Here is a 57,671-nt window from a genome sequence, read left to right on the forward strand (position 1 = left end):
CACCGCAATTCCCCGCGCTGCCAGCGTTACTAAAGCAAACTGCTCTGAAGGGACGGGGATCCACATCGCCAGCCCGTCGCGGTGTGGAATATGCACGCCGCGCAGTTGCAGCGCGTCGGACATCGCTTTGCGCCGCTGGGCATAAACCGCTTTGGCGTGGGCAATCCCCTGCTGGGTTTTCTCATCCTTAATCAGATAGGCCAGAGCCTGCTGCAAAATGCGGCTCGACCAGCCTGCGCCGAAATTACGGAATGAAATCACTTGTTTGATCAGCTCCCGCGAGCCGGAGAGCACCGCCAGGCGCAGATCCGGCCCGTAGGCTTTGGAGTAAGAGCGCACGTGCACCGTGCGTTTGGGCAGCACGCTGCCCATGCTCAGAGGCGCGGCGTGAGAGAGCTGGCCGATGCCGTCATCTTCCACAATCAGCGCATTACTCTCGGCCAATAGCGCCGCCAGTTCGGCGAAACGCTCGGCGTTCATCACGTGGCCGCAGTGCGAATGGGTGCTTGGCTGATAGATAAAGGCTGAAGGATTTTTGGCGAGCGCCGCCTGAAGCGACTCGGGGATAGGCCCGAACTCATCGCATTTTACCGGCAGAACCTGCGCATTAAGGTTATCGAGCATATCCAGCAGGCGGCTGGCGGTCGGGTCTTCAATGGCCACCACCGAGCCTTGCATCAGCAGGGTTTGCAGCGTCAGGTTCATGGCGTCAAAGCCGCCGTCGGTCGCCATAAAAGCTTCGGCGGCATAAGGCCAGTCGGATTGAACCGCCGCCAGCAGGGCCGGGGAGATGGCTTCGCGGTGATAACTATTGAGATTTTCCGCCGCCATGCCCGACAGCAGGGCTTCGCGCAGGTCGGGCAGTAATTGCGGGTCTGGCGCTGATAGCGTCAGGTCGGCGCTGATGTGCTCGCCAAAGTTGCCGATTTTTTCAAAACGCGCCGGGCGGGGGGAGAGAGTATCGCCGCAGACCCAGACGCCGTTGCGTCCGCGCCCGGCAATCACTTTCTGCCGACGCAGCTGGCCCCATGCGGCGGAAACCGTCGCCGGGCTGACGCCTAATGACTGCGCCAGTTCACGGACTGCGGGCAAATGGGTGCCGATTTCAATCACGCCGGAACGAATCATCGCCGCCGTCTCCAGCGCAATGCCGCGCATCGACCTGTCCTGCAAATGCCCTGCGAACCACTCTGCATCCAGCGCTTTTACCAACGGATTATCAGCCATTTTTTGCCTTTTGTTCAGTAACAAAGATTCTATTGTACATATTTATTTATGCTATTAGTATCAAACTTAGCCAGTTGAGGCGATAAAAACAGCACTTTGTTGGCAATGTGTTCGCCATTGGTCAAAAGAACTTAGCAAACCGAATTTTGCACACCTATAAGGGGAATCTCGTGGCGTTGACCATCAGACTGGCTGTTCGTGACTGGGATTATTTTACGCCGCTGGCTTTGGGCGATATCAAACCAGAAGGTTTTAACCTAGAAATTGACCGTGTGGGTACGCTGGTGGATGACTTAGCTACCAGCGCCGACTACCAGGCCGGGGAAGTCTCCTTTAGCCGTTACGCCCAAGGGCGCGCGCGCGGCGAGCAGGATCTGCTGGGCATTCCACACTTCCTGATGCGCGGATTCCGCCAGCGCTGCATTATTACGCGTCAGGACAGTCCGCTGACCGAACTCTGCCAACTGAAGGGCAAACGCATCGGCCTGACCGGCTGGCAAGATTCAGGGAATACTTGGACGCGCACGGTTTTGGCGCTGGAAGGGGTGCAGATTGAAGATGCGCGCTGGTACGTGGGCCGCCTGACCGAGCAGCACCCGATTGTTGACCGTCTGGCGGGCTTTGGTCAGCCGGGGCGGATTGAAGCTGTCCCCGAAGAGCGCCCGATGATGGAGCTGCTGCAAGAGGGCTGGCTCGACGCGGTGTTTACGCCATTTATGCCTGAAGGCTTCTTCAAACCGGATTCCGGCTTCCGCCAGTTCCAGCCTGACTTTCGTCAGGCCGAGTTAGATTATTTTAATCGAGTGGGTTACGTGCCGGGCATTCACCTGCTGGCGATTAAACCGGCGCTGGCCGCCGAACACCCTTGGCTGCCGCAGGCACTGAGCGACATTATTGAGCGTTCTTACCACGTTTGGATGGAGAAGCGCGCCAAATATGCCGATACCACGCCGTGGCTGCTGGATGACCTGCGCCGCACGGTGGTGGACTTGCCCGCTGACTGGAACGCCAACGGTTACGCCGCCAATGAGCAGATGATTAATGATTTTGGCGCAGAGCTGCATCGGCAGAATTTGACCGCGCAGCGCCTGACCGCCGCCGATCTTTTCCCGCATTTTGCCGGTTAATCAAGATTAAGGAGTGATGATGAAAGTTGCATTAGGCCAATTCGCCGTCGCCAAAGAGTGGCAGGCTAACGTTGAAACCTGTCTGTCGTTAATGAAGAAGTCATTACAGGCCGGTGTGGATCTGCTGGTGCTGCCAGAGGGCATTCTCGCCCGCGACATCACTGACCCCGATTTAGTGCTGAAAGCCGCGCAGCCTCTGGACGGGCCATTTGTCAGCCAACTGCTGGCCGCCAGCGTCGGTAGCCAAATGACCACCATGATGAGCGTGCACACCCCGACGCCAGATGGCCGGGCGTGGAACGTGCTCATCTCTCTTCGCGACGGCAAGATCATTTCTGAATACCGCAAGCTGCACCTGTATGACGCCTTTTCAACCCAAGAGTCGAAGAACGTCACGCCGGGCAAAGATATTCCGCCATTAGTTGACGTCGCGGGCTTTAAAGTTGGCCTGATGACCTGCTACGACGTGCGTTTCCCTGAGCTGGCCCGCCGTTTGGTACTCGACGGCGCGGACGCGCTGGTTCTGCCCGCCGCGTGGGTAAAAGGGCCACTGAAAGAGATGCATTGGGAAGTGTTGGTCACCGCCCGCGCGCTGGAGAACACCACTTACGTGGTGGCTGTGGGCGAGTGCGGCGAGCGAAATATCGGCAACAGCATGGTGGTTGACCCCCTTGGCGTGGCGATTGCCCGCGCCGCCGAAGCTCCGGCCCTGGTCTTTGCCGAGCTGGATAAAGCCCGTTTAGCGCACGCCCGTAAAGTGCTGCCGGTGCTGGATAACCGCCGTTTTGATGTTCCACAGCTACGTACTGACAAGTTCTAAAACCCGTTATTTAAGAGTCAGGCAGTACCCCTCGCGGCAGCCACGGTCCTCAACGTGCGCCGCAGGGCCAACAAGCGCGAACCACACCAGGGAGCGCCGCATTACCCTTGCTCGGTCAGCGCCTGACCCAGTGAGAAATAAAAAATATCCTTACGGCGTTATCAACACCAGGGAAGGTGTTAACAATAAATCACTGATTTTGAAATTAATTGCACAACATTCACCACAACTTTTCGACAGAGGGCATTGCAATGATGGCAAGAAAATTACGTCCGGCTACCGCACTGACGGCTGCATTACTTTCAATACTTTCGACCACCGCGTTTGCTGCTGAAAGCGTCGCTATCCCTGCGCAAACGGTAGATGCCGCGCTGCACGCCAAATTGCCAGCGGACATCCAAAAATCCGGGGTGATGACGTCGGTCAACAACGGCTCCTTCCCTCCTTATGAAATTGTGACTGGCAATAATACCCTCGACGGCGCGAGTTCAGACTTGGCCGACGCGCTGGCTGGCGTGCTAGGGGTGAAAATCGAACACGCCTCGGTCAGCGGCATGTCTGGCATTCTGAGCGGCATGGCGGCCGGGCGCTACCAGCTGGCGATGGGGCCGATTGGTGATTATCCGGATCGTCAGGCCAAAAATGATTTCATCGATTTCGTCAAAGAGTACGTGGTGTTTGCGGTGCATAAAGGCAACCCGCAGAACATTAACTCGCTGGACGACACCTGCGGCAAACGCATTGCCGTGATGGCGGGCGGCTCGGCGGAGCAGGTGATCCGCAAGCAGTCCGACGTCTGCGTGAAAGCCGGTAAACCGGCGGTGACTATCCAGTCGTTTAGCGACCAGCCAACCTCGATTCTGGCCGTGCGCTCTAACCGTTCTGACGCCTTCTTCTCCTCGCAGGCGCCGTTGACCTATTTCGTCGACAAAGCCAGTGGCCAGTTGGAATTGGCGGGCAAAGGCAAATCTAACGGCTTTGGCGACATCTATCAGGGCACCTTAGTGCCAAAAGGTTCGGCCATTCGTGACGTGATTTTGGCGGGCTACCAGAAGCTGTTCGACAACGGCACTTACGCCATCATCATGAAAAAATGGGGTCTGCAAGACAACATGGTTGCAGCGCCGGGGATCAATCTGGCTAAGGCGCAACCTTAATGACGGAAAATACCTTTCGAGTTAAACCGCCGGATAGCCATGAAGCCGACAACCCGCGCCGCAACGTGGAGTTTGCTCATGCGCCGCGCAACTATGGCCGCTGGATCTCATGGATTATTGTCACGCTGATCGCCATTGACGTGGTGTGGAACGTGGCGCGCAATCCTAATTTCGAATGGCACGTGGTGGGTCAGTGGTTTACTGAAGGTACGGTGGTGAAGGGGCTGGGCGTGACGCTTGGCCTTACCGTGGTTTCAATGCTGCTTGGCGTGTTTCTGGGCCTGATGTTGGCGATTGCTCGCCTGTCGCAAAGCCAGTTGCTGCGCCGCCTCTCCGGGCTGTATATCTGGTTTTTCCGTGGTACGCCGCTGCTGGTGCAACTGCTGTTCTGGTACAACATGTCGACGCTGTTTCCACGGGTGGTGCTCGGTATTCCCTTTGGCCCGGAGTACATGAGTTGGAACACCAATGACCTGATCACCCCGCTGACGGCGGCGATTGCCGGTTTGGCGCTGAACGAAGCGGCCTATATGGCGGAGATTATTCGCGCTGGATTGCTGTCGGTGGACAACGGTCAGGGGGAAACGGCACAGGCTTTTGGCATGAGCCGTGGTCGCGCGCTGCGCCGCATTATTATCCCGCAGGCGATGCGTTCGATTATCCCTCCCACCGGCAACCAGCTGATTAGCATGATTAAAGCCACCTCGCTGGTCAGCGTGATTGCCATGGGCGATCTGCTGTACTCGGTTCAAACCATTTATAATCGCACCTTTGAAGTGGTGCCGATGCTGATGGTGGCGGTGATTTGGTACTTGCTGATCACCTCGATACTCAACGTCGGTCAGTCGGCCATTGAGCGCTATTACGCCCGCGGTACCAGCCGCTCCGGCTCGGCCACCAAGCGACGTCAGGGTTCTGGCGAAGAGAAAACCATTCCTATCGTCAATGCCCCAAGCCAGACCCACGAGGAGGAGCGATGAGTCAGCCCACTTTAGAGAGCCAATCGCCGCTGGTTGTGGCGCGCAACGTGCATAAAAGCTATGGCGATAATGAAGTGCTGAAAGGCATTGATCTGGAAGTGAAACCGAGCGAAGTGGTGGTGATCCTTGGCCCGTCAGGCTCGGGGAAATCCACTTTCCTGCGTTGTATCAACCATTTGGAAGATATCGATCGCGGCGCGATTATGGTCGGCGGCGAGCAGATTGGCTATGAGCTGCGTGGCGACAAGCTGCACAAGTTGCCGGAAAAAGCCATTGCGCGCCAGCGTCGTGATATCGGCATGGTGTTCCAGCAGTTCAACCTCTATCCGCACATGACGGTGTTGCAGAATATCGTTGAAGCGCCCATCGGCGTGCATAAGGAGAGCCGACAGGACGCCGAGAAGTACGCCCGCGAGCTGCTGCAAAAGGTGGGGCTGAGTGACAAAGCCGATGCCTACCCGCGCCATCTCTCCGGCGGCCAGCAGCAGCGGGTGGCGATTGCTCGCGCTTTGGCGGTGAAACCCAAGCTGATGCTGTTCGACGAGCCGACCTCGGCGCTGGACCCGGAGCTGGTGGGCGAAGTGCTTTCCACCATGCGCGATCTTGCCCAGCAGGGGTTAACCATGATTGTGGTGACGCACGAAATTGGCTTTGCTAAAGAGGCGGCGGATCGGGTGGTGTTTATGGATCGCGGCCACGTGGTGGAGCAGGGGTCTGCGCAGGAGGTGCTGGTCAATCCACAGCATCCGCGCACTCAGGCTTTCCTCAGCCGATTTATCTAGTCAGCCCTTTGTTCAGCAAGCACAGCATTTGGATTTCTGTCTGAGCATTTCTGTTACATTTTTAGGTTGTATTTACACCCAGATTATTCGTAAATAACCTTAAATTGTTTGGGCTGTTCTGTCAGTTAAAAGCGCAACTAAACAGTTCAGATAAACAGTTTCGCAAACCGTGAAAAGAAGGTGTGTATGGAAGGTTTAAGCATTACTAAATTGTTAGTTGTGGGTGTTCTGATCGTTCTGCTGTTCGGTACCAGCAAACTGCGCTCTTTGGGCGGAGATCTGGGCGCTGCGCTGCGTGGCTTCAAGAAAGCCATGAATGATGATCCAGCTCCTGCTGCCAAAACTGACGCACAGCCTGCTGAGCGCGTAGAACACAAAGACTGATTTGTGTGCGGGTTAACGCCCGCCGTTCTGCTGTTGTAGCCAGACACTTCGCGGCGGTTTTGGTCGCCGCAAATAAAAAACGGCTGCTCATGTGAGCAACCGTTTTTTGTCGTTTCTATTGGCTGAAAAGTAACAAAGTGTGACAGCCTCTACCTTCAAGACTTAAGCTTGCGGCGCGTTAACTCAGGTCGCGGCGCCGCGATAAGGCTTATTTTACTTCGATGCCTTTGGCCTGCAGATCAGCATGGTAAGAAGAACGCACGAAAGGACCACAAGCCGCGTGGGTGAAGCCCATTTTCAGCGCTTCTTCTTTCATGTAATCGAACTCTTCCGGGCTGACATAACGCTGTACCGGCAAGTGGTGACGGCTTGGCTGCAAGTACTGGCCGAGGGTCAACATAGTCACGCCGTGACGACGCAGGTCGCGCATCACTTCTATGATCTCTTCATTGGTTTCGCCCAGACCGACCATCAAACCAGACTTGGTTGGGATATCAGGATGAGCTTCTTTGAAGCGTTGCAGCAGGGTCAGTGACCACTCGTAGTTAGCACCAGGGCGCACCTGACGGTAAACGCGCGGCACGTTTTCTAAGTTGTGGTTGAACACGTCTGGCGGCGTGGCGTTGAGGATATCCAGCGCGCGATCCATACGGCCACGGAAGTCCGGCACCAGCGTTTCAATTTTGATGGTTGGGTTCTTCTCGCGAATAGCGGCGATACAGTCGGCAAAGTGCTGAGCACCGCCATCGCGCAGATCATCGCGGTCAACCGAGGTGATAACCACGTAGCGCAGGCCCATATCGGCGATAGTCTGTGCCAGCTTCTGCGGCTCATTGGTATCTGGCGCGGTTGGGCGGCCGTGGGCAACGTCACAGAATGGGCAACGGCGGGTACAAATCGCGCCGAGGATCATAAAGGTAGCCGTACCGTGGTTGAAGCATTCGGAGAGGTTAGGACAAGCGGCCTCTTCACAAACGGAGTGTAATCCGTTTTTACGCAAGGCGGCTTTGATGCCCTGAATGCGGCTCGAATCAGCCGGCAATTTGATTTTCATCCAAGCCGGCTTACGTAACATTTCCTGCCGGTCAGTGGCCACGGTTTTCACCGGGATTAACGCCATCTTATCTGCATCGCGGTATTTAACGCCGCGTTCCATCTGAATCGGTTTACTCATAAGCTTGCAGGTTCCAGGTTTGTCACTCGTTACTCGAGTTTTGTCAGGACATTCAATGAACTGGATGATTCATTAAAAAAAATCTGAATAATTGCAGAAATTATAACACTTATGCCGCTCACTATTCAGCCCCAGAAGTGCTCATAAGCAACAAAGTCTACATTTCTTTAACATTAATAGTCTTCGGCCTGCCATGGCAGGTAATCCACTTGCTGGTAATTCAGTAAGTTATTGAAAGATTTCACCAGCACCGGCATGACGTCATCGACCGTCAGCCCCGGTTTTTCACGACTGACCTGCGTCATTTCCAACCCGGCATAGCCACAGGGATTGATGCGCAGGAAAGGCTCGAGATCCATATTAATATTCAGCGCCAGGCCGTGCAGCGAGCAGCCTTTGCGGATACGCAGACCCAGCGAACAGATTTTTTTGCGATCCACATAGACGCCGGGGGCATCGGCACGCGGGTAAGCATCAATTGAGAAGTGGGCGAGGGTATCCACCACGGTTTGCTCAATGGCGGTCACTAGCTGGCGTACGCCCAACTTTTTGCGCTTCAAATCCACCATCACGTACATCACTTGTTGGCCGGGGCCGTGATAGGTGACCTGCCCGCCGCGATCGCTCTGAATGACGGGAATATCGCCCGGCAGCAGCACGTGCTCTGCCTTACCCGCCTGACCCTGAGTGAAGACCTTGTGGTGCTCGACCAGCCAAATTTCATCTTGGGTTTCAGGGGTACGGTTGTCAGTGAACAGATGCATCGCGCGGGACACTGGTTCGTAAGGCTGTAGACCCAGCTGACGTAACACAATGCGTTGTTGCAGTTTATCTTGTTGCACAGCAGCTATCGCCATTTAAAAAGAGGGGCACAGAAAAAGCAATGCAGCACCGATTAGGGCGCTGCATTAGGCAATTCACAAGAAGGGATCACAATACCATGCGGACAATTTCGAGATTACCCAGCTCGTCGTACAGGGTTTCGACCTGATCGATATGCTGCGCGTTGATCGTAATTGATACGGAGTGGTAATTCCCTTTACTGCTCGGTTTTACCTGAGGATTGTAGTCGCCAGGCGCATGGCGTTGCACGACTTCCACAACCTGATCAACCAACTCGGGCTGTGCCAGACCCATTACTTTATAAGTAAAGGGACATGGGAATTCGAGCAGTTCGTTAAGTTTGGTTTTCATGTGCACTCCAGCGTGTTTACAGCAGACGGATTATTGTTATTAAAATTACACTCCCGCCGAAGCGGGAGTGTGATCAATATCACAATAGTAATAGTAACTATGTGGGGGGTAAAGGCGGCTTTTCAAGCCCGCGCTTAGCCGAACCAGTGGTGGAACATCAGTTTGATATAATCCACGATGCGGCCGAAGAAGCCCCCTTCTTTGACTTCATTCAGCACCACCAGAGGGCGCTCGTCAATGGTTTTACCATCAAGCTGGAAGTTGATAGAGCCAACTACCTGATTTTTCTGCAATGGTGCGTGCAGCTCAGGGTTGGTCAACACGTAGCTGGCTTTCAAATCTTTCATGCGGCCGCGTGGAATGGTCAGGTAAGCGTCTTTATCAACGCCCAGCGCGACGCGGTCGGTGTCGCCAAACCAGACTGGCTCAGAGGCAAATTCTTTACCGGCTTTCAGTGGCGAGACGGTTTCGAAGAAACGGAAGCCCCAGGTCAGCAGTTTTTTACTTTCAACTTCACGGCCTTTATAGGTGTGACCCCCCATCACGGCGGAGATCAGGCGCATCTGGCCTTCAGTTGCCGAAGCCACCAGGTTGTAGCCCGCGGACTCAGTGTGACCGGTTTTGATGCCGTCAACGTTCAGGCTGGTGTCCCACAACAGGCCATTACGGTTGGTCTGGCGGATGTTGTTGAAGGTGAACTCTTTCTCTTTGTAGGTCGCGTACTCTTCCGGCACGTCACGGATAAGCGCCTGACCGATCAGCGCCATGTCGCGCGCCGAGCTGAACTGCCCTGCGGCGTCCAGACCGTGAACCGTGCCAAAGTGGGTGTTTTTCAGACCCAGCGCGTTCACGTAGTTATTCATCAAGCCAACAAATGCGTCTTGGCTGCCCGCGACGTAGTCGGCCATCGCCACACAGGCATCGTTGCCGGATTGCAAAATGATGCCACGGTTCAGCTCAGAAACCGCGACGCGATCGCCCGGCTTGAGGAACATCAAGGAGGAGCCTTTGAATACCGGGTTGCCGGTCGCCCACGCGTCCTGACCCACGGTAACCATATCGTTTGGGGTGATTTTGCCCGCTTTGATGGATTGACCGATAACATAACTGGTCATCATTTTGGTCAAGCTGGCTGGGTCACGGCGTGCGTCAGCATTCATTTCAGCCAGCACTTTGCCTGAGTTGTAATCAATCAGGATATAGGCTTCAGCATCAATTTGCGGTACGCCAGGGATCATCGTCTTTAAATTAACATCGTCGGCATAGGCGGACGCTGCACAAAGGGTCAGAGCTGTGCCAAAAGCCAAGCTTTTGACGAGAAGTGGGGTAGTTACAAGTTTCATGATAGGGACAGCAACATCCGTAGAAGTAAGTTAAAAACGTGCCACACTATAGCAGAAGCGACATATTCAGACATCTGCGATTACAGCGGCTTGAAAGTGTTTACCCTTTTTTACCAATTTCACATTGGTGGAAAAAACGGGGCCGTAGCCCCGTTAAGGAAATGCATCTCGTCTCGCGATGATTTAGCGCATCACAGGGCTGAGACAACAAACGACTGCTGCTGGGCTTCGCTAGCCAGACGTTGTTTAAGCTGTTCTGCCTGCTGGCGGCTCATCGGACCCAGCTGTACACGGTACATACTGCCATTAGGTTGAACTTTGCCCGGCACGGAGAACTTCTGGCTCAGGCTTTTTTGCCATAGCGCGGCGTTTTGCGGATTGCTCAGCGCGCCGACCTGCACCATGTAGTTGCCGCCCGCCGCGTGGTTTGATGATGACGCATGAGGAGCCGATGCGGCTGCCACGGCGGCAGGCGCAGCTACTGCGGCCATCGCCGGAGCAGGGCTTGGAGAAGCGACGGGGGCTGGATCATCATGTTCCAAAATACCCTGTGGCACAGGTTTTGGTGATTGCAGGAAGCCACCACCGCCGTTGCCGCCATTCCCCGCCGCGCCGGTAGTGGCGACGGTATCGGTATCTTCGGCGTTGGTCAGGGTGCTGTTATCAATGGGGCGAACTGCCGCACCTGTGTCAGTTGGCGCACTTTGCACCGGCGTACCGATACCGCTAGCACCCAATTCCGGGCGCGCTGGCAGAGCATAAGACTGTTTGGCGACGGTAGTACCAATGGTGCCTGGGCCAGACAGCGTGCCGTCTGGAGCAACATTGATGAAGTCGATTCTGACTTTGGTGCTGTTAGTCAGGTTCAGACGCTCGGCGGCGGCCTGGGATAAATCAATAATGCGGCCCGGCGTATAAGGGCCACGGTCGTTAACGCGAACCACCAACATGCGGCCGTTGGCGACGTTGGTCACGCGAACATAGCTTGGGATCGGCAAAGTAGGGTGCGCGGCGGTCAGGGCGTTCGGGTCAAACTCTTCGCCAATAGCCGTGGTGTTGCTGCCGTTTTCTTGCCCATACCAAGAGGCTAAGCCGACCTGAGAGAAGTTAGACGGGTCTTTGACAATTTTGTAGGTTTTGCCATTGACTGAATAATCCTGACTGGTGCCCGGATTATAAGGTTCGTAACGCGGATCAGCGCCGCCGATTTCAACCACGGGACCGTTATAGGTCTGCGGTGGGGCCGGTTGTTGTTGCTGTGTGTCTTCGGTACTACAGGCGCTCAATAACAACCCGATAATGACGGCTCCAAGCCACTGCTTACGCATCGCCCACCTCTTATAAGTTTTTTGATAACATTTTTCGATGAGTATGTATCGACATGACGATACCAAACCCTGCCATCAGCACGATGAGCGCTGAGCCACCATAGCTGACCAGTGGCAAAGGTACCCCAACCACTGGGACAATACCACTGACCATGCCGATGTTAACGAACACATAAACGAATAAAATTAACATCAGCCCACCGGACATCACTCGTCCAAATGTGGTTTGCGCGCGAGCCGCAATCACCAGCCCGCGCATAATCAAGCATAGATAGAGCGCGAGCAGCACCAAAACCCCCACCAGTCCTAGCTCTTCGGCCAATACGGCAAAGATAAAGTCGGTATGGCGTTCGGGCAGGAATTCGAGCTGTGACTGGGTGCCGTGCAGCCAGCCTTTGCCGGAAAGGCCGCCAGAACCAATGGCGATTTTCGACTGAATAATGTGGTAGCCCGCGCCCAGTGGGTCGCTCTCAGGGTCCAGCAGCATCATCACGCGGTCACGCTGGTAATCATGCATCAGGAAGAACCACAGGATAGGGATGAAGGCGGCAACCAGCAGGGCGGCGACGGCGATAAGCTTCCAACTCATGCCCGATAAGAACAGGACAAACAGGCCAGAGGCGGCGATAAGAATAGACGTCCCGAGGTCGGGCTGCGCGGCAACCAGTAGGGTGGGAATGAAAATCAGCGCCAGCGCGATGGCGGTATTCTTCAATGATGGCGGGCAGACGTCGCGGTTGATAAAGCGCGCCACCATCAGCGGCACGGCGATTTTCGCCAATTCCGACGGCTGGAAGCGTACCACCCCGAGATCAAGCCAGCGCTGCGCCCCTTTACTGATGGTGCCGAAGGCATCCACCAGCACCAGCAACAGCACGCAGACAATATAGAGATAGGGTGCCCAGCTTTCATAGACGCGTGGCGGGATCTGCGCCATGACCAGCATGATGATAAGCCCCATCACAATCTGACCAATTTTGCGCTCCATCATGCCGATATCCTGGCCGCTGGCGCTCCACATCACGAAGGCGCTATAGGCCAGCAGGGCAAGCACAATCAGCAGCAGGGTGAGGTCGATATGCATTTTCGACCACAGCGACCCTTTTTGTTGGTTTTCAGTCATGTTCGGTTAATCACCTTCGATTCCCGGCGGAGCTGGCGCTTCAGCCGGTAGTTGTGTCGTATTGTCGCCCAACAAAATATGGTCGAGTATCTGGCGGGTAATGGTACCCACGGCCGGACCGGCGCCACCGTTTTCAAGGATCACCGCGACGGCTACCGTCGGGTTATTGAATGGCGCAAAGGCGGTCATTAATTTATGGTCGCGAAGATGTTCGGATATCTTATTCGCATTATAGATTTCATTGGCTTTCAAACCGTAAACTTGTGCTGTACCGGATTTGGCGGCGGCTTTATAAGGCGCGTCGGCGAAGCTCTTACGCGCGGTGCCGTTAGGGCGGTTAGCCACGCCGTACATCCCGTCTTTGGCGATTTCCCAATAGCCTGAATGCACATCACCAATCTGCGTGGTTTCCTGCTGCTGGTAGGGAACCAGCTTGCCGTCGACTTTGGTGCTTAGCAGCAAGTGCGGCGTTTTCACCGTGCCGTCATTGATGAGCGTGGTCATGGCTTTCATTATCTGGATTGGCGTTGCCGTCCAGTAGCCTTGGCCGATGCCGACCGGAATGGTGTCACCCTGATACCAAGGTTTTTTAAAGCGTTTGAATTTCCAGTCCCGGCTCGGCATGTTGCCGTTGCGCTCTTCGGACAAGTCGATACCGGAATACTGGCCATAGCCGAATTTGCCCATCCACTCCGACAGGCGGTCTATGCCCATGTCGTAAGCCACTTGGTAGAAGAAGGTATCCGCCGACTCTTCCAGCGATTTAGTGACGTTTAGGCGGCCGTGGCCCCAGTGTTTCCAGTCGCGATAGCGTTTGTCAGAGCCTGGAAGCTGCCACCAGCCTGGGTCAAACAGCGAGGTCGCCTTGGTGATCACTCCGGCGGTCAGCGCCGAGACGGCAATATAAGGTTTCACCGTCGACGCCGGAGGGTAAACCCCCTGCGTCGCGCGGTTTATCAGCGGCTTGTTCGGGTCATTCAACAGGCCGCTGTAGTCCTTGCTCGAGATACCGTCGACGAACAGGTTGGGGTCATAGCTCGGGTTGGAAACCAGTGCGCGGATGCTGCCGTCGCGCGGGTCGGACACCACCACGGCGGAACGGCTGCCGGTCAGCAACTCTTCAATATAGGTTTGCAGGGCGAGATCTATGGTCAGGTAGATGTCTTTACCAGCCTGCGGCGGCTCTTCGTGCAGCTGGCGAATAACCCGCCCGCGGTTGTTTACTTCGACTTCTTCATAGCCCGTTTTGCCATGCAGCGTGTCTTCGTAATAACGCTCGATGCCCAGCTTGCCAATGTCGTGCGTCGCGGCGTAGTTAGCCAAAATGCCGTCTTTATCCAGACGCTCTACGTCACGGTCGTTGATCTTCGAGACATAGCCAATCACGTGGGTGAGGGCTGAGCCGTAAGGGTAATAGCGGCGCTGATAGCCTTTGACTTCAACGCCGGGGAAATTGAATTGGTTAACAGCAAAGCGCGCCACCTGGACTTCGGTCAGGGCGGTTTTTACGGGAATAGAAGTGAAGCGGCGCGAACGTTTGCGCTCTTTTTGAAAGTTTTCAATATCTTCGGGAGTCAAATCGACAATAGGCTTCAGGCCTTCGAGGATGGCGGCGAGATTGTCGACTTTTTCCGGAACCAGTTCGAGCTGGTAAATGGTGCGGTTCAGCGCCAGAGGCGTGCCGTTGCGGTCATAAATGATGCCACGGCTCGGCGCTATGGGGACCAGTTTGATACGGTTGTCGTTGGAGCGGGTTTGGTAATCCTGAAAACGAACAATCTGTAAGTTATACAGATTGAATGCCAGCACACCGCTGAGTAGCAGAATACCTGTGAACGCCACCAGTGCACGGCGCACAAAGAGGGCTGATTCAGCCGTATAGTCGCGAAAAGGGTTACGATCTATTTTCATCCCACTACTTAATTCATGTTGCTGACATTCACCAACCGATTATTCCCGGTGGTATGGATGATTTGTGGTGATACTCCATGCACGATAAAGGCTTTCCGCCACCAACACCCGAACTAACGGATGGGGCAGGGTCAGCGGAGAGAGCGACCAGCTCTGCTCGGCTGCGGCTTTACACGCAGGTGCTAGCCCTTCAGGGCCGCCAATCAACAGGCTGACGTTGCGGCCATCCTGCTTCCAGCGCTCCAGTTGTTGGGCAAGCGTTGGGGTTTCCCAGGGCGTACCTGGAATATCCAGCGTCACAATCCTGTTGCCTTTCCCGACCGCAGCCAGCATCTGCTCGCCTTCTTTTTCAAGAATGCGTTTGATATCGGCATTTTTGCCCCGTTTCCCAGCCGGGACTTCGACCAGTTCAAAAGGCATATCTTTAGGGAAACGGCTGAGATAATCGTTAAAACCGGTCTGAACCCAGTCGGGCATTTTGGTTCCGACAGCGACGAGTTGCAGTTTCACGAATTAAGCCCAGAGTTTCTCAAGCTCATACAGCTGGCGGCTCTCTTCCTGCATGACGTGAACAATCACTTCACCCAGGTCGACAACAACCCAATCCGCCTCATTGATGCCTTTAACGCCCATGGCGTCTAAGCCAGCGGCTTTCACTTCTTCTACCAGATGCCCTGCAATAGACATCACGTGACGGCTGGAAGTGCCGGTACAGATGATCATGCAGTCAGTAATGCTGGATTTACCGATAACATCAATGGCAATGATGTCTTGTGCTTTCAGGTCATCGACTTTATCGATAACAAAATCTTGGAGCGCTTTACCTTGCAAAGGTTCCCCCTGGGGATGTTGAAACGGGTTAGCTTGATGAAAACCTTCTGCTGCATGAGCGCAAACGCTGCGTGCAGGAGAGGGCTTTCAAAAAAGAGTGTACGTCGAAATACGGAGTTAATGCCGAAAAAACACGATGAATCAAATGATTACGTTCGTTATCGCCACAGCTATACCGCAAGCCGAAATTAAGCGGCGCAGTATACCACGCGTTACCCACGGGTGATATAAACCCACCTTACTGTGACTCAAATCATTTAGTGTAAAGACTATTTGACTCAATATAGCGCTCAACGGCGTCCGGCACTAAATCTGCGAAACTTTTGCCCTCGTGCCGACGCTGGCGAATTTCAGTTGCCGAAATATCCAGCAGTGGGGTATTCGCCTGATAAATGAATCCGTGCGGCCGTTGCTTGAGTTTCGCCGCATCCTCGACCTGGTGTTGGTCATACCAACGTTGCAGCTCAGGCGTATCCAGACGTTCCGCGTAACCCGGTCTTGCCATCACCAGCAGATGACACACTCCCAGTAAATCTTCCCAGCGATGCCATTTATGCAGGGTTAGCAGCGAATCCTGGCCGATGATAAACGCCAGCGGGCGGTCAGCGCCATACTCTTTACGTAACGTTTCAAGTGTCACGATGCTGTAGGAGGGCGTATCCACTTTCAGTTCACGATCGTCGACCGAAAACAGCGAATTTCCCTGCACCGCCAGCTCAACCATTTTTAGCCGCTGCTGGGGCGAAGCCTCTGGCTGCGGGCGATGTGGCGGAACATTATTGGGAAGTAACACCACGCGATCCAGATGGGCTTCTTTCGCCAATTGCTCAACCGGCTTGAGATGGCCGTAATGAATAGGATCAAAGGTGCCGCCAAACAGCGCCAACAGGGAATCGCGGGACGAGGTGTCGTGGGTCATCAATATAGCTTCCTGATTGATCACTGGCCGAGGTCGATAAAGCTCTCTGGTAATGGCTTGCCGCAGATCAGCATCGATAGGCTTTCAAGTTCAGGCCAGATGGATTGACCGTAGTCCTGTTTTAGCGTGATTTCCATTTTTGTCAGCAAATGAACCGCCTGCTGCAGCTGGCGCAAAGAGAGCCTTTGCAGGGCCTGCGTCACCAAGGTGCGGCGGTTTTGCCACACTTTATATTGGTCGAACAGGGCGCGCAGCGGCGTGGTGTCCATCTTTCTTTTCAGCGTCAGCAGCATCAGCAGTTCACGCTGCAAGGTGCGTAGCAGGATAACCGGCTCGCTATCTTCTTGCTGAAGCTGGCGCAGGATGTGCCACGCGCGTTTGCTTTTACCGGCCAACAGCGCATCCAGCCAATGGAAAGGGGTGAAGTGCGCGGCGTCGTAAACCGCTTCTTCTACTCGCAGCAGGGTCAGTTTGCCGTCGGGGTAGAGCAGGGAGAGGCGCTCAAGAGACTGGGCCAGCGCCAGCAGATTCCCTTCGTAGCAATAGCAGAGCAGCTGGTTGGCTGGCTCATCAAGCTCGAGGGATAACTCTTTAGCGCGTTTTGCCACCCAGCGAGGCAACTGCGCCTGCTCGGGCGTTTGGCAGCTAACAAAGACGCCGCGATCGCTCAGGGCTTTAAACCAGGCGCTGTTTTCTTGGGCTTTGGTGAGCTTTGTGCCGCGCAGCACCAGCAGAATATCGTCGTGCAGCAGCTGAGTGAGTTTGACTAACTGCTCACCCATAGGCGCAGGTGGGCCGTTCTCTGGCAAGATAAGCAGCAGAGTTTGCCGTGAAGCAAACAGACTTAATGCCTGACAGATGCTGAAGATAGCATCCCACTCGGTATGGGCATCAAGGGTAAACGTGTAGTGTTCTTCGAAAGCTGCCGCTTGGGCCGCTTTGCGAATGCTGTCCTGACTTTCCTGGATCAGCAGGGGATCATTTCCACATAATAAATAACAAGCGCGCAGCCCCTCTCGGAGCTGCGCGGCAAGTTGTTCAGGATAGAGTCGAATCATGGAGCCGAAGAACTGACCGGCTTAGGCGCAAACATGTCGCGACCTGCTGCATTTTCCGCATCCTGCTTTTTCATTTCTTCTGCTGCAGATTGGGTTGTGATAACCACCGGCGTTGCATCTTTCACTGCCTCGGACTGCTTCTCTTTTTCCGAAGCATGGACGGTCAACAGTTTACGGATCAGCTGCTGGGAAGCCTGAGTACGCATTTCGCTGATAATGATGTCTTGCTCGTTATCCTTCGCCAGCGCCGTCAACGGGTTGTCGAAGAACGAACGGAATACGGTCACATGGATAGGATAGAGATCCTTTCCTGGCAACAGCACCTGTGCATTAACCGTCATCTGCATTTGGTACTCAGCGGTACGGCCATCCTGGAAGATGGAGGCAGTGGCCTGATTGACAAGCTCACCCTGTAGGCGCAGAGAGGGAATATCTTTACGCTTTGAATCTTCCACAATGGTGACATTATTCAAACGCAGCTGTGTACGCACCTCACGCGCCAGTGGTCCATATGGGTCCCCACTGTCGAGTGTGATAGTTTTCATCTCATCCGGCACGTCGGTAGTACCGCGCAGGTGGAAACCACAACCCGACGTCACCAGAACTACAGCACCCAATAACAGCATCAGTATACGATGTCGCACAACCCCTCCTTGACTCAACCTACAACCAGGTTAAGCAGTTTGCCTGGAACGTAGATGACTTTACGCACAGTCACGCCATCCAGATATTTAGCGACCAGATGTTCTTGTGCAGCACGCTCGCGTACTTGCTCTTCGGTAGCATCCGCAGCAACGGTAATTTTGCCACGCACTTTGCCGTTAACCTGCACAACCACCAGTTTAGAGTCTTCAACCATAGCCTGCTCATCAGCTTGTGGCCAAGGTGCAGTATCAACGTCGCCCTCACCGCCCAGTGTCTGCCAAAGGCTGAAGCACACGTGTGGAGTGAATGGATACAACATACGCACCACGGCCAGCAGCGCTTCTTGCAGCAGGGCGCGGTCTTGATCGCTTTCTTGCGGCGCACGGCCAAGCTTGTTCATCAGCTCCATCACGGCAGCAATCGCGGTGTTGAAGGTCTGACGGCGGCCGATATCATCGGTCACTTTGGCGATAGTTTTGTGCAGGTCGCGGCGTAAATCTTTCTGTGCTTCAGTCAGCGAAGCCGCGTCAAGAGCCACGGTAGCGCCTTTCTGCGTGTGTTCGAAGGCCAGCTTCCAGACACGTTTCAGGAAGCGGTTTGCCCCTTCCACGCCAGATTCTTGCCATTCCAGCGTCATTTCTGCCGGAGAAGCAAACATCATGAACAGACGAACGGTGTCCGCACCGTATTTCTCAACCATAACCTGAGGGTCGATGCCGTTGTTCTTAGACTTGGACATCTTGCTCATGCCAGCATAAACCAGCTCGCGACCTTCTGGGTCAGTGGCTTTAACAATGCGGCCTTTCTCGTCACGCTCAACGGTAGCGTCTACCGGAGAAACCCAAACGCGCTCGCCGCCGTTGCCGGTGTAATAGAAGGCGTCAGCCAGTACCATGCCTTGGCACAGCAGGCGTTTAGCCGGTTCGTCAGAGTTGACCAGACCCGCGTCGCGCATCAGTTTGTGGAAGAAGCGGAAGTACATCAGGTGCATGATGGCGTGTTCGATACCACCTACATATTGGTCCACTGGCAGCCAATAGTTAGCTGCCGCCGGGTCCAACATGCCTTGGTCGTACTGCGGGCAAGTGTAGCGCGCGTAGTACCAGGAAGACTCCATAAAGGTGTCGAAGGTGTCGGTTTCACGCAGGCCAGGCACGCCGTTGACCGTGGTTTTTGCCCACTCTGGGTCAGCTTTGATTGGGCTGGTGATGCCGTCCATGACCACGTCTTCCGGCAGGATAACTGGCAGTTGGTCTTCTGGCGTTGGGATCACTGTGCCATCTTCCAGCGTGATCATTGGGATTGGTGCACCCCAGTAGCGCTGGCGTGAAACACCCCAGTCACGCAGGCGGTAGTTCACCTTGCGCTCGCCCACGCCTAAAGCAACCAGCTTATCGGCGATGGCGTTGAAGCCCGCTTCGTGGCTCAGACCGTCAAATTCTCCAGAATTATACAGGGTGCCTTTTTCGGTCAACGCTGCAGCAGACACGTCTGGCTCAGTGCCGTCAGCGTTCAGAATGACCGGAACGATTGGCAGGTTATATTTGGTGGCGAACTCCCAGTCACGCTGGTCGTGGCTTGGAACCGCCATTACTGCGCCGGTGCCGTATTCCATCAAGACGAAGTTAGCGACCCAGATTGCCACTTTCTTGCCCGTCAGCGGGTGAATAGCAAACAGGCCGGTATCCATGCCGCGTTTTTCCATGGTCGCCATTTCTGCTTCGGCAACTTTGGTATTGCGGCATTCGTCGATGAAATCAGCCAAGGCAGGGTCAGTTGCCGCAGCTTGTAAAGAGAGTGGGTGACCTGCTGCAACCGCAACGTAGGTGGCGCCCAGGAAGGTGTCAGGACGCGTGGTGTACACGGTGACTTTCTCTTCACTGTTTTCGACGTCGAAGGTGATCTCAACGCCTTCAGAGCGGCCAATCCAGTTACGCTGCATGGTTTTGACCTGCTCAGGCCAGCTTTCCAGCGTATCCAAATCGTTAAGCAGTTGGTCGGCATAGGCAGTGATTTTAATGAACCACTGTGGAATTTCTTTGCGTTCCACCTTGGTATCACAGCGCCAGCAGCAGCCGTCGATAACCTGTTCGTTAGCTAAAACGGTCAGGTCATGCGGGCACCAGTTAACGGCAGAAGTCTTCTTATAAACCAAACCTTTTTCATACAGCTTGGTGAAGAACCACTGTTCCCAACGGTAGTAGTCAGGCTGGCAGGTCGCCAGTTCGCGATCCCAGTCATAGCCGAAGCCCAACAGTTTAAGCTGGTTCTTCATGTATTCGATGTTTTCGTAGGTCCACGGAGCCGGTGCAGTATTGTTTTTTACCGCAGCGCCTTCCGCCGGTAGCCCAAATGCGTCCCAGCCGATTGGCTGTAGAACGTTTTTACCCAGCATACGCTGGTAGCGGGAGATCACGTCACCGATGGTGTAGTTACGCACGTGGCCCATATGTAGGCGGCCGGACGGGTATGGCAACATGGAGAGACAGTAGTACTTCTCTTTACCAGGCTGCTCGGTAACTTTAAAGGTCTGCTTCTCTTGCCAGTGAAGCTGAACGTGTGACTCTATTTCTTCTGGGCGGTATTGCTCTTGCATGGCGGCCGGTGGTCCTGTGAGTGAAAACAGCTACGCCTGTAGCTCAAATAGTTTTAATCAAAAGATCCGCATAGCATAGCTGATAAGCGCCTGAGGCAACAACACCAAGCGCGTCGTCAATGGGGATTTCTGCATGTTGCAGAGGGAATATTCTCAAAGTGCGAGACATCTCGGGATATTGTCCGTACCGGATCAGTGATTTACGACTAAAATAAGTCCCATGGCTCATGACTGAATGTTCGTTCACGTCGCTTTGACTTAGGGGAAATTATGAACAATGTCGCACAGTATTATCGCCAGTTGGTCAGCTCGTTAACCGAGCGTCTACAAAACGGCGAAAGGGATGTGGATGCCTTGGTTCAGGATGCTCGCGAAACGTTGCAAAGAGAAGGCAAGCTAACGGATTTGCAAATTGAGCAATTAACTTACTCCGTTCGTCGCGATTTGCGCGAATTTGCCCGCAGCTATACGGAAAATAGGCAGGCCGCCACTGTCGAAGATACGGAAGAAGATAGCGTCTTTATGCGCATCATTAAAGAGAGCCTGTGGAAAGAGCTGGCGGACATGACCGACAAAACCCAGCTTGAATGGAAAGAGGTGTTTAAGGACGTCAACCACCACGGGGTGTATCACAGTGGGGAAGTGGTCGGATTGGGCAATCTGGTGTGCGAAAACTGTCACTTTACGCTGGCGGTTTACACCCCGGAAGTGTTAAGTAAATGCCCGAAATGCAACGGCACCGAGTTTACCCGCAAGGCTTTTGAGCCTTAATCTCCGGCCTGTAAAACAAAAACCGCCAGCACGGGCTGGCGGTTTATTAATAGCGAAAAGCCGAGCGGATTAGTGCAGGATCTTCGCTAAGAAGTCACGAGCGCGGTCAGATTCTGGATTGTTGAAGAAATCGTCTTTATTGCGGTCTTCAACGATTTTGCCTTCATCCATGAAAATCACGCGGTTTGCCACTTTGCGGGCAAAGCCCATTTCGTGAGTCACCACCATCATGGTCATGCCTTCGTTCGCCAGTTCAACCATGACGTCCAGCACTTCGTTGATCATTTCCGGATCAAGGGCCGAGGTTGGCTCATCAAACAGCATGGCAATCGGGTCCATACACAGCGCACGGGCGATAGCCACGCGCTGCTGCTGGCCGCCAGAAAGCTGGCCGGGGAATTTACTGGCGTGAGCCGATAACCCGACGCGATCCAGCAATTTCAGGCCTTTATCTTTTGCTGCGGCTTTATCACGCTTCAAGACTTTGACCTGCGCCAGAGTCAGGTTGTCGATGATAGACAGATGCGGGAACAGCTCAAAATGCTGGAACACCATGCCAACTTTGGCACGCAGCTGCGCCAGATTGGTTTTCTTGTCATTAACCGGCGTGCCGTTAACCAGAATGTCACCTTTCTGCACTGGCTCAAGCCCATTCACGGTTTTGATAAGCGTTGACTTACCTGACCCCGAAGGACCGCAAACCACCACAACTTCACCTTTTTTAACCTCGGTGCTGCAGTCGGTCAGCACCTGGAAGTGACCATACCATTTAGAAACATTCTTCAGTGAAATCATGAAACTGTCCTTTTCTTCAAATAACGCACCAGCAAGGAAGCGGAAAGGCTGATAACAAAATAGATAGCTCCGGCGAACAGAACCATTTCGACGAGTGTGCCGTCACGGTCGCCGATGTTAGAGGCGCTGCGGAAGAAGTCCGCCAGACCAAGCACGTACACCAGCGAGGTGTCCTGGAACAAAACAATCGCCTGAGTCAGTAGCAGGGGCACCATCGCACGGAACGCCTGCGGCAGAATAACCAGTTTCATGGCTTGCCATTGAGTCATCCCCAGCGCCAGCGCGGCTGAGGATTGGCCGCGAGCAATACTGATTATCCCGGCACGAATAATTTCAGAATAATAGGCCGCTTCGAACAGGGCGAAAGCCACCATCGCTGAAATTAAACGAATGTCGGTTTTTGGTGACAGGCCAAGTACTTTTTGCAGGAAACTTGGCACGATCAGATAGAACCACAGCAGCACCATAACCAATGGAATGGCACGGAAAATATTCACATAGGCCGTGGCGAACCAGCTGATGGGCTTGAATGATGATAAGCGCATTACCGCCAACAGCGTGCCCCACAGGATACCCACGACGATAGCAATCGCGGTGATTTCCAGCGTGATCAGCATGCCTTGCCATAAATAGGGCAGGCCAGGGCCAATAGAACTCCAGTCGAAATCATGCATGATTATTTACCTCCCATGTTGCCCGGCAGGCGGACTTTGCGTTCGACAAAATGCATCAGCAGCATGATCACTGCATTGATGAGCACGTAGGCAACAGTAATGGCAGTAAATGATTCATAGGCGTGAGCAGAGTAATCCAGCAGTTTTCCGGCCTGTGCTGCCATGTCGACCAGACCAATGGTGGAGGCGATCGCGGAGTTCTTCACCAGGTTGACCATTTCAGAGGTCATTGGCGGAACAATCACGCGATAAGCATTCGGCAACAGCACGTAGCGATAGGTTTGCGGCAGGGTCAGGCCCATCGCTAAACCGGCGTTACGCTGGCCGCGAGGCAGTGACTGGATTGCGGCACGAACCTGCTCACAGACACGCGCTGCGGTGAACAACCCGAGGCAGATAACCGATGAGGAGAAGAACTGCACGTTTGGCGGAAGTTCTGATTTAAACCACATGCCAATGCTTTCCGGCAGCAGTTCAGGAACCACCAGATACCAGGTAAAGAATTGGACGATCAGGGGGACGTTACGAAACAGCTCAACGTAGCAAGTGCCGATACCCGAGAGGAAACGGTTGGGGACGGTACGCAAGATACCGAACAGAGAGCCGACAAAGAAAGCGATAACCCAGGCACACAGTGACAGTGCGACGGTGACCTGAAATCCATTCCAAATCCACCCAAGATAAGTGGTATTCCCGAAGGGGGCTTGTTGCAGAAAAATGCCCCAGTTCCAATCTATAGACATAAAAACTCCATAATGCGCGCGAACGCAACCCTACTGAGTGATGACGAACCAATCCCATGCTTAGTGACGCAAAAAATGCGAGGTGGGGAACGACCACCCCGCATTCCGGTCTTGCTGCCTTTTCAGGCTGTCATCACAAGGCTGGTGGGCCAGCCCTTTATTTCCCCGCGGCAATTGGTAAATCACGTTGGGGCCTTCCCGTCTGTCTTATTATCTGACTACGAAACTTACAGCGCTTTGTCGTTAGGCGCTTTGAACAGAGCTTGCATGTCGTCTGACAGTTCGAAGTTCATGTTCAGGTTCTTTGGAGGAATAGGCTGCTTGAACCATTTATCAAACCACTTGGCGGCTTCGCCCGAGGTCTGGGTTTTAGCGATGGTGTCATCGACCAGCGTTTTAAAGCCGGCGTCATCTTTACGCAGCATACAGCCGTAAGCTTCTTTGGATTGAGGCGTGCCGACGATGGTCCAGTCATCAGGCTTTTTAGCTTTAGCACGTTCGCCAGCCAGCAGAGCATCGTCCATCATGAACGCCACTGCGCGGCCGGTTTCCAGCGTACGGAAGGAGTCCCCGTGGTCTTTTGCGCTGATGATGCGCATGCCCAGTTTCTTCTCTTCGTTCAGCTTGTTGAGCAGGATTTCAGAGGTAGTCCCTGAAGTCACCACCACGGTTTTGCCTTTCAGGTCATCGAAATCTTTAATGTCAGACCCTTTTTTCACCAGCAGGCGGGTGCCGATGATGAAGATAGTGTCAGAGAAAGCCGCTTGTTGCTGGCGTTCTACGTTGTTAGTGGTTGAGCCACACTCAAAATCGTAGGTGCCGTTTTGCAGCAAAGGAATACGGTTTTGCGAGGTGATTGGCATCAATTTGACTTGCAGATTAGGCAAGTTCAGCTTTTTCTTCACCGCCTCAACGATAGCGTTGGAGTAGTCCTGAGAGTAACCCACCACTTTTTGATTATTGTCGTAATAAGAAAATGGCACAGAAGACTCACGGTGACCGACGACAATAACGCCGTTATCTTTGATTTTCTTCAGGGTACCGTTCAGGTCTTCTGCATGGGCTACGCTACTTGCTGCCAGGCCTGCCAGCAGTACCGATAACGCCAATTTGCGCATTTGCATTGTCCAACTCCTTTGCTGTCGTTAAAGATCCACACCGAGGGATCAGGAAGCACTTATGAATCGTAAAGCTCATAGCCAATTCGAACTTACTCAGCATCGAAAATAGCTGAATGTGAAGATAATGAAACCACAATGTTTCTTTTTTGAGACGAGACACGCACCAAATCAATGCAAGAAAACATTCATGCACCGCGTATGAGTATGTTTTTTAAACGTTTGGTTCCACTATGGTGCACCGTCTTAGTAAAAATAAGTAAAAGCATAGCTTTCATAGAGATAAAGCAATAAACGTGCCAGTGGGGTATTGATTAGGAGAATTTATGGCAAAAAAAACGGGCGCCGTTTGGCACCCGTAGAGGAGGTATTGCGAAGCTTATTGGCGTTTATGTCGCTGATTCAAGAACAGCGAGATGCCCGCCAGCAGCATCGTGAGGATCCACGTCGGCCACCAGCCAAAGCGTGCATATGGCGTAATGCCAGTGGTTGGCGTCACTTCCACATTCAGCACCTGACGAGTAAATTGCGGCAATTCAGCAATCATATCGCCATTGGCGTCTACCGCCGCCGTCACGCCATTGTTGGTGCTACGCAGCAGAGGTCGGCCCAATTCCAAGGCGCGCATGCGGGCCATTTGGAAGTGCTGCCACGGACCGATTGAGTGACCGAACCAGGCATCATTAGAGATCGTCAGCAGGAAATCAGTATCAGGCTGGAAGTTATCCCGCACTTGCTCGCCAAAGACGATTTCATAACAGATGGCGGTGGTCAGATTCATCCCGCTAACCATCAGCGGCTTCTGCACATAGGCGCCGCTGCTCAGACCGGACATTGGCAGGTCAAAGAACGGGGCTAACGGGCGCAGAATGGCCTCCAGCGGAACAAATTCGCCGAAAGGCACCAGATGGTGTTTATCAAAACGGTTGCTGTCCGGGTAGCGATAAGGCTTATCGCCACCAAGCACAATGGCGCTGTTATAAACATGCATATCCTGACTGGTGCGACGCGCGTCAATGATGCCGGTCACCAGCTGGGAGCCTTGCGAACGGTACAGATCATCCATCATGGTCAGGAATTGCTGCTGGTCAGATTCAATGTCCGAAATCGCTGATTCCGGCCAGATAATCATCTTCGCTTTACCCAAATAAGGCCGGCTAAGGTCCATATAGGTTTGCAGCGCGCTGACTAAGGCTTTCGGGTCCCATTTCATGGACTGCGGGATGTTGCCCTGCACCAGCGCCACGTCGACTTTCTTCTGCTCTTGCGGTTGATACCAATGCACGCCGCGCAACGACAGAGGCAATAGCAGCAAGGCGAAAGCCACCACTGCCGCAATAATCTTGCGCTGATAGACCGCGTAAACCAGCAGGCCGCTGATGGAGGTCAGCAGCAGGGTAATGCTGCCGACCCCGGCAATAGGGGCCAGGCCTTTCAGCGGGCCATCAATTTGGCTGTAGCCAAACTGCAGCCATGGGAAGCCAGTGAGCACCCAACCGCGCAGAAACTCGGTGATTTGCCACAGGGCAGGGGCGGCCAGAGCCAGCTTCCACCAGGTGGTTTTCGGCCACAGTCGCGCCAGCAAGCCGGCGAACAGCATAGTATAGAGCGACAGGTAGCACGCCAGCAGCACCACTAAAAAGAGGTTGATGGCTTCCGGCATGCCGCCAAAGGTGGCGATGCTGACGTACACCCAGTTTACTCCGCTGCCGAACAGACCCATCCCCCAGAAGAAGCCTATCCACGCAGCCTGAGCCGGACGGCGATCCAGCGTTAGCGCGAATAAACCAAACAGGGAGACCAGTGCCGCGGGCCAGTGATCGTAAGGGGAGAAGGCCAGGGTGCCACAGGCACCGAATAAGAGCGCCAGCAGGATGCGAACCCGCTGGCGTTGGTATAAAGAGGCAATTGCCATGGAGTAATTATTCTTCCAATATCGGTTGCGGCGCGTCGTCCGGTATTTTTACGTGAACCTGAATAATACGTCGGCTGTCGGCCATGGCAACTTTGAACAAGTAACCGTCAATTTCAATGGTTTCGCCACGTGCTGGCAAATGACCAAACGACTGCATCACCAGGCCACCAATGGTATCGACTTCATCGTCGCTGTAGTTGGTCTGGAAGACTTCATTGAAGTCCTCGATAGGCGCCAGCGCACGGACGGTATAGGTGTGGCGGCTGAGCTGGCGGATATCTAAGTCTTCCGCTTCGTCATACTCGTCATCGATTTCACCCACGATGAGCTCGAGGATGTCTTCGATAGTGACCAGACCAGATACGCCGCCGAACTCATCGACCACGATAGCCATATGGTAACGCTGTGAGCGGAACTCCTTCAGCATGCGGTCAACGCGCTTGCTTTCCGGCACCACCACGGCGGTTCTCAAAACTTTATCAATGCTGAAGGGTTCGGATTCTGTGCGCATGAACGGCAACAGGTCCTTGGCCATCAGGATGCCTTCAATGTGGTCCTTATCTTCGCTGATCACCGGGAAGCGTGAATGCGCTGACTCAATGATGACGTCAAGACACTCTTCCAGCGGCTGGTTGCGTTTAAGCGTGATCATTTGCGAACGCGGGATCATGATGTCACGAACGCGCTGCTCGGCGATATCCATCACGCCTTCCAGCATGTCACGGGTATCGGGATCGATCAGGTCGTTTTGTTCGGAATCACGGATCAGCTCGACCAGATCGCCACGGTTTTTTGGTTCACCGTGAAATAACTGGCTGAGAATAAGGGAAAAGAAGCCCTTCTTGGGACTGGGGCTATCACTATTTTGTGAATGGTCATCGCTCATGGCGTTTGGTTAAATTTACTCATATAAAGGGAAATAATAACTAACAGAAACGGAAGTCCCCCAAGGCTTGTGGCGATGGGGGAGGCGTTAACGCTAGTCTCGAATGTCGTCTTTCTCGTCATCTTCAATGAAAATATACGGGTCCGGATAACCCAGACTCTGCATAATTTCTATCTCGATGGACTCCATTTCTTCGGCTTCTTCATCGACGATGTGGTCATACCCTAGCAGATGCAGACTGCCGTGAACAACCATATGCGCCCAATGCGCCAGCAGTTCTTTTTGCTGCTCCTGAGCTTCTTTTTCAACTACCTGACGGCAGATGACCAGATCACCCAGCAGAGGCAATTCCATACCCGGCGGAGCCTCGAACGGGAAGGATAACACGTTGGTCGATTTGTCTTTACCACGATAAGTCATATTCAGCTCGTGACTTTCCGCCTCATCAACCAAACGGATGGTCACTTCTGACTCTTCCTGAAACTGTGGCAGGACGACGTCCAGCCATTTTTGGAAATCACTTTCCGTGGGTAAACCCTCGCTGTTTTCACATGCGATTTGCAAATCGAGAATAACCTGAGTCATTGATTAACCTGTTGTGACGGCGGCTGATGAGATTCCTGACGACGTTGTTCAGCAATAGCATCGCGACGTTTTTGATCTTCTTCTTCCCAAGCCTCATAGGCTACCACGATACGGGCTACCACGGGATGACGGACCACGTCTTCGCTATGGAAGAAGTTGAAACTAAGTTCATCAACCGACGAAAGCACCTCGATAGCATGGCGCAGGCCAGACTTCTGGTGGCGCGGCAGGTCAATCTGGGTAACGTCGCCGGTGATCACGGCTTTGGAGTTGAAACCAATGCGCGTCAGGAACATTTTCATCTGTTCAATCGAGGTGTTCTGGCTTTCATCCAAAATGATAAAGGCGTCGTTGAGCGTACGGCCGCGCATGTAGGCCAGCGGGGCGACTTCAATCACGTTGCGCTCAATCAGCTTTTCCACTTTCTCAAAGCCGAGCATTTCGAACAGCGCGTCATACAGCGGGCGCAAATAAGGGTCAACTTTCTGGCTGAGGTCGCCCGGCAGGAAGCCCAATTTTTCACCGGCTTCAACAGCAGGGCGGGTCAGCAGAATGCGGCGCACTTCTTGACGCTCAAGAGCATCGACGGCCGCCGCCACGGCGAGATAGGTTTTACCCGTACCCGCAGGACCGATACCAAAGGTGATATCGTGGTCGAGGATGTTGGCGATGTACTGCGCCTGATTTGGCGTGCGTGGCTTCACCATGCCGCGCTTGGTTTTGATGATCACCGCTTTGCCATAGTCAGGCACGCTCTCGGCGGTCTGTTCCAGCACGCGGCTCTCTTTAATGGCCAGATGGATTTGCTCAGGATCGATATCCTGAGTTTCTCCCCGCAGCGGCGCGGTATCCACGTATAAATCACGCAGAATATTGACCGCGGCGGTCACAGGCAGACTTTTTCCTACCAGTTTAAAGGCGTTATCACGACGGTTGATTTCGACGCCCAACCGACGTTCCAGTTGTTTGATGTTGTCATCAAACGGCCCGCACAGGCTCAGCAAACGCTGATTGTCTTCGGGCTCTAGCAAAATCTCTTGTGTTACAACGTTCAAACTTTTCCTCTGGGCCACGAAGGACCTGTTGATGTGTCTGACTTTTGTCGTCTTAGCTGGCGTTGCTCACACCAATAAAACTCACAATACCTTGGTTAATAATACATGCCCTTGGCAAAATATGCCTTGTTAGCCACGGGATGGCGTACACCTTAGTGACAATATGCGGCCTGTCTCGAAAAATTAAACCTTATCACTGTTCTGATAGGGGAGTTTTCGACTAAAAACTGTAAAAACCAACAGGACGCCGAAGCGTCCTGTTGCGGGATCTAAGCCTTTATGGGCTGCCAGATTATGGCTGGTAGAGACTCACGCCAATCTCATTCTCTTTGCGAGTACGGGCAATGACCGACTGTGGCGATTCGTGCAGACGCAGCGCCATCTGGTCTTCCGTACGCACCACGACGCCGCGCAGCGAGTTGGCATAAACATCAACGATTTCAACGTCGACGAACTTGCCAATCATGTCCGGCGTGCCTTCGAAGTTCACCACGCGGTTGCATTCGGTACGCCCGGTCAGCTCCATAATGCTCTTGCGCGACGTGCCTTCCACCAAGATGCGTTGCACCGTACCCAGCGTTGCGCGGCTAAAGCGCACCACCTGCTGAGTGATACGGTCTTGCAGGATTTGCAGACGCTGTTTCTTCTCTTCGAGGCTGACGTCATCCACCATGTCCGCCGCAGGCGTACCGGGGCGAGGGGAGTAGATGAAGCTGAAACTGACGTCGTAATTTACTTCGGCAATCAGCTTCATGGTCTTCTCGAAATCGTCGTTGGTTTCACCGGGGAAGCCAATGATGAAGTCGGAACTCATATGAATATCAGGGCGCACCGCGCGCAGTTTGCGGATAATAGCCTTGTACTCCAGCACGGTGTGCGGGCGCTTCATCATGGTCAGAATGCGGTCGGAGCCACTCTGGATAGGCAAATGCAGGAAGCTCACCAGCTCCGGGGTGTCTTTGTACACCTCGATGATATCGTCGGTGAACTCGACCGGATGGCTGGTGGTGAAGCGGATGCGGTCGATGCCGTCGATTGCCGCCACCAGGCGCAGTAACTCTGCGAAGCTGCAAACGCCGCCGTCATAGGTCGCGCCGCGATAGGCGTTGACGTTCTGGCCGAGCAGGTTGACTTCGCGCACGCCCTGAGCGGCTAATTGGGCGATTTCGAACAGCACGTCGTCGCTTGGGCGGCTGACCTCTTCACCACGGGTGTAGGGCACCACGCAGAAGCTACAGTACTTGTTGCAGCCTTCCATAATGGAGACGAACGCCGTTGGGCCTTCGGCACGCGGCTCTGGCAGGCGGTCGAATTTTTCGATTTCAGGGAAGCTGATATCGACGATGGGGCTTTTGGTGCCGCGCACGTGGTTAATCATTTCCGGCAGGCGGTGCAGGGTCTGCGGGCCGAAGACCACGTCGACGCAAGGCGCACGCTGGCGCAGCATTTCGCCCTCTTGTGACGCCACGCAGCCACCCACGCCAATAATGAGGTCAGGGTTCTTCTTCTTGAGTAATTTCCAGTGGCCCAGCAGGCTGAACACTTTTTCCTGAGCCTTTTCCCGAATAGAACAGGTGTTCAGCAACAGAATATCTGCTTCTTCAGCGACGTCGGTCAGCTGATAACCGTGTGTACTTTCGAGCAGGTCGGCCATTTTAGATGAATCATATTCATTCATCTGGCAGCCCCAGGTCTTTATGTGCAGTTTTTTAATCATCGACTTGTCATTACTCAATGCGGGTAGAAAAGCGTTATATCTGTGTCCGTGCTGAAGAGCAGAACCACGGGCTCGGGCGACGGTGACGTCCAGGGGCGTATTGTAAACCCTCGCTCCAGTGGTGACCAGTGCAGTTAAACAGCTTAGGTTCTGATACCAACATAAAAATCCGGTATCATTCAGGGAATGAATTCCATTATCAAGCTGGATGAAAATGAACCCTTCTGAAAAATCCTTTGATGCGGTCGTCGTCGGTGGTGGCATGGTGGGAGCCGCGGCGGCGCTAGGGCTGGCCCAACAGGGCCTTCGCGTGGCCCTGATTGAAAACCAGCGCCCGGCTGAGTTCGACGCTCTCGCGGCAATTGATCTGCGTATTTCGGCCATTGGCTGCGCCTCGGTGCGTTTCCTGCAAAGCCTTGGCGCGTGGACTGCTATCGAAAGCATGAGATTGACGCCTTATCGTCGTCTGGAAACTTGGGAAAACGAGGGTTCTGAAGTGCGTTTCGACGCCTCCTCGCTCGGTTTGTCAGAGCTGGGCTTTATGGTTGAGAACCGCGTCTTGCAGCTCGGCCTGTGGCAGCAGTTTGATGCGTTGCTGAACCTGACTCTGTTTTGCCCGTCCAAGCTTCGCCACCTGTTGCAGCACGATGATAAAAGCTGGTCGTTGCAGCTCACCACGGGAGAAGTCCTGAAAACCCAACTGGTGGTTGCTGCCGATGGTGCGAACTCGCTGGTGCGTCAGTTGGCGGGGATTGGCGTCGATGGCTGGCAGTATCGCCAAAACTGCATGCTCATTAATGTGGAAACGGCGTCAGCAGATCAAGACACCACTTGGCAGCAGTTTTACCCTTCAGGCCCGAGAGCCTTCTTGCCGCTGTCTGGCAATAACGCCTCGTTAGTGTGGTATGACAGCCCGCAGCGTATTCGCTATCTGCAGACGCTGAACATGAAGCAGCTAACGGATGAGGTCAGCCGTGCCTTCCCGAGTCGCTTAGGGCCTGTTAAGGCGCTCTCCTCGGGTTCATTCCCGCTGGTTCGCCGCCACGCGCAGCGCTACGTGTTGCCAGGTCTGGTATTGGTCGGAGATGCCGCGCATACCATCAATCCGCTGGCCGGGCAGGGCGTTAATCTGGGCTATCGCGACGTAGAGGCTTTGCTCGACGTGGTGAAGAAAGCGCGCGAAAGCGAAGAGAAGTGGTTTGAAGAGCGCGTGTTGTTGAGGTATCAGCGCCAGCGCCGTCTGGATAATTTACTGATGCAGAGCGGCATGGACCTGTTCTACACCGCCTTCAGCAATGACTTACCGCCGGTGAAGATCTTGCGCAATCTGGCCCTGATGACCGCCCAACGCGCAGGCGCACTCAAAACCAAAGCGCTGAAATATGCGTTAGGGATTTAACAGCAAGAAGCAACAGCCCGATGAGCTTACATCAGTAAGTGATTCGGGTACCCGAGCGCAGCCAACGCATCTGCAGCTCGAAGTATGAAGGGGATGCAATACAAAGCAAAAAGCCCGCCTAAGCGAGCTTTTCTAAATATGGCTGGGGTGCCAGGATTCGAACCTGGGTATGCTGGTATCAGAAACCAGAGCCTTACCGCTTGGCGACACCCCAAAAGAACTGCTTTACTAAAACACTCATGCAGACAATAAAATGGTGGCTACGACGGGATTTGAACCTGTGACCCCATCATTATGAGTGATGTGCTCTAACCAGCTGAGCTACGTAGCCAAATTTTACTGACTTAACTCTAAAACTCAAGCGCTGATTTGATTAACTTAATAATAAATTTCAATCGCTTGCCAATAAGAAGTATGGCTGGGGTACCTGGATTCGAACCAGGGTATGCTGGTATCAAAAACCAGTGCCTTACCGCTTGGCGATACCCCAATAAAACTACTTCAAATTGTATTTTTTCATGCAATATCAAAGATAAAACAAGAAAAAATGGCTGGGGTACCAGGATTCGAACCTGGGAATGCTGGTATCAAAAACCAGTGCCTTACCGCTTGGCGATACCCCAACTGTGCTTACCGATATCAGGAAATGGTGCGGGAGGCGAGACTTGAACTCGCACACCTTGCGGCGCTAGAACCTAAATCTAGTGCGTCTACCAATTTCGCCACTCCCGCATGAAAAAAGTTTGGTGGCTACGACGGGATTCGAACCTGTGACCCCATCATTATGAGTGATGTGCTCTAACCAACTGAGCTACGTAGCCATCTTTTTTCTTGCAACCTTCATCGGCGTTGCGGGGCGCATTATGCGTAGTTGGCCGTTTTGCGTCAACCACTTTTTTGACGAAAAATGTCTTAGAGCAATCATTTGTCTGGCTTATAACCAGTGTGGCGATAAATTCAGCAAAACACGTTATTTTTATTGGCTTTTGTGACGAAAAAACGGGCCATAGCAGGCCCGTTAATCGAAAATAAAACCCGGTTATTTCTGCAAATTAGTAGGCGGACTGGTGAACGCCTACAGCACGACCGGACGGATCGTTCATGTTTTTGAAGGATTCATCCCACTCAATCGCCTTAGCAGAAGAACAGGCTACCGACGGGCCACCCGGAACGCACTCTGCTGCACTTGGTACTGGGAACAGCTCTTCAAAAATGGTGCGGTACAGATACGCTTCTTTGGAGCCCGGCGTGTTATACGGGAAGCGGAAATGTGCAGTTTCGAGCTGTTGGTCAGTAATTTGCTGCCCAGCGACCTCTTTTAAGGTATCAATCCAGCTATAACCTACGCCGTCAGAGAACTGTTCTTTCTGGCGCCATGCCACGCTGTGTGGCAGGTAAGACTCAAAACACTCGCGCAGGATATGTTTTTCCATCTTGCCGTTGCCGCACATCTTGTCTTTCGGGTTGATGCGCATCGCCACGTCGAGGAATTTCTTGTCGAGGAATGGCACACGAGCCTCGACGCCCCATGCGGACATCGCTTTGTTGGCGCGAGCACAGTCATACATGTGCAGGGCCAGCAGCTTACGCACGGTTTCTTCGTGGAACTCTTTGGCGTTTGGCGCTTTATGGAAGTAAAGGTAGCCGCCCAACACTTCATCTGCGCCTTCACCGGACAGCACCATCTTGATGCCCATCGCTTTGATTTTACGCGACATCAGGTACATCGGGGTCGACGCGCGGATAGTAGTCACGTCATAGGTTTCGATGTGATAAATCACGTCACGAATGGCGTCCAGACCTTCCTGCACGGTGAAGTGAATTTCATGGTGCACGGTGCCCAAATGGTTAGCCACGGCCTGTGCGGCGCGCAGGTCAGGAGAACCTTCAAGGCCGACGGCGAAGGAGTGCAGCTGTGGCCACCAGGCTTCGCTTTGGTCTTTATCTTCGATACGGCGACCGGCGAATTTCTTAGTAATGGCGGAAATCACCGAGGAATCCAAACCGCCGGATAGCAACACGCCGTAAGGCACATCGGACATCAGATGGCTTTTCACTGACTCTTCCAGCGCGTCGCGCAGCGCGGCCGCGTCCGTTGGGTTGTCTTTAACGTTGTCGTAATCGAACCAGTCGCGGCGGTAGTATTCGCGAATTTGGCCCTCTTTGCTCCACAGGAAGCTGCCCGCAGGGAATTCCTGAATGGTGCGGCACACCGGCACCAGCGACTTCATTTCAGAAGCAACGAACAGGTTGCCGTGCTCATCGTGACCATAATAAAGAGGGATGATGCCCAAATGGTCGCGACCAATCAGGTAGGCGTCTTTTTCTGTGTCATACAGAATGAAGGCGAACATGCCTTGCAGCTCGTCGAGAAACTCTGGCCCTTTCTCCTGATAAAGCGCGAGGATCACTTCACAGTCAGATTCGGTCTGGAACTCGTAACGGTGGCCTAACTCAGCGCGCAGTGCCTGATGGTTGTAGATCTCACCGTTAACGGCCAATACGTGGGTGTGCGCGGCGTTGTACAGCGGCTGTGCGCCGTTGTTCACGTCGACAATCGACAGACGCTCGTGGCAAAGAATGGCTTTATCGCTAGCGAAAACGCCAGACCAATCCGGGCCGCGATGGCGCATCAGACGGGATAACTCCAACGCTTTCTTACGCAACTCAGCGGAGTCGGTCTTGATATCGAGCACACCGAAAATTGAACACATATCTGTTTCTCCTGACCACTTATAAACGATTATTTTGTTGTGTTTGCTTTACGCTTTGCCGATTTCTCATTAAAGGTTCGGCTTTACTGCGCGGTTGATTAAGAAAATGCGACAAAACCCCTCATCTGTGCAAGTGGTTTAGCATTCTTCTGAAAAATAGTTGTTGAGGTAGGTCAGATCTTTGATGGATTTTCAGTTTAGGGCTATTTAAATTGCGGAATATGCAATTTTTCTCGCTGATTTGAGCTGTGGGCAAAAATGGGGAATGAAAAGAAAATAGCGACAAGTGGTAGAAGTCCGTCTGGTCGAATGACCAGACGTGAGAAAGCAGGGGAAGCGGGTGAAACTAGATAATGTCGATATCAGCGACAGAAGGGTAGATCCAGGTTGGGCGGAATGGCATCTCTTCCACATCATTCAAGGTCGACACGCCTGACAGCACCAGAATGGTATCCAGACCTGCTTGGAAGCCCGCCAGAATGTCGGTGCGCAGGTTATCGCCGACAATCACCGTTTCTTCCGAGTGTGCTTGCATTTTGTTCAGTGCAGAGCGAATGATCCACGGGCTTGGCTTACCGACATAGAAAGGTTTGCGGCCGGTGATTTTTTCAATCGGGGCGCACAGCGCGCCGCAGGCTGGCGAGAAGCCGTGACCATGACTATCCGGGTTGGTGGCAATAAATCTCGCACCGTTGGCGACGAAGAAGGCGGCTTTATGGATCATATCCCAGTTATACGAGCGGGTTTCGCCGACGATAACAAAGTCAGGATTGATATCAGTGATGGTAAAGCCTGCTTTATAAAGCTCGTGAATTAATGCGCCTTCGCCCACGACATAGGCTTTCTTGCCTTCCTGCCGTTTGAGAAAGTCAGCCGTTGCCATGGCGGAGGTGTAAAAAGCACTTTCAGGGACGTCCAGACCTGCGGCGGTAAAGCGATTCGCTAAATCCTGCGCGGTCTGGGAAGGGTAGTTGGTCAGCACAACCAGCGGCATGCCCTGTTCCTGGATGCGTGCGAGGAAAAGATCTGCACCCGGGACCGGCGTATTGTCGTGGAGCAGTACGCCGTCGATATCACAAATTACGTTTTTTAAAGTCATAGGTCCCTAATCCAATCCATTCTGGCAATCCCGAACTATAGCACGGCTTAATTTTCCATCAGACGCTGCAACAGCACGCCATTGAGCATAGCCCGCTTGACCAGCGCGAAGGCGCCGATAGCAGACTGATGGTTTAACTCTGATTTCACCACCGGCAGGTTACGGCGGAAATCCTTCAACACCTGCGTGTTAATGCAGCTTTGAATCGCTGGCAATAGGACTTTTTCTGCCTCGGTAATTTCCCCGGCTATCACCACTTTCTGTGGGTTGAACAGGTTTATCGCGATGGCAACGCCTTTGCCTAACTGGCGTCCGACGTGCTCGATCACTTCACAGGCCAGGCCGTCGCTGCGATTCGCTGCTTTGCAAATCGCGGTTATAGAACAGTCTTCGAGACTTAATTTGCTCGGATAACCTTGAGTGAGCAGGGCACGCACCCGATTTTCAATGGCTGAGTTGGCGGCGACGGTTTCTAAGCAGCCGAAGTTGCCACAGTGGCAGCGTTCGCCCAGCGGGTCTATCTGGATATGGCCGATTTCGCCGACGTTGCCGTTGCTGCCGAGGAAAATTTGCCCATTGACGATGATCCCTGCACCGGTACCGCGGTGTAAACGAACCAAAATGGAGTCCTGACAGTCGCGGGTTGCCCCAAAATAGTGCTCCGCTAAAGCCAAACTGCGAATATCGTGGCCGACAAAGCTGGTGACTTTGAACATTTCTTCCAGCGCATCGACCAATTTCCAGTTGCCCACGCTGATGTGCGGCATGTAGCGCACTATACCTTTATTAGGGTCGACCAGGCCGGGCAGGATGACGGAGATAGCAATCAGCTCGCGGATTTTACGTTGATTAAGCTCCATAAATTCCTTAATGGCTTTAATCAACGCGTTCTCGAGCGTCTCTTGGGTGCGTTCCGGCAGGGCGTAGTGGTGTTCGGCGATAGATTTCGCGCTGAGATCGTACAGCGTGATGGTGGCATCGTTGCGTCCAAGGCGGACGGCAATAGTATGAAAAGGGCGGGTTTCGGTGATAATCGAAATAGCGCGGCGGCCCCCGGTGGAAGCCTGTTGATCCACTTCTTTGATCAACCCGCGCTCTAACAGCTGGCGAGTAATTTTGGTGACGCTGGCGGGAGCCAACTGGCTGTGATCTGCAATCTGAATGCGAGATATTGGCCCTTGCTGATCAATCAGGCGGTAAACCGCCGCGCCGTTTAACTGCTTTACCAGATCAACGTTGCCGATTTGTGCCTGTCCGTCAGTCGTCATCAATACTTTTATCCGCTCAATTAAACTTCGTCACCATTAACGATAGTTTTCGTGATTTTGAAATCATGGGTGAAGGCGGTGAGGTTGGCGACTTTACCGGCTTCAATACTGCCCAGTTGCGCATCCACGCCAATCGCACGTGCGGCATACAGAGTTGCCATGCGCAGTGCTTCGTCCAGAGCTATACCAACATGCTCAACGCTGTTTTGTACAGCTTCGATCATGGTTAGCGCTGAACCACTCAGTACACCGTTCTCATCAACACAGAGTCCATCACGATAGTATATTGTTTTACCTGCGAAAATGAACTCTTGAATGTCGGCACCGGCTGGCGCAGTGGCGTCAGTCACCAGAACCAGTTTGTCACCTTTGAGTTTTTTCGCGTTACGCACGTTCGCCCAGGCGACGTGGTGGCCGTCAACGATAATGCCGGTATAGACTTCTGGCGTATCAAAAATCGCGCTGACTAAGCCCGGCTGGCGGCCAGTAATGGCTGGCATGGCGTTGAACAGGTGAGTGGTGAAGGTGATACCCGCCGCAAAGCCTTTGCGCGCTTCTTCATAAGTGGCATTGGAGTGTCCACCAGAAACGATGATGCCCGCGTCGCGCAGTTGGCGAATATACTTATCTTCGGCCATTTCTGGTGCCAGCGTCACCTTAGTGATGACATCCGCATTGGCGCACAGATAATCAATCATCGCGCTGTCAGGTTTGCGAATAAACGCCGGATTATGGGTGCCTTTCTTAAGCGGGCTGAGGTACGGCCCTTCAAGATGCAGGCCCAGCGCCTGATGCGGATACTTTTTCAAGTAGTCGCGCATCACGTTGATCCCGTGCTTCATGTAGTCATCGCTACAGGTGATCAGCGTCGGTAAATAGCTAGTACAGCCGGACTTCTCGTTGGCTTTCTGCATGATTTCTAACGTCTTAACTGAAATTGCTTCCAGAGAATCGTTAAATTGCACGCCGCCACAGCCGTTCAGCTGTAAATCGATAAATCCGGGGGCAAGGCTGGCGCCATCCAGATCGCGAGTTTCCATATTCGCCGGCAGTTTAGCTGCCAGACAGACACGTTCGATCTTGCCGTCGGCAATGACGACCGCGTGGTTATCCAGAACGTCGTGGCCAGTATAAATGCGGCCATTAATCAGTGCGTACATCCTACCCCCTATTCCCCTGCATCCTTCAAGCCGTGGCTGCGTTGGCTGCCTTCAGCCACCCCAGTCACTTACTTCAGTAAGCTCCAGGGGTGACTTCAGTTGCCGCCTTGCCACAACTCGAATGATTGTGGGGAATCAATTATTTATTCAAAGATTCTTCATATTTTCCGCTTCTAACTCGCGGAAATATTTAACAGTTTTAACTTTAAGTTCCATGGTGGACGGTTCGTCGCATACCACTACGGATTTTGCGTGAAGCTGCAGGCAGCTGATGGTCCACATGTGGTTGATGTTGCCTTCAACCGCGGCAGCCAGCGCCTGTGCTTTAGCATGGCCGGTAACCAGAATCATCACTTCTTCGGCATCCAGCAGGGTGCCCACGCCAACGGTCAGTGCGAATTTAGGCACTAAAGAGACGTCGTTGTTGAAGAAGCGTGAGTTGGCGATGCGAGTATCGTGAGTCAGGGTCTTGATACGCGTGCGTGAAGCCAGAGAAGAAGCAGGTTCGTTGAACGCGATGTGACCGTCGTTGCCCACGCCGCCCATGAACAGGTTAATTTTGCCGTAAGACTTAATTTTTGCTTCGTACTGGCGGCACTCTTCGTTTACATCGGGTGCATTGCCGTTGAGCAGGTTGATGTTTTCACGTGGAATATCAACATGGTCGAAGAAATTACGGTACATGAATGTGTGATAGCTTTCTGGATGTTCCTGCGGCAGACCAACATATTCATCCATATTGAAGGTAACCACATTCTTAAAGCTTACTTGGCCCGCTTTATGCATAGCGATAAGATGTTTATAAGCTTCGAGAGGGGTACCACCAGTAGGTAAGCCAAGTACGAAAGGACGGTCAGCGGTAGGTTTGAAAGCGTTGATACGTTCGACGATATGACGAGCTGCCCACTTACCGACTTCAGTAGTGTCATTTAAAGGAATTAATCTCATTACACACCTCTTAGTTTTCAGAACTTGAATATACTTGAATTGGATTTGAAAGCTGTGTTTAAAAGTCCGTCATTGTAAGCGTAACCCAACTATGACATGCGGGAGAGGCACAATGCCGTCTAGATTTTTTTAATGATAAAATAAGTTTTGCAAATTGCCTAGGGTTGTGGCCTGTTAATAGTGTTTTTTGGTGATAATTATCACAAAAAGCGAGGTTTTAATTTGCGATACGAAATATTTTTTTTACACTCCGCAGTGCAGTTGGTTGAATGAGATTTTAAAGGTAGTAACCATACTTATTAAACTACTTAGGTGATTCGCTCACAGGGCGAATTAGGGGGAAATGTGAATATTCTTGGATTCTTTCAACGGTTAGGCAGAGCGCTTCAGCTGCCAATCGCTGTGTTGCCAGTCGCGGCACTTTTGCTGCGCTTTGGACAACCAGATCTGCTCAATATGCCGTTTATTGCGCAAGCTGGTGGGGGTATCTTCGATAACCTCGCTCTTATCTTTGCCATTGGTGTGGCGTCTAGCTGGTCAAAAGACAACGCGGGTGCGGCTGCTTTAGCAGGCGGTATCGGCTATTTCATTTTGACCAAAGCAATGATCACCATTAACCCAGCAGTCAATATGGGTGTCTTGGCGGGTATCATCACTGGCCTGGTCGGCGGTATGGTTTACAACCGCTGGTCTGATATCAAACTTCCAGACTTCCTGAGCTTCTTCGGTGGGAAACGTTTCGTTCCTATCGCAACGGGCTTCTTCTGTCTGATCCTTGCTGCTCTGTTCGGTTACGTTTGGCCTCCTGTTCAGGATGCTATCCGCGCCGGCGGTGAGTGGATCGTGGGCGCTGGCGCATTCGGTGCGGGCATCTTCGGTTTCGTAAACCGTTTGCTGATCCCAACGGGTCTGCATCAGGTTCTGAACACCATCGCATGGTTCCAGATTGGTGACTTTACCAACGCAGCAGGTACCGTGTTCCACGGTGACATCAACCGCTTCTACGCGGGCGATACCACTGCGGGTATGTTCATGTCCGGCTTTTTCCCAATCATGATGTTCGGCCTGCCAGGTGCAGCCTTCGCCATGTATTTCGCCGCGCCGAAAGAACGTCGTGCATTAGTTGGCGGTATGTTGGTGTCTGTAGCAGTAACAGCATTCCTGACCGGTGTTACCGAGCCGCTGGAATTCCTGTTCATGTTCTTGGCTCCGCTGCTGTACTTAGTCCACGCGATTTTGACCGGTATCAGCCTGTACATCGCCACCGCGCTGGGTATCCACGCTGGCTTCTCCTTCTCTGCGGGCGCCATCGACTATGCGTTGATGTACAACCTGCCAGCGGCCAGTAAGAACGTCTGGATGCTGTTGGTGATGGGCGTTATCTTCTTCATCATCTACTTCGTGCTGTTCAGCGTGATCATTCGTATGTTCAACCTGAAAACCCCAGGTCGCGAAGATCCAAGCGAAGCCGTGACGGAACCAGAAGCTAATAGCAATACTGAAGAAGGCTTGAACCAGCTGGCGCTGAGCTACATCGGTGCACTGGGCGGTTCAGACAACTTCAAAGGTATTGATGCTTGTATCACTCGTCTGCGTCTGACTGTTAAAGATGCCGGTGTGGTGAATGATGCAGCCTGTAAACGTTTGGGCGCGTCAGGTATCGTCCGTCTGAACAAACAAAGTATTCAGGTTATCGTTGGTGCTAAAGCCGAATCACTGGCTGATGCGATGAAAAAACAGATTGCTCGCGGTCCAATCCCGGCATCAGCGGCCACTGTAGCTCCGGCTGCGGCAGCGGTAGCGCCCGTGGCTCAGGCTGTACCTAATGTTGCGAAGAAAACCGTAGAAACGCTGGTTTCTCCAGTTACGGGTGACATCGTGGCGCTGGAACAGGTTCCTGACGAAGCGTTCGCCAGCAAAGCGGTAGGTGACGGTGTGGCAATTCGCCCAACCGACAAAACCGTGGTTTCTCCGGCGAGTGGTACCGTGGTGAAAATCTTCAACACTAACCACGCATTCTGCTTAGAAACGGATACCGGCGCTGAGATCGTGGTGCACATGGGTATTGATACCGTGGCCCTCGAAGGCAAAGGCTTTACTCGTCTGGTTGAAGAGGGCGCGACAGTGACTGCTGGTCAGCCTGTGCTTGAACTGGATCTGGAATTCCTGAACGCCAACGCACGCTCAATGATTAGCCCGGTTGTTGTCAGCAACATCGACGATTACTCAGGCGTTGTTGCAGTAGCCAGCGGCTCAGTCGTTGCGGGTCAAACTAAACTGTTCGAGATTCAGTCCAAGTAATCCCCCACTGAACTCGCAGTGATGCAGTAAATAAGGCGGGAAGAGAGCCATCTCTTCCCGTTTTTTTGTTTCAAACCCAGATAACCTCTATTTTATGTAACTAACGGTTGTTTCCCGACGTGGCTTGTTGGAACATATGCGGTTAGTCATTCGAGCCAATGTCGCGTAGAGGAATTGCACAATGAGTGAGGCTGAAGCCCGCCCAACAAATTTTATCCGTCAGATTATTGATGAAGATCTGGCGTCCGGGAAACACAACACGGTTCACACCCGTTTCCCGCCTGAGCCTAATGGCTATTTGCATATCGGTCATGCCAAATCAATTTGCCTGAACTTCGGTATTGCTCAAGATTACCAGGGCCAATGCAACCTGCGCTTTGACGATACCAACCCAGCGAAAGAAGATATCGAGTTCGTTGAGTCCATTAAGCACGACGTTAAGTGGCTGGGCTTCGAGTGGAGCGGGGAGATTCAATACTCTTCTAACTACTTCGACCAATTGCACGACTACGCCGTTGAGCTTATCAACAAAGGCTTGGCCTACGTTGACGAACTCTCTCCAGAGCAGATCCGCGAATACCGTGGAACCCTGACTGCGCCGGGTAAAAACAGCCCATACCGCGATCGTACGCCGGAAGAGAACCTCGCGCTGTTCGCGAAAATGCGCAACGGTGAGTTCGCTGAAGGTAAGGCGTGTCTGCGTGCCAAAATCGATATGGCTTCGCCATTTATCGTGATGCGTGACCCGGTGATTTACCGTATCAAGTTCGCGCATCATCACCAGACTGCTGACAAATGGTGCATCTACCCGATGTACGATTTCACCCACTGCATCTCCGATGCGCTGGAAGGGATCACGCATTCGCTGTGTACGCTGGAGTTCCAGGACAACCGCCGTCTGTACGACTGGGTGCTGGATAACATCACCATTCCTTGCCATCCGCGTCAGTATGAGTTCTCTCGCCTGAATCTCGAATACGCCATCATGTCTAAGCGTAAGCTGCAGCTGTTGGTGTCTGAGAAGATTGTAGAAGGCTGGGATGACCCTCGCATGCCAACGGTGTCAGGCCTGCGTCGCCGTGGCTACACTGCGGCTTCTATCCGTGAATTCTGCCGCCGCATCGGCGTCACCAAGCAAGATAACAACGTTGAAATGATGGCGCTGGAATCCTGTATCCGTGATGACCTGAATGAAAACGCGCCGCGCGCGATGGCGGTGATCAATCCGGTTAAAGTGGTGATTGAAAACTTCACCGGTGAAGATGTGCAGTTGGTGACCATGCCAAACCATCCGAACAAGCCAGAAATGGGCAGCCGCGAAGTGCCGTTTACTCGCGAGATCTACATCGATCAGGCTGACTTCCGCGAAGAAGCGAACAAGCAGTACAAGCGTCTGGTGCTGGGCAAAGAAGTGCGCTTGCGCAATGCTTACGTGATCAAAGCTGAGCGTATTGAGAAAGATGCAGAAGGTAATATCACCACCATCTTCTGTAGCTATGATGTTGATACACTGAGCAAAGATCCTGCCGATGGCCGCAAAGTGAAAGGCGTCATTCACTGGGTTTCTGCAACAGAAGGTAAACCGGCCGAGTTCCGCCTGTATGACCGCCTGTTCAACGTGCCAAACCCTGCGCAGGCTGAAGACTTCCTGACCACCATTAACCCTGAGTCACTGGTGATTGCGCAAGGTTTTGTCGAGCCAAGCCTCGGTGCCGCGCAGCCAGAAGTGAGCCTGCAGTTTGAACGTGAAGGTTACTTCTGTGCCGACAGCCGCTACTCCAGTGCAGAACATTTAGTGTTCAACCGTACTGTTGGCCTGCGTGATACGTGGGAAAGCAAACCGGCTGTTTAATCGCGCGAGTGATTAACCCTGTTAAAAACGCAGCCTTGGCTGCGTTTTTTTATGTCCAAAATTTCCCTTCAGTCACATTCATTCCCTTCTTTATTTTATTTATCCAAAACGCTAAGCATAAAAACGATCAAAATTTTATTTCTTAACACGAATTAATGCTTGCCGATAAATATGTGATCGCTGATGCATTTTCATGAATTATCACTGAAATATTACACTGTTAGAGTTTTATTGTTATTTAATTTATTGATTTATATGATTTATTTTTAATAATTCAATTAAATTCAACCTTTTCATCCTTTTGTAACATAAATACATATTTATGTGCACTTTGTCATGTTTCTGATATTTGTATTTAATTACTGATTGATAATTCGCGCCGCGAAAAATAGTCTAAACCTTGTTTACAGTGCTGGTTTGCTATTAGCGACTGGCCTATTACCCGTTTGGGTTTGCGTTAACTTTCAAGTCAAAAAGAGGATTTCCCATGTTGAGTCAATTTAACAGGGGTAGGGCCGCGGCTGGCCTTAACCCAAGAGCAAGAATGAAACCGATTTCTCTGGCGCTCGCTGGAACCTTGTTAGGCGGTGGCTTGATGAGTATGCCGGACGCCCAAGCGGCAGGCTTTATTGATGATTCATCGCTCACCGGCGGCATCTATTACTGGCAGCGTGAACGTGACCGTAAAGATCTGAATAAAACCAAAGAAGAAACCCGTCCTGACGGCAGCAAAGTGACGGTAAACAACCCCGATTATAATAAATACGCCACCAACCTTTCTCACTCCACGGCCAACTTAAACCTCGATTTCTCATCCGGTTATGCTTGGGATATGTTCGGTATTGATCTGGCGGCCTTCACCGCCGTTGAGCTTGCCGAAGCCAGTGACAGCGGCCACCCGAATGAAATCGCGTTCTCCTCCAGCAACCATGCTTATGACGAAGATTACTCTGGCGATAAAGGCGGGGTCAGCCTGTATAAAGCAGCGGGTAAATTCAAATATGGCGGTTTCTGGGGCCACGCGGGTTACATCCAGCCAACCGGCCAGACGCTGATCGCGCCGCACTGGAGCTTTATGCCGGGTACCTATCGCGGTGCCGAAGCGGGCTACAAACATGACTTTGGCGACCCGGGCGAACTGAGCTTCTCCTACATGTGGGCCGACGAGTACAAATCCCCGTGGCACCTTGAGATGGATGATTTCCGCCGTGCTGACCGCACTACTGGCGTCTCTTACATTCATTCACTGGGCGCCAAATACGACTTCAAAAATGACTTCGTGCTGGAAGCGGCTTTTGGTCAAGCCGAGAACTATGTTGACCAATATTTTGGTAAGGCTTCTTACAAACTTGAGCTGGCGGGCAACCCATTAACTACCAGCTACCAGTTCTACGGTTCGAAAGACAAGATTGGCGACAGCAACGATCCAAACAGTCTGTACGACGGCATGGCTTGGTTGCAGGCGCTGACCTTCGGCTACACCACCGGGCAATTTAACTGGCGCCTCGAAGGCACCATGGTTAAGGCGGATGGCAACCAAGGTTATTTCCTGCAACGCATGACCCCTACGTATTCTTCTTCTAACGGCCGTCTTGACGTGTGGTGGGACAACCGTTCCGACTTCAACGCCAACGGCGAAAAAGCATTGTACGCGGGCGTGCTGTATGACTTGGCGAAATGGGATCTTCCGGGCTTCGCGGTGGGCGGTTCTTACGTTTACGCGTGGGATGCAAAACCAAGCTCCAACCCGATTTACGACCAGAGCCAGCGTTTGAAAGAGAGTGCGTGGAGCCTCGACGCGCTCTACACCGTGCAAGGCGGCCGTGCCAAAGGCACCTTGTTCAAGCTTCACTATACCCAGTATGACAACCATTCCGACATCCCAAGCTGGGGCGGTGGCTACGGCAACATCTTCCAGGATGAGAAAGACGTGAAGTTCATTGTTATTGCGCCATTCACTATTTTCTAATATCGGACTCTGGGTAAAAAATAATGAAAATGAAATCGATTAAAAATGTGTTGTTGGTGGTGGCTTCTGTCGCTTTGCTGGGCGCCTGTTCTGACCCGAGTGCCAGTAAGGCCGACCAGCTTCGTCACTCTTACACCAACTGTATCAATACCTCGAATGGCGAAGCCGATAAGCTAGCGACCTGCCAGACCATTCTGGAATCGCTGCAGAAAGAGAAAGCCCATGAGGCGTTTGCAAAGAAAGAAACCGTGCGGGTTATCGACTACCAGAAATGCCTGACGGCGCGTAAAACCGGCGATGGTCAAAGCTATGCTGAGGATTGCGGTAAAATCTGGCAGGAGATCAAAGCCAACAACTCGCCGAGCGCCATGAAGTAAGGTGAGTTGACGGGCGCAAGCGGCAGGGCAGTCAGCCTCGCCGCCAGCCACAATGAAGAACCCCGATTTCTGATGCAGAGATCGGGGTTTTTTAATGTCTGAAGCGAGAGGGGGAGGAAATTAGGCATAAAAAAAACCGCTTTTCAGCGGCTAATTTTAGTTCTGCTCCATCTCAGGCAGAACATAACGCATGACTACAGAACTGCAATTACAGTGCTGGTTTATCGTTATGCAGGCTGTCATCTTCACGGCAGTCACCCAGTTCGCAGTGGCCGTACAGATAGAGGCTGTGGTTAGTCAGTTTAATGCCATGTTTCTTCGCAATCTCACGCTGACGCGCTTCGATTGACTCATCGCGGAATTCAATAACGCGGCCGCAATCAAGGCAAATCAGGTGGTCATGGTGATGCTGTTGGGTCAGTTCGAAAACAGATTTGCCGCCTTCGAAGTTATGACGGGTAACGATACCTGCGTCATCAAATTGGTTCAGAACGCGGTAAACCGTCGCCAGACCAATCTCTTCACCCATATCAATTAATTGTTTGTACAAATCTTCCGCGCTGACGTGATGACCTTCCGGCGCTTGCAGCACTTCCAGGATCTTAAGTCGCGGAAGCGTGACTTTTAAGCCAGCTTTCTTCAGTGCGGTATTATTGTCAGTCATGCGGATTCAGTCCTGTTACTATGCTTGTCACGTTGAGGCATGAAGCCTGTGGTATCAGTTCATGGTGAATAGGGGGATCTGTTAACGAAGATCACACTTTTCACGACTGTCGCGATCAGATCGCAACGGCTTGATCAATAGAATAAACCAAGATCTAAGTGTACCTTGATACCGCTGAAAGTTACAATTTTGTAGCGGTTAAATTGTTAATTTCAGTAATAGATTGGCCCTTTCGACGTGTAATCAACGACTCAGGGCCTTTCTTGCTATCAGCTAATGATCAGCCAATGATTTCAGCTAAACTTAATTCTTCGGTGATCTGTTTCACCCATGCATCCACGCGCTCATTGGTCAGTTCTGGTTGACGGTCTTCGTCAATCGCCAGGCCGATGAAGTGAGTGTCATCCGCCATACCTTTTGAGGCTTCGTAGTGATAACCGGCTGTTGGCCAGTGTCCTACAATAACCGCGCCGCGTGGCTCGATGATGTCACGCACGGTGCCCATCGCATCACAGAAGTATTCGGCATAATCTTCCTGATCGCCACAGCCAAACAGGGCAACCAGCTTACCTTCGAAATCTATCTCTTCCAGCGATGGGAAAAAGTCGTCCCAGTCACACTGTGCTTCGCCGTAATACCAGGTTGGAATGCCGATCAGCAAAATATCGAATTTTTCCAAATCCTCTTTGCTGCTTTTCGCAATGTCATGTACCTCGGCAACATCTTTACCCAACTGCTTTTGGATCATTTTTGCGATGTTTTCGGTGTTACCTGTATCGGATCCAAAGAAGATTCCTACTACGGCCATAAGATTTCTAACCTCTTGTTCTCAATGAAAAGCCTGATCCTAACTATCCGTTGCGTCGGCCATTTGATTGGCGGAGTGGGGATAGCGGAAATATACCCTAGGCAATAATGCCGCAAATAATAACAAACTCATCACGCAGAGAACATGCCTCTACGCAGCTTGCAGTTAACTAACAAGTTTATCGAGCATTGCCGGCGAGCGTTATCGCCTTTGTGTGTTTTGTATGGTTATTCGGCTCATACAAAGTGCGCACTCCCTAAGCAAAACTGAAAGAATTTCACGTTGCTCCTAAATTTTACCCATCCAGCGCCGATAGATGAAGCGAGAGGAAACTCGTCAGTACAAGCAATCGATGCCCGGAGAGGTGTTCACCATGTCCCGCGGCCTATGCCTTCCGGCGACCTGTCTTGATTCTCCGCATCCCCGTTAATACACATAAAAAGAAACAGAGCTGTTTCACGAGAGGCACATCGTGCAATTTTTGAAAAATATTACCATCAGGACCGCAATGCTAGTCATTCTCGGTACATTTAGCGTCATGTGGGCGGGCGTGGCTATCTATACCGTAACTTCACTCAACTCTCTGACCAGAAATGCCGAGATTAACGTGGCATTAGTCAACGATCTCACCTTGATTCATAAAGGAAGCGATCAATATTTTAGAACCCAAACGCGTTTGACTCGTGCGATGTCAGCGTTACAAAACGACCCTAACCAGAAACCGGAGTTATTCGATGGCGCGAAACTGGCGCTGACCAATATGACTGACGCACTGGCTGCGTTTAAAAAATCACCGCATCCGGGACTGGATGACGCCGTGGTGCAGCAGCTTATTACTGACTGGACTAATCTGGCGGAGCAGGGCGCTACGCCGCTGTTCAATGCCGCGAGCAGCAAGAACGCTGAGGCTTATAAGCAGATTTCTACCGTCAACGTTGTGCCGTACAGCGTCAAGTTTGGCGCCTCGGTTGAGAAAGCCAACGCATTGATTGCGGAAGCATTAAAGCGCACTGAAGCCCAATCAGCCTATTTGACTCAAATGAGCAAAATCATTCTGCTGGTGGCTTTCGCGCTGGGCATGGTGATTCTGTTTATCACCGATCGCTATCTGGTGTGGGCATTAGTCAAACCGCTGAATAAAATCCGTGACCAGTTTGCGGTGATTGCGCGCGGCGACCTGACCCACAATCTGGAGGAGTTCGGTAAAAACTGCGCCGGGAAGCTGATTCCATTGCTCAACGTGATGCAAAACAGCCTGATCAACACTGTGCAAACCATTCGCAACTGCACCAATAGCATCTATCAGGGCGCTTCTGAAATTTCTGCCGGTAACAATGACCTCTCCTCGCGCACCGAGCAGCAGGCCTCGGCGCTGGAAGAGACGGCCGCCAGCATGGAGCAGCTGACCGCGACGGTGAAACACAACGCCGACAATGCTCATCACGCCAGCCAGCTGGTGGTGGAAGCCTCTGCCACGGCGCGCAAGGGCGGCACCATTGTCGCTGACGTGGTTAGCACCATGAAGGACATCTCCGGCAGCTCGAAAAAGATTGCTGAGATAACGGCGGTGATCAACAGCATTGCTTTCCAGACCAATATTTTGGCGCTGAATGCGGCGGTTGAGGCAGCGCGCGCGGGCGAGCAGGGGCGCGGTTTTGCCGTGGTTGCCAGCGAAGTGCGTAATCTAGCCCAGCGCAGCGCGCAGGCGGCGAAGGAGATTGAACAGCTGATCAGCGAGTCCGTCTCCCGCGTGGATAATGGTTCGAAATTGGTGGAGCAGGCGGGTAACACCATGGATGACGTGGTGCGCTCGATAACTCACGTCACCGACATCATGGCGGAAATTGCCTCGGCGTCGGATGAGCAGAGTAAGGGGATTAGCCAGGTGGCCGTGGCGGTGACGCAGATGGATAGCGTGACGCAGCAAAACGCCGCGCTGGTGGAAGAGGCGTCGCAGGCCGCGGTGTCTCTGGAAGAGCAGGCGGCATTGCTGAACAACGCCGTGGCGACCTTCAAACTGCGCGACAGCGTGACGCGCGTGGGTCAGCATCAGGTTGCATCTCAGCGCGCACCTTTACTGCGTCCGGACTTGGGGGCATCTACCGCCAAAAGCAGTGAAAATTGGGAAACGTTTTAACTAAGGCTGGCGGGTTGCAAGCAACCTAAAATGAGCGGGTAGCCAGAACTGGCTGCCCGCTGAGGTTCAGCTTTCGTGATGATTCAGATGCGCCAATAGCATCTCTTCAATCAACTCACTACGACTGATATTGCGTTCTTCGGCAAGCTTGTTGAGCGTATCAACAGCTTCTGCATTAATTTTTAGCTCGACGCGTCGCAAACCGCTCGCTTTATCGCGACGAAGTTGATTGCGCTTATTAATCCTAAGCTGCTCATCTCGTGAAAGCGGATTTGTTTTCGGACGCCCCGGACGGCGATCATCTGCGAACAGATCAAGCGTCGTGCGATCCAGTTGTTCTTTTGCCATAGGTAGCGGTAAAACCAGGAAAGTTACATCGGAAAACGGCACGCCGTTTCTGACGATTGCCTTACATATTTCGGGCTAATCACCCAACCCAACTTCGAGACGCCCCGCACAACTTATACCCAGTTTGGGGCGGCAAAATTTTAGCGCGCAATCATACCCTAGCCGCGCCGCGATTCACAACGGTTAAAAGCCCAAATTTATAGCTAAATGATTAAGTTATGCAGGCTTTTTGCACAATTTATCCCCAGCTTATTAAACATCAAGCCTCATCGATGAAACGGTGTACAGCACGAAGCACCGCGTCAGGTTTTTCTGCATGAACCCAATGGCCGGTTCCGGCGACCACGTGGGCGCGCGCCTGAGGGAATTGGCTGGCAATGGCGTCGCGGTACTTATCTTGCACATAAGGCGACAGGCCGCCACGAATAAAGAGCGCAGGGTGGTTCCACGCGGGAATGTTTTCCCAGCCGATGATTTTCGCGTACTCGGCCATCAGCACAGGCACGTTGAAACGCCACTCGCCCTGCTGGAAGGATTTCAGCAAAAACTGAATCACGCCTTCTTCTTCTATATATTGACGCATGCACTCGGCAGCGGACTGGCGGTCGCCAGCCTTGGTGTCGCTCACGGCGTTAACCGCGGCAAAAATTTCGTCGTGGCGGCGAGTGTCATAATCCACCGGCGCGATATCAATCGCCACCAGCTTTTCAATCCGCTCGGGGGCCAGCGCGGTCATCGCCATGGCGGCTTTGCCACCCATCGAGTGGCCAATCACTAAGGCTTTTTCGAAGCCGACGTCATCCATGGTATCCAATAAGTCCTGCGCCATGGCGGCATAAGACATGTCATCCGAACGCCCCGACTGGCCATGGTTACGCATATCTACCTGCAGCACCTGATGCTGCTGTTTCAAGTCGCGCGCCAATACCCCGAGATTATCCAGCGTGCCAAACAGGCCGTGGATCAGCAAAACGGGCAGGGTTTGATTCTCGGGCTGGGCAGATTCTTGCAGACGATAATGTAATTTCATGGTGAAGTTCATGCAGATAAACAATCTCATTAGGTTATCATGAGTTGCTGAAAATTTTTAAACCGGAAAGTTTTAGCCAGATACCTGATTGGGATTTCGCGCTGCGAAGCCGTTTGCAGCAGGCGTGAGCAGAAAGCGGGGATAAATCTGCTTTTTGTGTTGCGGCCTGTTCGTTAACGCGCAGAAGTTTGTATAATCCTTTTCGAACGAATTAAGTAGAAAAAACAGTACTGGAAAAAGATGAAAACTATTGAGGTTGACGAAGAACTCTACCGTTATATTGCCAGCCATACGCAGCATATCGGTGAAAGTGCGTCGGATATTTTGCGCCGTATGCTGAAGTTTTCTGCCGGGCAGGAAGCGAAAACCCCTCCTGCCAATGCGGGCGCGCAGGTTGCTGCCGCCACTGCCGCAGAGAAAACGCCTGTCGTTGCTGCTAACACCGCGCGTGATAAAGTCCGCGCCGTGCGCGAACTGCTGCTTTCTGATGACTATGCAGAACAGACCAAGGCAGTGAACCGTTTCATGCTGATCCTGACTACATTGTACTGTCTGAATCCTAAAGAATTTGCTGCGGCGACGGACTCTCTGCACGGCCGTACGCGCACCTATTTCGCCGGCGACCAGCAGACATTGCTGCAAAACGGTAACCATACTAAGCCTAAACACGTTCCTGGAACGCCGTATTGGGTTATCACGAATACCAACACAGATCGCAAACGCAGCATGATTGAACACATCATGCAGTTGATGCAGTTCCCACAAGAACTGACCGACAAAGTCTGCGGTACCCTCTAATTTCAGCGTAAGGGAGATGCACACGTGGCTAAAAACCCTCGTGCAGGACAACCTGCTCAGCAAAGCGATTTAATCAATGTGGCGCAGTTGACGTCACAATATTACGTTCTGCAACCGGACCCGGCGAACACTGCCCACGCGGTGAAGTTTGGGACTTCCGGCCATCGCGGTAGCGCGTTGCGTCATAGCTTCAACGAAAACCACATTCTGGCGATTGCTCAGGCAATTGCTGAAGTGCGCAAAGAGCAGGGCACCACGGGTCCTTGCTACGTGGGCAAAGATACCCACGCGCTGTCCGAACCGGCCTTTATTTCCGTGCTGGAAGTGCTGACGGCCAACGGCGTTGACGTGATTGTGCAGGAAGATAATGGCTACACGCCGACGCCTGCGGTTTCTCACGCTATCCTGACCCACAATCGCAAAGGCGGCATTTTGGCTGATGGCATCGTCATCACCCCATCGCACAACCCGCCAGAAGATGGTGGCATCAAGTACAACCCAACCAACGGCGGCCCGGCTGATACTGACCTGACGTCAGTGATCGAAAAACGTGCCAATGCGCTGCTGGCGGCCAAGCTGGCCGGCGTTCAGCGTCAGTCTCTCGACGCGGCGTGGAAAAGCGGCCATCTGCAAGCCGTAGACTTGGTTCAGCCTTATGTGGAAAGCCTTGGCGAAATCGTCGACATGAAGGCGATTCAAAAAGCGGGCCTGAAGCTGGGCGTTGACCCACTCGGCGGTTCCGGTATCGAATACTGGAAGCGTATTGCTAAGCATTACGAATTAGATTTGACGCTGGTGAACGACTCAGTCGATCAGACTTTCCGCTTTATGCATCTCGACCACGACGGCGTGATCCGCATGGACTGCTCGTCTGAATCCGCGATGGCGGGCCTGCTGGCGCTGCGCGACAAGTTCGATTTGGCCTTCGCCAATGACCCGGATTACGACCGCCACGGCATCGTCACCCCGGCCGGTTTGATGAACCCGAACCACTATCTGGCGGTGGCGATTCAATACCTGTTCCAGCACCGTCCGCAGTGGGGCAAAGAGGTCGCCGTCGGCAAAACGCTGGTCTCCAGCGCGATGATTGACCGCGTGGTCGAAGATCTGGGCCGCAAGCTGGTGGAAGTGCCAGTGGGCTTCAAATGGTTCGTAGACGGCCTGTTTGACGGCAGTTTCGGCTTCGGCGGCGAAGAGAGCGCCGGGGCGTCCTTCTTGCGTTTCGACGGCACGCCTTGGTCCACCGACAAAGACGGCATCATCATGTGCCTGCTGGCGGCTGAGATCACCGCCGTCACCGGCAAGAATCCGCAAGAGCACTACAATGCGCTGGCGGCTCGCTTTGGTGCGCCAAGCTACAACCGTATTCAGGCGCCTGCGACACACGCGCAGAAAGCCGCGCTGTCCAAGCTTTCTCCTGAGCAGGTGAAAGCCGACACGCTGGCCGGTGACCCAATCACCGCCCGGCTGACCAACGCGCCGGGCAACGGGGCTTCCATCGGCGGTCTGAAAGTGATGACCAAAAATGGCTGGTTCGCCGCGCGTCCGTCCGGTACTGAAGAAGCTTACAAAATCTATTGTGAAAGCTTCCTGGGCGCCGAGCACCGCGAAAAAATCGAAAAAGAAGCCGTGGATATCGTCAGCAAAGTGCTCGCCGACGCCAAGTAATCCCGACCTCTGCTCCAAAACAAAGCGCTGAATCTTCAGCGCTTTTTTGCTTTCTGCACCTTCTGAAATTCCCCTCGTCATAAAAAAGATATATCGAAATTGCATTTTCGACTTGCTGACGGCTGAAATTCGATCTAGTTTAGATATATCGAAAACACTTCGATATATCTAAATAACCCTGTTTTAAGGATTGAATCTATGTTCAGTAAACTGTTCGAAGGTCGCCATCGCGGCCACGGGTGTCGCGAAGAAGGGCATCACCGTCACGGCCATCGCGACCTACGTCGCGGCGGGCGTCACCATTTTGGCGATCGCGATGAGCGCGGCGAAGGCCGTCGCGGTGGTCGAGGGGAAGGGCGTCACGGCGAGCGCGTGCAGCGCCTGTTTGAGCACGGCGACCTGCGCCGCGTGCTGCTGGCGCTGGTGGCGAAAAAGCCAAGCCACGGCTATGAACTGATTAAAGCGATTGAAGAAGCCTCGTCTGGCCTCTATGTGCCAAGCCCTGGAGTGATTTACCCGACGCTGACCCTGCTGGAAGAGCAAGACTTTCTGGAAGCCGTCGCTACCGGCAATGGCCGCAAAAGCTACCAAATTACCGAAGCCGGTAAAGTCGAGTTGGCGCAGCATCAGGAAGTGGTCGACATCATCTTCGCCCGTCTGGCCGGGGCAACGCGCCCGCGCGGCGGCAACTTGGCAGAAGGCATTTCCGACGCCATGCATCGTCTGAAACGCGTGCTGCGCGGCAACATGATGCGCGGCGACTTGAGCGCCGAGCAGGTGGCCCGCGTTAATGCCACGCTGGTCAAAGCGGTAGAAAGTATTGAAGCCGAATTCGCCGCCATCGACGCCGAGCTGGCCGCTGCGTCTTCTAAAAATACTCATTCTGAGGAGAAAAAATAATGCCGGGTTACCGTTATCGCATCACCGTTGAACCATTAACTGACAAGCGCGGCGAGCCGCTGGAAGCCGAAACGCTGGTCTTTGAAGCTGAGAACCACGATGAGATTTTGGGCATTGTGAAGCGTTTGCAGGCGCGAGAAGATTTGGGCTTTGGCGAAGAGAAAACGGCGGCTTTTGCCGTGGGCTTGAAGCTGTTCTCAGAAACCATGATGGAGAACCGCAAGCATCCGCTGTTCGACCCTCTGCGCACCGCCTTTAAAGATTTTATGATGCTGCTGAAAACCGGCAAAGTGCGCGAGCGGGAAGAGTAAAGCAGGTTAGGGCAGGAATCGGTAGCCGACGCCCGTTTCAGTCAACAGATGGCGTGGACGGGTGGCATCGACTTCCAGCTTCTGCCGCAAATGGCCCATATAGATGCGCAGATAGTGGCTGTGCTCGACATAGTTTGGCCCCCAGACGTGGCTCAGTAATTGCCGCTGGGTGATCACTTTTCCGCTGTTAGCCAGCAGCTCCGCCAGCAGGCGAAACTCAATCGGCGTCAGGTGTAAATCTTCGCCATTACGCTGCACGCGCCGATTGACCAAATCCACGCTGACATCAGAGAAACTCACCAACGGGCTTTCCTGATGGCTTCCGGCATGGCGTCGCAACGCCACGCGCACGCGCGCCAACAGCTCGCCAACGCCAAACGGCTTGGTCAGGAAGTCATCGGCACCCGCGTCCAGCGCGGCAATTTTATCTTCTTCACTGGTTCTGGCTGAAAGCACAATCACCGGGATACTGCTCCAATGGCGCAAATCGCGGATATAATCCAGCCCGTCGCCATCCGGCAAACCGAGATCAAGAATAATCAGGTCAGGCTTGCGCGTACCGGCCTCAATCAGCCCGCGTTGCAGCGTATCGCTCTCGAAAACGCGCAAACCTTCCCCCTCCAGCGCGGTTCGAACAAAGCGCCGGATCTCTTTCTCATCTTCAACAATCAAAATATTAATGGGAGATGAAGTCACATTTCCTCAATTATGTCAGTGTCCATTTCTGGCAGTGATTCCAAAGGTAAGCGGAAGCGGAAGCGTGCGCCGCCGTTAGGGCCATTTTCTGCCCAGATCTCGCCGTCGTGTACCTCAATAATGGCACGACAAATGGCTAATCCCAAGCCCACGCCGGGGATTGCTGACTCTTTATTACCGCGAGAGAATTTGTCGAAGATGGCGCGCTCGCCGCCGGACATAATTCCCGGCCCGTTGTCCCACACTTCCATCTCCAGCCACTCCTGCTGCGGCGTGGCGCGAATGCCGATGGTCGCCCCGGAACCAGCATATTTATGGGCATTTTCCAGTAGATTGATAAATACCCGCTCAATCAGGCTACCGTCGCAATTGACCAGCAATAGCTCTTCCGGCAGCTCGATTTTGATTTCGTGGCTGCTGAGCACGGTTTCCAACATGCGCAGCGCGCTGCCGATGATCTCTTCCACCGACTGCCACTCTTTGCGCAGGTTAAAGCCGCCGGACTGAATGCGCGCCATATCCAGCAAATTGTTCACCAGCCGGGTGGTGCTGAGGACTTGTTGGCGAATCTGATTAGCCTGCGGCGCGTGTTTCGAGCCTTCTGACGCTAAATCTAACGTCAGGATTTCTGCCTGACCGAACAGCACGGTGAGCGGCGTGCGCAGGTCGTGGGAGAGGGCGGAGAGCAGCGAGTTGCGCAGCTGTTCGCGCTCGGCGTCCAGCCGGGCACTTTCGGCGCTGGCGGCTAAATCTAAACGCTCGAGGGCATTGGCGACCAGCACGGTGAAGGTTTGCAGCAGTCGCTGCTGCTCCGGCACCATCAGTTGTCGGGCGTTGGTCGGCTCAACCGCCAGCAGGCCGCGCGACTGGCCTGAGGCCACCAGAGGCAGCAGTTGGTAAGGCACGCCCGCCAGCGTGTCGGTGCCTGCTCCGGCGGGCATCTGCTTGTCAAAACTCCAGCGCGCAATGGCGTCATCCACCACGATGCTGGCGCCTTCATCGCTGGCCGCCGGAGCCAGACCGCCATTTTCCTGCGGCAGTAAAACCGCGGTTTTGGCGTGCAGGCTGGAAGAGATAAAGTGGCGGCTGGTTTGGGCAATGGCGTCTGGCGTCAGTGCCTGACTTAAACCTTTCGACATTTCATACAGATGCTGAGCGCGCTGTTCGCGGTGACGGGCAATGCGCGCCTGATAGCGCACCCCGGCGGTGAGATTGCCAATCAGAATGCCGACAATCAGCATGACCGCGAAGGTCACCAGATACTGCGCGTCGGTCACCGCCAGCGAACCTCGGGGCTGGACGAAGAACAGGTCGAAGCTGGCGACGTTAATCACCGCGGCCAGCGCCGACGGCCAGCGGCCATAAAATAGCGCGACGATCACCACGCCGAGCAGGTAAACCATCACCAGGTTGGCCTGATCGAAGGCCGGGATCAGCCATTGTGAGAATAGGGTGATCAGCGTACAGAGCGCCACGGCCACGGCGCAGCCCTGAAGCTGGCGGCGGAATTTCTCGGCGAAGGTGCGGGCGTCGTGCTCTTTGCGGCTCGGGATCGCCGGAGCATCTTCCAGCCCGATGATCATCAAATCTAAATCTGGCCCGATGCGCGCCAGGTGGTCGGCGAAGCTGCCGCCAAGCTTCCAGCGCTGCTCTTTGCGCCGCCCCATCAGCACTTTGCCCAGGCGGTGCTCGCGGGCATAGCGCAGAATGGCTTTCTCTTCCTGCGGGTCGGAGAGGGTGGCGGTTTCGGCGCCCAGCTCCTGCGCAAGTTTTAACGAGCGCAAAATCGCCCGCCGCTGGCCTTCTGGCAGACGATGCAGGCGCGGGGTTTCGACATACACCGCGTGCCAGATGCAGCCCAGACGCGCCGCCAGCCGCGAGGCGACGCGCACTAATTTCTCATTGCCGCCGCCGTGACCGATGCACAGCAGCAGGGCGTCGCGAGTGTGCCAGACGCGGTGGACGCCCTGGTCATCGCGGTATTCGCGCATCTGGTCATCAACCCGGTCGGCGGTGCGGCGCAGGGCTAATTCGCGCAGCGCAATCAGATTGCCTTTGCGGAAGAAATGCTCGATGGCGCGCTCGGCCTGACCGGGAATATAGACTTTGCCCTCTTTCAGACGCTGGCGCAGCGAGTCCGGCGGCAGGTCTACCAGCACCACTTCGGTAGCGTCATCAAATAGCCGGTCAGGGACGGTTTCGCGAATAATAATCCCCGTCACGCCGCTGACCACGTCGTTCAAACTCTCCAGATGCTGCACGTTGACGGTGGTAAACACGTCGATTCCAGCATCTAAAAGCTCATCAATATCTTGCCAGCGCTTCGGGTGGCGGGAGCCGGTGGCGTTGCTGTGTGCCAGTTCATC

Annotated in this window: 51 protein-coding genes and 6 tRNA genes (2 of these 57 running past the window's edge); 17 read left to right on the top strand and 40 right to left on the bottom strand. The window is 53.3% G+C overall.

The window, feature by feature from the left end; translation table 11 throughout:
- Positions 1 to 1,227 carry the 5' portion of an aminotransferase-like domain-containing protein gene (locus ACT3RR_RS01075; protein WP_496199576.1) on the bottom strand. Its footprint begins 117 nt before the window's first position, so the window shows 1,227 of its 1,344 coding nt (coding positions 1–1,227); the start codon lies at positions 1,225 to 1,227; its stop codon lies off the left edge, out of view.
- Positions 1,228 to 1,397: 170 nt separating this feature from the next.
- Here ACT3RR_RS01075 and ACT3RR_RS01080 point away from each other — a divergent pair, with 170 nt between their 5' ends.
- The 6 genes from ACT3RR_RS01080 to tatA all read left to right on the top strand — a co-directional run bounded on the left by ACT3RR_RS01080 (position 1,398) and on the right by tatA (position 6,477).
- Complete coding sequence (locus tag ACT3RR_RS01080; RefSeq protein ID WP_496199577.1) at positions 1,398 to 2,354, top strand: nitrate ABC transporter substrate-binding protein; 957 nt, start codon at positions 1,398 to 1,400, stop codon at positions 2,352 to 2,354.
- 19 nt (positions 2,355 to 2,373) lie between these two features.
- Entirely contained in the window at positions 2,374 to 3,174 is an 801-nt protein-coding gene (locus tag ACT3RR_RS01085; RefSeq protein ID WP_485901618.1) for a deaminated glutathione amidase, read from the top strand.
- A 251-nt stretch (positions 3,175 to 3,425) separates the two neighbouring features.
- Entirely contained in the window at positions 3,426 to 4,331 is a 906-nt protein-coding gene (locus tag ACT3RR_RS01090) for an ABC transporter substrate-binding protein (RefSeq protein ID WP_485901616.1), read from the top strand.
- Positions 4,331 to 5,311, top strand: coding sequence for an amino acid ABC transporter permease (locus ACT3RR_RS01095; protein ID WP_496199578.1), 981 nt, complete (start codon positions 4,331 to 4,333; stop codon positions 5,309 to 5,311). Before ACT3RR_RS01090 ends, ACT3RR_RS01095 begins: the two co-directional genes overlap by 1 nt.
- Positions 5,308 to 6,093, top strand: a complete 786-nt coding sequence (locus tag ACT3RR_RS01100) for an amino acid ABC transporter ATP-binding protein (protein ID WP_496199579.1) — start codon at positions 5,308 to 5,310, stop codon at positions 6,091 to 6,093. Before ACT3RR_RS01095 ends, ACT3RR_RS01100 begins: the two co-directional genes overlap by 4 nt.
- Positions 6,094 to 6,279: 186 nt before the next feature.
- A complete protein-coding gene (tatA, locus tag ACT3RR_RS01105; RefSeq protein ID WP_034788352.1) occupies positions 6,280 to 6,477 on the top strand; it encodes a Sec-independent protein translocase subunit TatA in 198 nt (65 codons plus the stop codon).
- 208 nt (positions 6,478 to 6,685) lie between these two features.
- Here the strand turns inward: tatA and lipA are convergent, their stop codons facing one another.
- From lipA to leuS, 13 genes are all read right to left on the bottom strand, one after another.
- Positions 6,686 to 7,651: a lipoyl synthase gene (gene lipA, locus ACT3RR_RS01110; protein WP_034788353.1), complete on the bottom strand. Its 966-nt coding sequence runs from the start codon at positions 7,649 to 7,651 to the stop codon at positions 6,686 to 6,688.
- Positions 7,652 to 7,824: 173 nt separating this feature from the next.
- Positions 7,825 to 8,508 carry a lipoyl(octanoyl) transferase LipB gene (gene lipB, locus ACT3RR_RS01115; protein ID WP_441655837.1) on the bottom strand — a complete coding sequence of 228 codons (684 nt, stop codon included), beginning with the start codon at positions 8,506 to 8,508 and terminating at the stop codon, positions 7,825 to 7,827.
- A gap of 73 nt (positions 8,509 to 8,581) precedes the next feature.
- Positions 8,582 to 8,845 carry a DUF493 family protein YbeD gene (gene ybeD, locus ACT3RR_RS01120; protein WP_353501326.1) on the bottom strand — a complete coding sequence of 88 codons (264 nt, stop codon included), beginning with the start codon at positions 8,843 to 8,845 and terminating at the stop codon, positions 8,582 to 8,584.
- A gap of 134 nt (positions 8,846 to 8,979) precedes the next feature.
- Positions 8,980 to 10,188 carry a D-alanyl-D-alanine carboxypeptidase DacA gene (dacA, locus tag ACT3RR_RS01125; protein WP_485901608.1) on the bottom strand — a complete coding sequence of 403 codons (1,209 nt, stop codon included), beginning with the start codon at positions 10,186 to 10,188 and terminating at the stop codon, positions 8,980 to 8,982.
- A gap of 191 nt (positions 10,189 to 10,379) precedes the next feature.
- Positions 10,380 to 11,516 (bottom strand): endolytic peptidoglycan transglycosylase RlpA, encoded by a 1,137-nt coding sequence (gene rlpA, locus ACT3RR_RS01130; protein WP_496199580.1) that lies wholly within the window; start codon positions 11,514 to 11,516, stop codon positions 10,380 to 10,382.
- Positions 11,517 to 11,526: 10 nt separating this feature from the next.
- Positions 11,527 to 12,639 (bottom strand): peptidoglycan glycosyltransferase MrdB, encoded by a 1,113-nt coding sequence (gene mrdB / locus ACT3RR_RS01135; RefSeq protein WP_034788358.1) that lies wholly within the window; start codon positions 12,637 to 12,639, stop codon positions 11,527 to 11,529.
- Positions 12,640 to 12,645: 6 nt separating this feature from the next.
- The gene (mrdA, locus tag ACT3RR_RS01140; RefSeq protein ID WP_353501329.1) at positions 12,646 to 14,550 is read right to left on the bottom strand and encodes a peptidoglycan DD-transpeptidase MrdA; all 1,905 of its coding nucleotides are present in this window, start codon (positions 14,548 to 14,550) and stop codon (positions 12,646 to 12,648) included.
- A 39-nt stretch (positions 14,551 to 14,589) separates the two neighbouring features.
- Complete coding sequence (rlmH, locus tag ACT3RR_RS01145; RefSeq protein ID WP_485901603.1) at positions 14,590 to 15,060, bottom strand: 23S rRNA (pseudouridine(1915)-N(3))-methyltransferase RlmH; 471 nt, start codon at positions 15,058 to 15,060, stop codon at positions 14,590 to 14,592.
- A 3-nt stretch (positions 15,061 to 15,063) separates the two neighbouring features.
- Positions 15,064 to 15,381 (bottom strand): ribosome silencing factor, encoded by a 318-nt coding sequence (rsfS, locus tag ACT3RR_RS01150; RefSeq protein ID WP_100937776.1) that lies wholly within the window; start codon positions 15,379 to 15,381, stop codon positions 15,064 to 15,066.
- Between the two features lie 253 nt (positions 15,382 to 15,634).
- Positions 15,635 to 16,300: a nicotinate-nucleotide adenylyltransferase gene (gene nadD / locus ACT3RR_RS01155; protein ID WP_496199581.1), complete on the bottom strand. Its 666-nt coding sequence runs from the start codon at positions 16,298 to 16,300 to the stop codon at positions 15,635 to 15,637.
- Between the two features lie 20 nt (positions 16,301 to 16,320).
- The gene (holA, locus tag ACT3RR_RS01160; RefSeq protein ID WP_496199582.1) at positions 16,321 to 17,358 is read right to left on the bottom strand and encodes a DNA polymerase III subunit delta; all 1,038 of its coding nucleotides are present in this window, start codon (positions 17,356 to 17,358) and stop codon (positions 16,321 to 16,323) included.
- Positions 17,355 to 18,002 carry an LPS assembly lipoprotein LptE gene (gene lptE / locus ACT3RR_RS01165; protein WP_496199583.1) on the bottom strand — a complete coding sequence of 216 codons (648 nt, stop codon included), beginning with the start codon at positions 18,000 to 18,002 and terminating at the stop codon, positions 17,355 to 17,357. Before lptE ends, holA begins: the two co-directional genes overlap by 4 nt.
- A 14-nt stretch (positions 18,003 to 18,016) precedes the next feature.
- Positions 18,017 to 20,599 carry a leucine--tRNA ligase gene (gene leuS, locus ACT3RR_RS01170; protein ID WP_496199584.1) on the bottom strand — a complete coding sequence of 861 codons (2,583 nt, stop codon included), beginning with the start codon at positions 20,597 to 20,599 and terminating at the stop codon, positions 18,017 to 18,019.
- Positions 20,600 to 20,866: 267 nt separating this feature from the next.
- Between leuS and ACT3RR_RS01175 the strand changes: the two genes are divergently transcribed.
- Entirely contained in the window at positions 20,867 to 21,370 is a 504-nt protein-coding gene (locus ACT3RR_RS01175; protein ID WP_236942800.1) for a zinc ribbon-containing protein, read from the top strand.
- Positions 21,371 to 21,439: 69 nt separating this feature from the next.
- Here the strand turns inward: ACT3RR_RS01175 and ACT3RR_RS01180 are convergent, their stop codons facing one another.
- The 9 genes from ACT3RR_RS01180 to miaB all read right to left on the bottom strand — a co-directional run bounded on the left by ACT3RR_RS01180 (position 21,440) and on the right by miaB (position 30,858).
- A complete protein-coding gene (locus tag ACT3RR_RS01180) occupies positions 21,440 to 22,165 on the bottom strand; it encodes an amino acid ABC transporter ATP-binding protein (RefSeq protein WP_496199585.1) in 726 nt (241 codons plus the stop codon).
- Complete coding sequence (gltK, locus tag ACT3RR_RS01185; protein WP_353501335.1) at positions 22,162 to 22,839, bottom strand: glutamate/aspartate ABC transporter permease GltK; 678 nt, start codon at positions 22,837 to 22,839, stop codon at positions 22,162 to 22,164. Before gltK ends, ACT3RR_RS01180 begins: the two co-directional genes overlap by 4 nt.
- Positions 22,840 to 22,841: 2 nt before the next feature.
- Positions 22,842 to 23,582: an amino acid ABC transporter permease gene (locus ACT3RR_RS01190; RefSeq protein WP_353501336.1), complete on the bottom strand. Its 741-nt coding sequence runs from the start codon at positions 23,580 to 23,582 to the stop codon at positions 22,842 to 22,844.
- Positions 23,583 to 23,809: 227 nt separating this feature from the next.
- Positions 23,810 to 24,706: an amino acid ABC transporter substrate-binding protein gene (locus ACT3RR_RS01195; protein WP_353501337.1), complete on the bottom strand. Its 897-nt coding sequence runs from the start codon at positions 24,704 to 24,706 to the stop codon at positions 23,810 to 23,812.
- 373 nt (positions 24,707 to 25,079) lie between these two features.
- Positions 25,080 to 26,615, bottom strand: coding sequence for an apolipoprotein N-acyltransferase (gene lnt / locus ACT3RR_RS01200; RefSeq protein WP_496199586.1), 1,536 nt, complete (start codon positions 26,613 to 26,615; stop codon positions 25,080 to 25,082).
- A 7-nt stretch (positions 26,616 to 26,622) separates the two neighbouring features.
- Positions 26,623 to 27,501: a CNNM family magnesium/cobalt transport protein CorC gene (gene corC / locus ACT3RR_RS01205; RefSeq protein ID WP_353501339.1), complete on the bottom strand. Its 879-nt coding sequence runs from the start codon at positions 27,499 to 27,501 to the stop codon at positions 26,623 to 26,625.
- A gap of 93 nt (positions 27,502 to 27,594) precedes the next feature.
- Positions 27,595 to 28,086: an rRNA maturation RNase YbeY gene (gene ybeY / locus ACT3RR_RS01210; protein ID WP_396130196.1), complete on the bottom strand. Its 492-nt coding sequence runs from the start codon at positions 28,084 to 28,086 to the stop codon at positions 27,595 to 27,597.
- The gene (locus ACT3RR_RS01215) at positions 28,083 to 29,159 is read right to left on the bottom strand and encodes a PhoH family protein (protein WP_496199587.1); all 1,077 of its coding nucleotides are present in this window, start codon (positions 29,157 to 29,159) and stop codon (positions 28,083 to 28,085) included. Before ACT3RR_RS01215 ends, ybeY begins: the two co-directional genes overlap by 4 nt.
- 274 nt (positions 29,160 to 29,433) lie before the next feature.
- On the bottom strand, positions 29,434 to 30,858 hold the full coding sequence (gene miaB / locus ACT3RR_RS01220) for a tRNA (N6-isopentenyl adenosine(37)-C2)-methylthiotransferase MiaB (protein ID WP_353501342.1): 1,425 nt from the start codon (positions 30,856 to 30,858) through the stop codon (positions 29,434 to 29,436).
- A 214-nt stretch (positions 30,859 to 31,072) separates the two neighbouring features.
- On the opposite strand from miaB, the gene ubiF reads away from it, so the two are divergent.
- Positions 31,073 to 32,257 carry a 3-demethoxyubiquinol 3-hydroxylase gene (ubiF, locus tag ACT3RR_RS01225; protein WP_353501343.1) on the top strand — a complete coding sequence of 395 codons (1,185 nt, stop codon included), beginning with the start codon at positions 31,073 to 31,075 and terminating at the stop codon, positions 32,255 to 32,257.
- Positions 32,258 to 32,396: 139 nt separating this feature from the next.
- Here ubiF and ACT3RR_RS01230 read toward each other — a convergent pair.
- From ACT3RR_RS01230 to nagB, 11 genes are all read right to left on the bottom strand, one after another.
- Positions 32,397 to 32,471 (bottom strand) — tRNA-Gln (locus ACT3RR_RS01230).
- A gap of 40 nt (positions 32,472 to 32,511) precedes the next feature.
- A tRNA-Met gene (locus ACT3RR_RS01235) sits at positions 32,512 to 32,588 on the bottom strand.
- An 84-nt stretch (positions 32,589 to 32,672) separates the two neighbouring features.
- Positions 32,673 to 32,747: transfer RNA gene (locus ACT3RR_RS01240), tRNA-Gln, on the bottom strand.
- Positions 32,748 to 32,805: 58 nt separating this feature from the next.
- A tRNA-Gln gene (locus ACT3RR_RS01245) sits at positions 32,806 to 32,880 on the bottom strand.
- Positions 32,881 to 32,904: 24 nt separating this feature from the next.
- A tRNA-Leu gene (locus tag ACT3RR_RS01250) sits at positions 32,905 to 32,989 on the bottom strand.
- A 12-nt stretch (positions 32,990 to 33,001) separates the two neighbouring features.
- Positions 33,002 to 33,078 (bottom strand) — tRNA-Met (locus tag ACT3RR_RS01255).
- Between the two features lie 231 nt (positions 33,079 to 33,309).
- Positions 33,310 to 34,971 (bottom strand): asparagine synthase B, encoded by a 1,662-nt coding sequence (gene asnB, locus ACT3RR_RS01260; protein WP_034788380.1) that lies wholly within the window; start codon positions 34,969 to 34,971, stop codon positions 33,310 to 33,312.
- A 346-nt stretch (positions 34,972 to 35,317) separates the two neighbouring features.
- Complete coding sequence (locus ACT3RR_RS01265; RefSeq protein ID WP_185688304.1) at positions 35,318 to 36,070, bottom strand: HAD-IIA family hydrolase; 753 nt, start codon at positions 36,068 to 36,070, stop codon at positions 35,318 to 35,320.
- 47 nt (positions 36,071 to 36,117) lie between these two features.
- On the bottom strand, positions 36,118 to 37,338 hold the full coding sequence (gene nagC / locus ACT3RR_RS01270; protein WP_485901581.1) for a DNA-binding transcriptional regulator NagC: 1,221 nt from the start codon (positions 37,336 to 37,338) through the stop codon (positions 36,118 to 36,120).
- A 20-nt stretch (positions 37,339 to 37,358) separates the two neighbouring features.
- A complete protein-coding gene (gene nagA, locus ACT3RR_RS01275; protein WP_353503922.1) occupies positions 37,359 to 38,498 on the bottom strand; it encodes an N-acetylglucosamine-6-phosphate deacetylase in 1,140 nt (379 codons plus the stop codon).
- A gap of 147 nt (positions 38,499 to 38,645) precedes the next feature.
- On the bottom strand, positions 38,646 to 39,446 hold the full coding sequence (nagB, locus tag ACT3RR_RS01280) for a glucosamine-6-phosphate deaminase (protein WP_396130202.1): 801 nt from the start codon (positions 39,444 to 39,446) through the stop codon (positions 38,646 to 38,648).
- Between the two features lie 345 nt (positions 39,447 to 39,791).
- Between nagB and nagE the strand changes: the two genes are divergently transcribed.
- The 4 genes from nagE to chiQ all read left to right on the top strand — a co-directional run bounded on the left by nagE (position 39,792) and on the right by chiQ (position 45,945).
- On the top strand, positions 39,792 to 41,747 hold the full coding sequence (gene nagE / locus ACT3RR_RS01285) for a PTS N-acetyl glucosamine transporter subunit IIABC (RefSeq protein WP_353501346.1): 1,956 nt from the start codon (positions 39,792 to 39,794) through the stop codon (positions 41,745 to 41,747).
- A gap of 181 nt (positions 41,748 to 41,928) precedes the next feature.
- The gene (gene glnS / locus ACT3RR_RS01290; RefSeq protein ID WP_353501347.1) at positions 41,929 to 43,599 is read left to right on the top strand and encodes a glutamine--tRNA ligase; all 1,671 of its coding nucleotides are present in this window, start codon (positions 41,929 to 41,931) and stop codon (positions 43,597 to 43,599) included.
- A 544-nt stretch (positions 43,600 to 44,143) separates the two neighbouring features.
- On the top strand, positions 44,144 to 45,568 hold the full coding sequence (gene chiP / locus ACT3RR_RS01295) for a chitoporin ChiP (RefSeq protein ID WP_485901574.1): 1,425 nt from the start codon (positions 44,144 to 44,146) through the stop codon (positions 45,566 to 45,568).
- Positions 45,569 to 45,606: 38 nt separating this feature from the next.
- Positions 45,607 to 45,945, top strand: coding sequence for a ChiQ/YbfN family lipoprotein (gene chiQ, locus ACT3RR_RS01300; protein WP_437342023.1), 339 nt, complete (start codon positions 45,607 to 45,609; stop codon positions 45,943 to 45,945).
- A gap of 208 nt (positions 45,946 to 46,153) precedes the next feature.
- Here chiQ and fur read toward each other — a convergent pair whose 3' ends face one another.
- Entirely contained in the window at positions 46,154 to 46,609 is a 456-nt protein-coding gene (fur, locus tag ACT3RR_RS01305) for a ferric iron uptake transcriptional regulator (RefSeq protein WP_034788397.1), read from the bottom strand.
- Positions 46,610 to 46,889: 280 nt separating this feature from the next.
- Positions 46,890 to 47,417 carry a flavodoxin FldA gene (gene fldA, locus ACT3RR_RS01310; protein ID WP_034788400.1) on the bottom strand — a complete coding sequence of 176 codons (528 nt, stop codon included), beginning with the start codon at positions 47,415 to 47,417 and terminating at the stop codon, positions 46,890 to 46,892.
- A 472-nt stretch (positions 47,418 to 47,889) separates the two neighbouring features.
- Here fldA and ACT3RR_RS01315 point away from each other — a divergent pair, with 472 nt between their 5' ends.
- A complete protein-coding gene (locus ACT3RR_RS01315; RefSeq protein WP_496199588.1) occupies positions 47,890 to 49,554 on the top strand; it encodes a methyl-accepting chemotaxis protein in 1,665 nt (554 codons plus the stop codon).
- 66 nt (positions 49,555 to 49,620) lie between these two features.
- On the opposite strand, the gene ybfE is transcribed toward ACT3RR_RS01315, so the two are convergent.
- The gene (gene ybfE / locus ACT3RR_RS01320) at positions 49,621 to 49,902 is read right to left on the bottom strand and encodes a LexA regulated protein (RefSeq protein ID WP_034788646.1); all 282 of its coding nucleotides are present in this window, start codon (positions 49,900 to 49,902) and stop codon (positions 49,621 to 49,623) included.
- 259 nt (positions 49,903 to 50,161) lie between these two features.
- Entirely contained in the window at positions 50,162 to 50,944 is a 783-nt protein-coding gene (gene ybfF, locus ACT3RR_RS01325; RefSeq protein WP_353503923.1) for an esterase, read from the bottom strand.
- A gap of 228 nt (positions 50,945 to 51,172) precedes the next feature.
- On the opposite strand from ybfF, the gene seqA reads away from it, so the two are divergent.
- From seqA to ACT3RR_RS01345, 4 genes are all read left to right on the top strand, one after another.
- A complete protein-coding gene (gene seqA / locus ACT3RR_RS01330; protein WP_353501350.1) occupies positions 51,173 to 51,730 on the top strand; it encodes a replication initiation negative regulator SeqA in 558 nt (185 codons plus the stop codon).
- A 24-nt stretch (positions 51,731 to 51,754) separates the two neighbouring features.
- Complete coding sequence (pgm, locus tag ACT3RR_RS01335) at positions 51,755 to 53,398, top strand: phosphoglucomutase (alpha-D-glucose-1,6-bisphosphate-dependent) (RefSeq protein ID WP_496199589.1); 1,644 nt, start codon at positions 51,755 to 51,757, stop codon at positions 53,396 to 53,398.
- A 198-nt stretch (positions 53,399 to 53,596) separates the two neighbouring features.
- On the top strand, positions 53,597 to 54,298 hold the full coding sequence (locus ACT3RR_RS01340; protein ID WP_496199590.1) for a PadR family transcriptional regulator: 702 nt from the start codon (positions 53,597 to 53,599) through the stop codon (positions 54,296 to 54,298).
- The gene (locus tag ACT3RR_RS01345) at positions 54,298 to 54,609 is read left to right on the top strand and encodes a DUF3861 domain-containing protein (RefSeq protein ID WP_034788422.1); all 312 of its coding nucleotides are present in this window, start codon (positions 54,298 to 54,300) and stop codon (positions 54,607 to 54,609) included. Before ACT3RR_RS01340 ends, ACT3RR_RS01345 begins: the two co-directional genes overlap by 1 nt.
- Positions 54,610 to 54,615: 6 nt before the next feature.
- Here ACT3RR_RS01345 and kdpE read toward each other — a convergent pair whose 3' ends face one another.
- Complete coding sequence (kdpE, locus tag ACT3RR_RS01350) at positions 54,616 to 55,305, bottom strand: two-component system response regulator KdpE (RefSeq protein ID WP_034788424.1); 690 nt, start codon at positions 55,303 to 55,305, stop codon at positions 54,616 to 54,618.
- Positions 55,302 to 57,671 carry the 3' portion of a two-component system sensor histidine kinase KdpD gene (gene kdpD / locus ACT3RR_RS01355; protein WP_496199591.1) on the bottom strand. Its footprint extends 324 nt past the window's final position, so only the last 2,370 of its 2,694 coding nucleotides appear in the window; its start codon lies beyond the right edge, outside the window — the gene reads right to left on this strand; the stop codon is at positions 55,302 to 55,304. The genes kdpE and kdpD overlap by 4 nt, the downstream gene beginning before the upstream one ends.

Source organism: Ewingella sp. AOP8-B2-18, assembly GCF_052376015.1.
Classification (GTDB): Bacteria; Pseudomonadota; Gammaproteobacteria; order Enterobacterales; family Enterobacteriaceae; genus Ewingella; species Ewingella allii.

Bases quoted from the DNA above. Each gene is read 5' to 3' on its own strand.
- ACT3RR_RS01085 (WP_485901618.1), top strand. From the start codon at position 2,374: ATGAAAGTTGCATTAGGCCAATTCGCCGTCGCCAAAGAGTGGCAGGCT.
- ACT3RR_RS01090 (WP_485901616.1), top strand. From the start codon at position 3,426: ATGATGGCAAGAAAATTACGTCCGGCTACCGCACTGACGGCTGCATTA.
- ACT3RR_RS01095 (WP_496199578.1), top strand. From the start codon at position 4,331: ATGACGGAAAATACCTTTCGAGTTAAACCGCCGGATAGCCATGAAGCC.
- ACT3RR_RS01100 (WP_496199579.1), top strand. From the start codon at position 5,308: ATGAGTCAGCCCACTTTAGAGAGCCAATCGCCGCTGGTTGTGGCGCGC.
- tatA (WP_034788352.1), top strand. From the start codon at position 6,280: ATGGAAGGTTTAAGCATTACTAAATTGTTAGTTGTGGGTGTTCTGATC.
- lipA (WP_034788353.1), bottom strand. From the start codon at position 7,651: ATGAGTAAACCGATTCAGATGGAACGCGGCGTTAAATACCGCGATGCA.
- lipB (WP_441655837.1), bottom strand. From the start codon at position 8,508: ATGGCGATAGCTGCTGTGCAACAAGATAAACTGCAACAACGCATTGTG.
- ybeD (WP_353501326.1), bottom strand. From the start codon at position 8,845: ATGAAAACCAAACTTAACGAACTGCTCGAATTCCCATGTCCCTTTACT.
- dacA (WP_485901608.1), bottom strand. From the start codon at position 10,188: ATGAAACTTGTAACTACCCCACTTCTCGTCAAAAGCTTGGCTTTTGGC.
- rlpA (WP_496199580.1), bottom strand. From the start codon at position 11,516: ATGCGTAAGCAGTGGCTTGGAGCCGTCATTATCGGGTTGTTATTGAGC.
- mrdB (WP_034788358.1), bottom strand. From the start codon at position 12,639: ATGACTGAAAACCAACAAAAAGGGTCGCTGTGGTCGAAAATGCATATC.
- mrdA (WP_353501329.1), bottom strand. From the start codon at position 14,550: ATGAAAATAGATCGTAACCCTTTTCGCGACTATACGGCTGAATCAGCC.
- nadD (WP_496199581.1), bottom strand. From the start codon at position 16,300: ATGACCCACGACACCTCGTCCCGCGATTCCCTGTTGGCGCTGTTTGGC.
- holA (WP_496199582.1), bottom strand. From the start codon at position 17,358: ATGATTCGACTCTATCCTGAACAACTTGCCGCGCAGCTCCGAGAGGGG.
- leuS (WP_496199584.1), bottom strand. From the start codon at position 20,599: ATGCAAGAGCAATACCGCCCAGAAGAAATAGAGTCACACGTTCAGCTT.
- ACT3RR_RS01180 (WP_496199585.1), bottom strand. From the start codon at position 22,165: ATGATTTCACTGAAGAATGTTTCTAAATGGTATGGTCACTTCCAGGTG.
- gltK (WP_353501335.1), bottom strand. From the start codon at position 22,839: ATGCATGATTTCGACTGGAGTTCTATTGGCCCTGGCCTGCCCTATTTA.
- ACT3RR_RS01190 (WP_353501336.1), bottom strand. From the start codon at position 23,582: ATGTCTATAGATTGGAACTGGGGCATTTTTCTGCAACAAGCCCCCTTC.
- ACT3RR_RS01195 (WP_353501337.1), bottom strand. From the start codon at position 24,706: ATGCAAATGCGCAAATTGGCGTTATCGGTACTGCTGGCAGGCCTGGCA.
- lnt (WP_496199586.1), bottom strand. From the start codon at position 26,615: ATGGCAATTGCCTCTTTATACCAACGCCAGCGGGTTCGCATCCTGCTG.
- corC (WP_353501339.1), bottom strand. From the start codon at position 27,501: ATGAGCGATGACCATTCACAAAATAGTGATAGCCCCAGTCCCAAGAAG.
- ybeY (WP_396130196.1), bottom strand. From the start codon at position 28,086: ATGACTCAGGTTATTCTCGATTTGCAAATCGCATGTGAAAACAGCGAG.
- miaB (WP_353501342.1), bottom strand. From the start codon at position 30,858: ATGATTAAAAAACTGCACATAAAGACCTGGGGCTGCCAGATGAATGAA.
- ubiF (WP_353501343.1), top strand. From the start codon at position 31,073: ATGAACCCTTCTGAAAAATCCTTTGATGCGGTCGTCGTCGGTGGTGGC.
- asnB (WP_034788380.1), bottom strand. From the start codon at position 34,971: ATGTGTTCAATTTTCGGTGTGCTCGATATCAAGACCGACTCCGCTGAG.
- ACT3RR_RS01265 (WP_185688304.1), bottom strand. From the start codon at position 36,070: ATGACTTTAAAAAACGTAATTTGTGATATCGACGGCGTACTGCTCCAC.
- nagC (WP_485901581.1), bottom strand. From the start codon at position 37,338: ATGACGACTGACGGACAGGCACAAATCGGCAACGTTGATCTGGTAAAG.
- nagA (WP_353503922.1), bottom strand. From the start codon at position 38,498: ATGTACGCACTGATTAATGGCCGCATTTATACTGGCCACGACGTTCTG.
- nagB (WP_396130202.1), bottom strand. From the start codon at position 39,446: ATGAGATTAATTCCTTTAAATGACACTACTGAAGTCGGTAAGTGGGCA.
- glnS (WP_353501347.1), top strand. From the start codon at position 41,929: ATGAGTGAGGCTGAAGCCCGCCCAACAAATTTTATCCGTCAGATTATT.
- chiP (WP_485901574.1), top strand. From the start codon at position 44,144: ATGAAACCGATTTCTCTGGCGCTCGCTGGAACCTTGTTAGGCGGTGGC.
- fur (WP_034788397.1), bottom strand. From the start codon at position 46,609: ATGACTGACAATAATACCGCACTGAAGAAAGCTGGCTTAAAAGTCACG.
- fldA (WP_034788400.1), bottom strand. From the start codon at position 47,417: ATGGCCGTAGTAGGAATCTTCTTTGGATCCGATACAGGTAACACCGAA.
- ybfE (WP_034788646.1), bottom strand. From the start codon at position 49,902: ATGGCAAAAGAACAACTGGATCGCACGACGCTTGATCTGTTCGCAGAT.
- ybfF (WP_353503923.1), bottom strand. From the start codon at position 50,944: ATGAACTTCACCATGAAATTACATTATCGTCTGCAAGAATCTGCCCAG.
- seqA (WP_353501350.1), top strand. From the start codon at position 51,173: ATGAAAACTATTGAGGTTGACGAAGAACTCTACCGTTATATTGCCAGC.
- ACT3RR_RS01340 (WP_496199590.1), top strand. From the start codon at position 53,597: ATGTTCAGTAAACTGTTCGAAGGTCGCCATCGCGGCCACGGGTGTCGC.
- ACT3RR_RS01345 (WP_034788422.1), top strand. From the start codon at position 54,298: ATGCCGGGTTACCGTTATCGCATCACCGTTGAACCATTAACTGACAAG.